General features: G+C 32.6%; 58 protein-coding genes, 1 pseudogene, 1 riboswitch and 2 other annotated features (1 of these 62 running past the window's edge). Of the genes and pseudogenes, 41 read left to right on the forward strand and 18 right to left on the reverse strand.

Going from position 1 to position 57,671, the window contains the following annotated elements:
• A protein-coding gene (locus MHB74_RS11565; RefSeq protein ID WP_061679147.1) for an alanine/glycine:cation symporter family protein crosses the window boundary here: on the reverse strand, positions 1-316 show its start. Its footprint begins 1,052 nt before the window's first position; the window shows 316 of its 1,368 coding nt (coding positions 1-316); its start codon is at positions 314-316; the stop codon falls past the left edge of the window.
• Positions 317-423: 107 nt separating this feature from the next.
• Positions 424-543, reverse strand: a riboswitch (glycine riboswitch).
• A gap of 190 nt (positions 544-733) precedes the next feature.
• Positions 734-1,327: a hypothetical protein gene (locus MHB74_RS11570; RefSeq protein WP_270401582.1), complete on the reverse strand. Its 594-nt coding sequence runs from the start codon at positions 1,325-1,327 to the stop codon at positions 734-736.
• A gap of 174 nt (positions 1,328-1,501) precedes the next feature.
• On the opposite strand from MHB74_RS11570, the gene MHB74_RS11575 reads away from it, so the two are divergent.
• From MHB74_RS11575 to MHB74_RS11630, 12 genes are all read left to right on the forward strand, one after another.
• The gene (locus tag MHB74_RS11575; RefSeq protein WP_098374836.1) at positions 1,502-1,804 is read left to right on the forward strand and encodes a hypothetical protein; all 303 of its coding nucleotides are present in this window, start codon (positions 1,502-1,504) and stop codon (positions 1,802-1,804) included.
• Positions 1,805-1,954: 150 nt separating this feature from the next.
• Positions 1,955-2,341 (forward strand): nuclear transport factor 2 family protein, encoded by a 387-nt coding sequence (locus tag MHB74_RS11580; protein WP_061679091.1) that lies wholly within the window; start codon positions 1,955-1,957, stop codon positions 2,339-2,341.
• A gap of 150 nt (positions 2,342-2,491) precedes the next feature.
• The gene (locus tag MHB74_RS11585) at positions 2,492-3,310 is read left to right on the forward strand and encodes a hypothetical protein (protein WP_061679090.1); all 819 of its coding nucleotides are present in this window, start codon (positions 2,492-2,494) and stop codon (positions 3,308-3,310) included.
• Positions 3,311-3,431: 121 nt separating this feature from the next.
• On the forward strand, positions 3,432-4,052 hold the full coding sequence (locus MHB74_RS11590; RefSeq protein ID WP_061679089.1) for a YdbC family protein: 621 nt from the start codon (positions 3,432-3,434) through the stop codon (positions 4,050-4,052).
• A gap of 186 nt (positions 4,053-4,238) precedes the next feature.
• Entirely contained in the window at positions 4,239-4,946 is a 708-nt protein-coding gene (locus tag MHB74_RS11595) for a pseudouridine synthase (protein ID WP_001222159.1), read from the forward strand.
• Positions 4,947-5,071: 125 nt separating this feature from the next.
• Positions 5,072-5,295, forward strand: a binding site (T-box leader).
• A 37-nt stretch (positions 5,296-5,332) separates the two neighbouring features.
• Positions 5,333-5,555, forward strand: a binding site (T-box leader).
• Between the two features lie 44 nt (positions 5,556-5,599).
• A complete protein-coding gene (gene thrS, locus MHB74_RS11600) occupies positions 5,600-7,519 on the forward strand; it encodes a threonine--tRNA ligase (RefSeq protein ID WP_061679088.1) in 1,920 nt (639 codons plus the stop codon).
• 252 nt (positions 7,520-7,771) lie between these two features.
• Entirely contained in the window at positions 7,772-8,539 is a 768-nt protein-coding gene (locus MHB74_RS11605; protein ID WP_061679087.1) for an ABC transporter ATP-binding protein, read from the forward strand.
• A 12-nt stretch (positions 8,540-8,551) separates the two neighbouring features.
• Positions 8,552-10,435, forward strand: a complete 1,884-nt coding sequence (locus MHB74_RS11610; protein WP_061679086.1) for an FtsX-like permease family protein — start codon at positions 8,552-8,554, stop codon at positions 10,433-10,435.
• 268 nt (positions 10,436-10,703) lie between these two features.
• The gene (locus MHB74_RS11615; RefSeq protein WP_081110332.1) at positions 10,704-11,735 is read left to right on the forward strand and encodes an alpha/beta hydrolase; all 1,032 of its coding nucleotides are present in this window, start codon (positions 10,704-10,706) and stop codon (positions 11,733-11,735) included.
• Positions 11,736-11,972: 237 nt separating this feature from the next.
• Positions 11,973-13,235, forward strand: a complete 1,263-nt coding sequence (locus tag MHB74_RS11620; protein WP_061679084.1) for an MFS transporter — start codon at positions 11,973-11,975, stop codon at positions 13,233-13,235.
• 54 nt (positions 13,236-13,289) lie between these two features.
• Positions 13,290-14,156, forward strand: a complete 867-nt coding sequence (locus tag MHB74_RS11625; RefSeq protein ID WP_061679083.1) for an ABC transporter permease subunit — start codon at positions 13,290-13,292, stop codon at positions 14,154-14,156.
• 1 nt (position 14,157) lies between these two features.
• Complete coding sequence (locus MHB74_RS11630) at positions 14,158-15,159, forward strand: ABC transporter permease subunit (protein WP_061679082.1); 1,002 nt, start codon at positions 14,158-14,160, stop codon at positions 15,157-15,159.
• A 44-nt stretch (positions 15,160-15,203) separates the two neighbouring features.
• On the opposite strand, the gene MHB74_RS11635 is transcribed toward MHB74_RS11630, so the two are convergent.
• Both MHB74_RS11635 and MHB74_RS11640 read right to left on the reverse strand, forming a co-directional pair.
• On the reverse strand, positions 15,204-16,904 hold the full coding sequence (locus tag MHB74_RS11635; RefSeq protein WP_061679081.1) for a pyruvate oxidase: 1,701 nt from the start codon (positions 16,902-16,904) through the stop codon (positions 15,204-15,206).
• Positions 16,905-16,987: 83 nt separating this feature from the next.
• The gene (locus tag MHB74_RS11640; protein ID WP_061679080.1) at positions 16,988-17,725 is read right to left on the reverse strand and encodes a ZIP family metal transporter; all 738 of its coding nucleotides are present in this window, start codon (positions 17,723-17,725) and stop codon (positions 16,988-16,990) included.
• A 135-nt stretch (positions 17,726-17,860) separates the two neighbouring features.
• Between MHB74_RS11640 and MHB74_RS11645 the strand changes: the two genes are divergently transcribed.
• Both MHB74_RS11645 and MHB74_RS11650 read left to right on the forward strand, forming a co-directional pair.
• Entirely contained in the window at positions 17,861-18,649 is a 789-nt protein-coding gene (locus tag MHB74_RS11645) for a class I SAM-dependent methyltransferase (protein ID WP_061679079.1), read from the forward strand.
• Between the two features lie 79 nt (positions 18,650-18,728).
• On the forward strand, positions 18,729-19,595 hold the full coding sequence (locus tag MHB74_RS11650; RefSeq protein WP_061679078.1) for an MBL fold metallo-hydrolase: 867 nt from the start codon (positions 18,729-18,731) through the stop codon (positions 19,593-19,595).
• A 163-nt stretch (positions 19,596-19,758) separates the two neighbouring features.
• On the opposite strand, the gene MHB74_RS11655 is transcribed toward MHB74_RS11650, so the two are convergent.
• Positions 19,759-20,700 carry a nucleoside hydrolase gene (locus MHB74_RS11655; protein ID WP_061679077.1) on the reverse strand — a complete coding sequence of 314 codons (942 nt, stop codon included), beginning with the start codon at positions 20,698-20,700 and terminating at the stop codon, positions 19,759-19,761.
• A gap of 33 nt (positions 20,701-20,733) precedes the next feature.
• Complete coding sequence (locus tag MHB74_RS11660; RefSeq protein ID WP_061679076.1) at positions 20,734-21,336, reverse strand: DUF2441 domain-containing protein; 603 nt, start codon at positions 21,334-21,336, stop codon at positions 20,734-20,736.
• 216 nt (positions 21,337-21,552) lie between these two features.
• On the opposite strand from MHB74_RS11660, the gene MHB74_RS11665 reads away from it, so the two are divergent.
• The 4 genes from MHB74_RS11665 to MHB74_RS11680 all read left to right on the forward strand — a co-directional run bounded on the left by MHB74_RS11665 (position 21,553) and on the right by MHB74_RS11680 (position 23,840).
• The gene (locus tag MHB74_RS11665) at positions 21,553-22,038 is read left to right on the forward strand and encodes a hypothetical protein (RefSeq protein ID WP_061679075.1); all 486 of its coding nucleotides are present in this window, start codon (positions 21,553-21,555) and stop codon (positions 22,036-22,038) included.
• A gap of 174 nt (positions 22,039-22,212) precedes the next feature.
• Positions 22,213-22,638 (forward strand): DMT family transporter, encoded by a 426-nt coding sequence (locus MHB74_RS11670; protein WP_061679074.1) that lies wholly within the window; start codon positions 22,213-22,215, stop codon positions 22,636-22,638.
• A 19-nt stretch (positions 22,639-22,657) separates the two neighbouring features.
• A complete protein-coding gene (locus MHB74_RS11675) occupies positions 22,658-23,353 on the forward strand; it encodes a Crp/Fnr family transcriptional regulator (RefSeq protein WP_061679073.1) in 696 nt (231 codons plus the stop codon).
• A gap of 16 nt (positions 23,354-23,369) precedes the next feature.
• Complete coding sequence (locus MHB74_RS11680; protein ID WP_061679072.1) at positions 23,370-23,840, forward strand: DMT family transporter; 471 nt, start codon at positions 23,370-23,372, stop codon at positions 23,838-23,840.
• A 111-nt stretch (positions 23,841-23,951) separates the two neighbouring features.
• Here MHB74_RS11680 and MHB74_RS11685 read toward each other — a convergent pair whose 3' ends face one another.
• Both MHB74_RS11685 and MHB74_RS11690 read right to left on the reverse strand, forming a co-directional pair.
• Positions 23,952-24,776: a class I SAM-dependent methyltransferase gene (locus MHB74_RS11685; protein WP_061679071.1), complete on the reverse strand. Its 825-nt coding sequence runs from the start codon at positions 24,774-24,776 to the stop codon at positions 23,952-23,954.
• A gap of 37 nt (positions 24,777-24,813) precedes the next feature.
• Entirely contained in the window at positions 24,814-25,254 is a 441-nt protein-coding gene (locus MHB74_RS11690) for a MarR family winged helix-turn-helix transcriptional regulator (RefSeq protein ID WP_061679070.1), read from the reverse strand.
• Positions 25,255-25,766: 512 nt separating this feature from the next.
• Here MHB74_RS11690 and MHB74_RS11695 point away from each other — a divergent pair.
• Entirely contained in the window at positions 25,767-26,174 is a 408-nt protein-coding gene (locus MHB74_RS11695; RefSeq protein ID WP_061679069.1) for a GNAT family N-acetyltransferase, read from the forward strand.
• A 94-nt stretch (positions 26,175-26,268) separates the two neighbouring features.
• Here the strand turns inward: MHB74_RS11695 and MHB74_RS11700 are convergent, their stop codons facing one another.
• A complete protein-coding gene (locus tag MHB74_RS11700) occupies positions 26,269-26,892 on the reverse strand; it encodes a TetR/AcrR family transcriptional regulator (RefSeq protein WP_061679068.1) in 624 nt (207 codons plus the stop codon).
• Positions 26,893-27,014: 122 nt separating this feature from the next.
• Here MHB74_RS11700 and MHB74_RS11705 point away from each other — a divergent pair, with 122 nt between their 5' ends.
• Positions 27,015-29,246 (forward strand): MMPL family transporter, encoded by a 2,232-nt coding sequence (locus MHB74_RS11705; protein ID WP_061679067.1) that lies wholly within the window; start codon positions 27,015-27,017, stop codon positions 29,244-29,246.
• Positions 29,247-29,291: 45 nt separating this feature from the next.
• Here MHB74_RS11705 and MHB74_RS11710 read toward each other — a convergent pair whose 3' ends face one another.
• Positions 29,292-29,474, reverse strand: a complete 183-nt coding sequence (locus MHB74_RS11710) for a DUF4021 family protein (protein WP_061679066.1) — start codon at positions 29,472-29,474, stop codon at positions 29,292-29,294.
• 204 nt (positions 29,475-29,678) lie between these two features.
• Here MHB74_RS11710 and catA point away from each other — a divergent pair, with 204 nt between their 5' ends.
• From catA to MHB74_RS11725, 3 genes are all read left to right on the forward strand, one after another.
• On the forward strand, positions 29,679-30,329 hold the full coding sequence (gene catA, locus MHB74_RS11715) for a type A chloramphenicol O-acetyltransferase (protein ID WP_061679065.1): 651 nt from the start codon (positions 29,679-29,681) through the stop codon (positions 30,327-30,329).
• Between the two features lie 219 nt (positions 30,330-30,548).
• Positions 30,549-31,475, forward strand: coding sequence for a GNAT family N-acetyltransferase (locus MHB74_RS11720; RefSeq protein ID WP_061679064.1), 927 nt, complete (start codon positions 30,549-30,551; stop codon positions 31,473-31,475).
• Between the two features lie 151 nt (positions 31,476-31,626).
• Positions 31,627-32,139 (forward strand): GNAT family N-acetyltransferase, encoded by a 513-nt coding sequence (locus MHB74_RS11725; protein ID WP_061679063.1) that lies wholly within the window; start codon positions 31,627-31,629, stop codon positions 32,137-32,139.
• 22 nt (positions 32,140-32,161) lie between these two features.
• On the opposite strand, the gene MHB74_RS11730 is transcribed toward MHB74_RS11725, so the two are convergent.
• The gene (locus MHB74_RS11730) at positions 32,162-33,049 is read right to left on the reverse strand and encodes a DMT family transporter (protein ID WP_061679062.1); all 888 of its coding nucleotides are present in this window, start codon (positions 33,047-33,049) and stop codon (positions 32,162-32,164) included.
• A gap of 171 nt (positions 33,050-33,220) precedes the next feature.
• Between MHB74_RS11730 and MHB74_RS11735 the strand changes: the two genes are divergently transcribed.
• The 5 genes and pseudogenes from MHB74_RS11735 to MHB74_RS11755 all read left to right on the forward strand — a co-directional run bounded on the left by MHB74_RS11735 (position 33,221) and on the right by MHB74_RS11755 (position 37,386).
• The gene (locus MHB74_RS11735; protein ID WP_061679061.1) at positions 33,221-33,781 is read left to right on the forward strand and encodes a helix-turn-helix domain-containing protein; all 561 of its coding nucleotides are present in this window, start codon (positions 33,221-33,223) and stop codon (positions 33,779-33,781) included.
• 34 nt (positions 33,782-33,815) lie between these two features.
• Positions 33,816-34,764: pseudogene (locus tag MHB74_RS11740) on the forward strand (hypothetical protein).
• Positions 34,765-34,931: 167 nt separating this feature from the next.
• Complete coding sequence (locus MHB74_RS11745; RefSeq protein ID WP_000424361.1) at positions 34,932-35,081, forward strand: aspartyl-phosphate phosphatase Spo0E family protein; 150 nt, start codon at positions 34,932-34,934, stop codon at positions 35,079-35,081.
• Positions 35,082-35,196: 115 nt separating this feature from the next.
• Positions 35,197-35,925 (forward strand): alpha/beta fold hydrolase, encoded by a 729-nt coding sequence (locus MHB74_RS11750; RefSeq protein ID WP_061679060.1) that lies wholly within the window; start codon positions 35,197-35,199, stop codon positions 35,923-35,925.
• 60 nt (positions 35,926-35,985) lie between these two features.
• The gene (locus tag MHB74_RS11755) at positions 35,986-37,386 is read left to right on the forward strand and encodes a protoporphyrinogen oxidase (protein WP_061679059.1); all 1,401 of its coding nucleotides are present in this window, start codon (positions 35,986-35,988) and stop codon (positions 37,384-37,386) included.
• Positions 37,387-37,438: 52 nt separating this feature from the next.
• Here MHB74_RS11755 and MHB74_RS11760 read toward each other — a convergent pair whose 3' ends face one another.
• Positions 37,439-37,987, reverse strand: a complete 549-nt coding sequence (locus MHB74_RS11760) for a hypothetical protein (protein WP_061679058.1) — start codon at positions 37,985-37,987, stop codon at positions 37,439-37,441.
• 369 nt (positions 37,988-38,356) lie between these two features.
• Here MHB74_RS11760 and MHB74_RS11765 point away from each other — a divergent pair, with 369 nt between their 5' ends.
• A complete protein-coding gene (locus tag MHB74_RS11765; RefSeq protein ID WP_061679057.1) occupies positions 38,357-38,908 on the forward strand; it encodes a GNAT family N-acetyltransferase in 552 nt (183 codons plus the stop codon).
• 38 nt (positions 38,909-38,946) lie between these two features.
• Here the strand turns inward: MHB74_RS11765 and MHB74_RS11770 are convergent, their stop codons facing one another.
• A complete protein-coding gene (locus MHB74_RS11770) occupies positions 38,947-39,132 on the reverse strand; it encodes a cold-shock protein (protein ID WP_061679056.1) in 186 nt (61 codons plus the stop codon).
• Between the two features lie 86 nt (positions 39,133-39,218).
• Complete coding sequence (gene cspD / locus MHB74_RS11775) at positions 39,219-39,422, reverse strand: cold-shock protein CspD (protein WP_000176365.1); 204 nt, start codon at positions 39,420-39,422, stop codon at positions 39,219-39,221.
• A gap of 382 nt (positions 39,423-39,804) precedes the next feature.
• Here cspD and MHB74_RS11780 point away from each other — a divergent pair, with 382 nt between their 5' ends.
• Entirely contained in the window at positions 39,805-40,692 is an 888-nt protein-coding gene (locus tag MHB74_RS11780) for a CPBP family intramembrane glutamic endopeptidase (RefSeq protein WP_141658076.1), read from the forward strand.
• Positions 40,693-40,709: 17 nt separating this feature from the next.
• The gene (locus MHB74_RS11785; protein ID WP_061679093.1) at positions 40,710-41,351 is read left to right on the forward strand and encodes an AAA family ATPase; all 642 of its coding nucleotides are present in this window, start codon (positions 40,710-40,712) and stop codon (positions 41,349-41,351) included.
• Between the two features lie 35 nt (positions 41,352-41,386).
• On the opposite strand, the gene MHB74_RS11790 is transcribed toward MHB74_RS11785, so the two are convergent.
• On the reverse strand, positions 41,387-42,148 hold the full coding sequence (locus MHB74_RS11790; RefSeq protein ID WP_061679054.1) for an arginase family protein: 762 nt from the start codon (positions 42,146-42,148) through the stop codon (positions 41,387-41,389).
• A gap of 294 nt (positions 42,149-42,442) precedes the next feature.
• On the opposite strand from MHB74_RS11790, the gene MHB74_RS11795 reads away from it, so the two are divergent.
• From MHB74_RS11795 to MHB74_RS11805, 3 genes are all read left to right on the forward strand, one after another.
• On the forward strand, positions 42,443-43,102 hold the full coding sequence (locus MHB74_RS11795; protein WP_061679053.1) for an IS607 family transposase: 660 nt from the start codon (positions 42,443-42,445) through the stop codon (positions 43,100-43,102).
• A complete protein-coding gene (locus MHB74_RS11800; RefSeq protein ID WP_340844114.1) occupies positions 43,080-44,627 on the forward strand; it encodes an IS200/IS605 family accessory protein TnpB-related protein in 1,548 nt (515 codons plus the stop codon). The genes MHB74_RS11795 and MHB74_RS11800 overlap by 23 nt, the downstream gene beginning before the upstream one ends.
• Positions 44,628-44,878: 251 nt before the next feature.
• Positions 44,879-45,484 (forward strand): PRK06770 family protein, encoded by a 606-nt coding sequence (locus MHB74_RS11805; RefSeq protein WP_061679261.1) that lies wholly within the window; start codon positions 44,879-44,881, stop codon positions 45,482-45,484.
• Between the two features lie 59 nt (positions 45,485-45,543).
• Here the strand turns inward: MHB74_RS11805 and MHB74_RS11810 are convergent, their stop codons facing one another.
• Positions 45,544-46,434: a LysR family transcriptional regulator gene (locus tag MHB74_RS11810; protein WP_073518291.1), complete on the reverse strand. Its 891-nt coding sequence runs from the start codon at positions 46,432-46,434 to the stop codon at positions 45,544-45,546.
• 105 nt (positions 46,435-46,539) lie between these two features.
• Between MHB74_RS11810 and MHB74_RS11815 the strand changes: the two genes are divergently transcribed.
• From MHB74_RS11815 to MHB74_RS11825, 3 genes are all read left to right on the forward strand, one after another.
• Positions 46,540-47,583, forward strand: a complete 1,044-nt coding sequence (locus tag MHB74_RS11815; RefSeq protein ID WP_061679259.1) for an aspartate-semialdehyde dehydrogenase — start codon at positions 46,540-46,542, stop codon at positions 47,581-47,583.
• Positions 47,584-47,750: 167 nt separating this feature from the next.
• Positions 47,751-48,875, forward strand: coding sequence for a C45 family autoproteolytic acyltransferase/hydolase (locus MHB74_RS11820; protein WP_061679258.1), 1,125 nt, complete (start codon positions 47,751-47,753; stop codon positions 48,873-48,875).
• A 48-nt stretch (positions 48,876-48,923) separates the two neighbouring features.
• Positions 48,924-49,187 (forward strand): hypothetical protein, encoded by a 264-nt coding sequence (locus MHB74_RS11825; protein ID WP_061679257.1) that lies wholly within the window; start codon positions 48,924-48,926, stop codon positions 49,185-49,187.
• A 102-nt stretch (positions 49,188-49,289) separates the two neighbouring features.
• Here the strand turns inward: MHB74_RS11825 and MHB74_RS11830 are convergent, their stop codons facing one another.
• Positions 49,290-50,192, reverse strand: coding sequence for a LysR family transcriptional regulator (locus MHB74_RS11830; protein ID WP_061679256.1), 903 nt, complete (start codon positions 50,190-50,192; stop codon positions 49,290-49,292).
• Between the two features lie 157 nt (positions 50,193-50,349).
• On the opposite strand from MHB74_RS11830, the gene MHB74_RS11835 reads away from it, so the two are divergent.
• The 4 genes from MHB74_RS11835 to MHB74_RS11850 all read left to right on the forward strand — a co-directional run bounded on the left by MHB74_RS11835 (position 50,350) and on the right by MHB74_RS11850 (position 56,072).
• Complete coding sequence (locus MHB74_RS11835; protein ID WP_061679255.1) at positions 50,350-51,036, forward strand: MOSC domain-containing protein; 687 nt, start codon at positions 50,350-50,352, stop codon at positions 51,034-51,036.
• A gap of 261 nt (positions 51,037-51,297) precedes the next feature.
• Positions 51,298-52,182, forward strand: a complete 885-nt coding sequence (locus MHB74_RS11840; RefSeq protein ID WP_061679254.1) for a GNAT family N-acetyltransferase — start codon at positions 51,298-51,300, stop codon at positions 52,180-52,182.
• 346 nt (positions 52,183-52,528) lie between these two features.
• Complete coding sequence (locus MHB74_RS11845; protein ID WP_061679253.1) at positions 52,529-54,283, forward strand: ABC transporter ATP-binding protein; 1,755 nt, start codon at positions 52,529-52,531, stop codon at positions 54,281-54,283.
• Positions 54,276-56,072: an ABC transporter ATP-binding protein gene (locus MHB74_RS11850; protein WP_061679252.1), complete on the forward strand. Its 1,797-nt coding sequence runs from the start codon at positions 54,276-54,278 to the stop codon at positions 56,070-56,072. Before MHB74_RS11845 ends, MHB74_RS11850 begins: the two co-directional genes overlap by 8 nt.
• Positions 56,073-56,783: 711 nt before the next feature.
• Here the strand turns inward: MHB74_RS11850 and MHB74_RS11855 are convergent.
• Positions 56,784-57,569, reverse strand: coding sequence for a sulfotransferase family 2 domain-containing protein (locus tag MHB74_RS11855; protein WP_061679251.1), 786 nt, complete (start codon positions 57,567-57,569; stop codon positions 56,784-56,786).
• Between the last annotated feature and the right edge of the window lie 102 nt (positions 57,570-57,671).

A 57,671-nucleotide genomic window follows, 5' to 3' on the forward strand; every position in this document is an offset into this window, starting at 1 on the left:
ACAAGGCAGTAACCCACATCCAAAAGATTGCACCGGGTCCACCGATTGTCACAGCAGTTGCAACACCGGCTATATTTCCCATACCAATCGTTGCCGCCATAGCTGTCATAAGGGCTTGGAAGTGGCTAATATCTCCAGCGGAAGATGCATCTTCTGATTTTTTAAATGCTAGTTTGTGAGCGTATAATAGTTTACTAAACTGTAAACCCTTTAAACGCACTGTGAGAATGATACCAGTACCAACGAGTAACAACAACGTTGGTAATCCCCACACATAGTGATTCATTTGTTCTAAAACTTTACTTACTGTTTCCATCTGTATTCTCCTTTTTTAGAAAAAATAAAAACCACTTCAAGTAAATGAAATGGTCTCTGGAGAAACAAGGGATAGAAAAATAAACCGATACAAATCGGCTTTTTCTTTCGCTTGTCTCTGTCCTTTTACCTGAGAGATTATCCGCTATAGTAGCGGATTTGCTCCTTCGGTGCTCGTTTTCCTCCGCGCTATATAAAGCGAGAGGGAGTCTCTCCAGAGATTCGTCCCCATGCAGTTCTACTTGTAACCAAGACCTGAGAGTTTCAAAGTTGGTTCAGCAACTTTTTGCCCCGTCGGTAGATCAATAGACCTTCTCCTGAATGGTTCATCCGAATTATAAAAATTATAAGAACATTGATTGTAAATCAATAAAAACATTATAGACAGACAAAATGTGAATTGCAATCTTTTTTTATTTTAAAATAGTAAACAGTTTAATTTTTTTGCAAGTCCTAATTTCTCTTCAACTTCAGTTAAAGTAGATAAAGCGCTGACAATATGTTGATCTGCAAGCCCTAAAGCATGTTTAGTATTTTCAATTGTTTCATTGGATGGAGTAGAGTTATTTGCTCCGTCTATGATTAAATCTGCTGCGTTTTTCATAAATTTAGAAGCAGTCTTAAATTCAGTTGTGAAATAAACTAGTTGTTCTTGTATTTGTACTTCCGATATATTTTCATTAATTTTCAAAGTATCTATTTCGTTTATAATTTTTTCGTATTGCTTGGAAATAGCAGTCATTGTGACTAATAGTTTATCTTTGTCTACTGAATCTGCGTTCGTGTTAATCTCTTCCCAGGCAGGCAACCAATCTTTTTCGATGATGTCATTATAATTTGTCGTTAATTCATCAATTTTTGGTTGTAATTTAGTTTTAAAACTTTTTGTATCAATTGTTTCTACGGTAGTTTTTTCGTTAATTTTTTTATCTGTGGTTGTGTAGAAAATCGTACAGGTAATAATAAAAATAGAAATAACTATTGTCCATTTATTAAAAAATAATTTCTTCAATGGGTAATACCTCCAAAAATAAATATCTTTTAATTATAATATATAACAATAATATTGTTGATAATAGAGAAAATAGTCTGGAATTGATTTAAATTATATTTTTTCTATACATAAATAATTAAAATAAGCAAAATGGTGAAAGTAATATAAGAGAAAAGAGGGTTTTTAGTGAAAATGAATAGAAAAAAACTAGTTTCAAATATTTCAATGGCCATGCTATTAGTTAGCTTATTTGCACTCATATATCTGGACAAAGAATCTAAAATTGAAGATTTTCCAGTACCAATGTCAGCAATCTATATTAACGATGATAAAGAAGAGGATTATAAATATATAAGTGTAATGCCTATTACAAAGGCAAGTGGATGGGAGAACTTAGGGGAAAACGGGCATACTGTTAGTTTTAAAAAAGGAGAGAGGAAGGTAACTGTATTACATTATCCAGGAGAAATTACGTATTACCTATTTGAAAAGTAAATGGAATGAGTCATAGACAACGCGATTTTACTAAGTAGTTTATGGCTATTTGTATTTTTAAAAAGAGGTTAAATCTATCAATTACAAGGTGTTTTGTTATAAAGAAGAGAATACAAAAATGGTATAAGAAAATAAAAGGAGATATATTCAATGGAAAACGAAGCCATACGTGCGGTTGAGGAATATCGTAAAGATTTAAATGCTGGTAACATTGAGAAAATAAATAGTTGGGTATCAGATGATTTTATAGGTTACTTTGGGTATTACAGTGATAAAGACTATGAGGTATACCGAGGCGATACATATAAAGAAGATAATATTGAAACTTTAAAAAGTTATGAAGGACAAAAACCCTATTGGAAATATAAAGATTTAGCAAACAGTTTAAGAACGGAGAGCGAACTGATTTTATCTGCAATTGTAGATTTTTATGTGCAGGATAAAAAAGTAGCATCCGTTTTAGCGATGGAAGTTTTTAAGAAAGAAATGGATGGCTGGAAGTTATATAGACAGCATATGGAAAGATATGCGGTATGATTTGAAAAATAAATGATGATAAAAGTGAAAGGATGTAAACGCCCTTATAAGAGTGTTTACGTCCTATTTTTCTATTTTTAATTCTGAATTATTCGAATTATAATATACGTATGGAATAAAATGATTTTTGTATGGAAGTGAGGTGATAATTTGCCAAGTATAAAAAAAATAGGACGTTTTTGTCCTACAGATGATGAAGGATATATTATAAATGATGCACATATTGAAAAAGTGCAACCTATGTTTATGGAGGTAATACAGGAAATAAAAAATACTTGTTGTGAATTGTTACAGGATGATTTACACAGTGTTTATATAAGAGGTTCAATTCCAAGAGGGATTGGAATTGAAGGGGTTGCTGATATAGATGTAATTATATTGGTGCGAAAGGATCCAAAATTAATAGACTTAAGTTGGCGAGAGAAGCTAGAAGTTCAAAGTTTAAAAAAGTTTAATTGTATATCAGGAGTGGAGTTAAGTTTTTACAGTGAAAAAGAAGTGATAAATCCCAATCGTTTTTCTTTTATAAGCTTTATTATACAGACACATGGTGTTTGTATACTGGGGGAGGACGTAAAATTGTCTTTACCTAAATATAAAGTGAATCAAGAGTTAGCCTATGTACACCTTATTCAACTGCGGAAACAAATTGGACAAGCACGCAAAGAGTTAATACATAATAAAGGCGTGAAAGATATAGAAGATTGTTGTCGTTGGATAATGAAGATAATAATCAGGGCAGGTCTTGCACTAACGATTGATAGAGAAGGGCTCTACTCTAGAGACTTATACCCAGCATATATATTATTTAGTAAGTATTTTCCCAAACAAGAAAAAAATATGAGAAAGACATTACAATATGTAATTGAGCCGGTAAATGATATAAATGAAATTTTAATGTTTTTAGATACATTTGGTGAATGGTTGATAGAAAAAGCGGATGATTTTTTGAATACTGTAGATAACTAGAATAATATAATTATATTATGTAAACAAAAAGAAATAGGGAGTAAAATTAATGTTCGTGTAGGTGGAAAAGTAGAAAGTATTGAAAGTGGGAAATGGATCGTATCATAAGGGGGAATTAAAAATGTTACTAAAAACAATCTACTGTAAAGTGGAAGAAGAGAAAAAAGAGTTATTTTCAATCGCACAAGAAAAATGGCGTGATATACAGCATCTAGATGGATTTCAAGGACAATTTGGTGGATGGAATAAAAATGAGGCATGTGTATTTACTTTATGGGAAGATCGAGGTGCATATCAATCATTTATGAATGGTACTCACGATACCATTTATGTAAATAGTAATCAAGAGGATACGTTTCTTTCATGTGAAATTGAATTGTTTCAAACGTTGTATGATATAACTGAAAAGCCTTTGAATGACGTTGTTACAGAAGGAACATTCGTAAGAGTTGCTATATGTGATGTAAAGGTTGGAAAGGAAAAGTATTTTTTACATAAACAAGAAACAATTTGGAATACAGGAATGGAAAAAGCAAAAGGGATGTTAGCTGGATTTGTTGGGAAGTCTTTAAAAACTGAAAATCGTTACATAGTGTTAACTTATTGGAAAGATGAAATGGCACATCGAAATTATGTAGAAGAGATTTTCCCTGAGTTGTATAAACTAGCTAATATTCATGATGACTTAGAAGATATAAGAGGTAAACAAGCTATATGTAAGGAAGAGTGGCTTGTATATTAAGTGTACAAAACGTGCATAAATGAATGTATAATAAAGATATTTTCTTATAAACGAGTAATTAATAGAAGACGTTATATACCCTTTCATGTTAATATATTTAAGTTATAATAGAAGGCTTACCCTTTTGTATTGTACGGTAGAAGCAGTGTGAGCTTGAAATTTTGTTTAGAAAAGGATGTGCCTAATTTGCGTATCAATAAATTTATTAGTGAAGCTGGAAAAGCGTCTCGACGTGGAGCAGATAAATTAATTAATGAGAGAAGAGTAATTATTAACGGTAAGGTTGCAAAAATTGGTGACCAAGTCAATCCAGGTGATGATGTGCGCGTAAATGGAGAGCAACTTCGTATTGCTCGAGATCACGTATATATTGCTTTAAATAAACCAGTAGGTATTACATGTACGAGTGAAAAAGCTGTAAAAGGTAACATTATCGATTTAGTGAACCATCCTTTACGAATTAGTCATATTGGACGTCTTGATAAAGACTCAGACGGTTTAATTTTGTTAACGAATGATGGTGATATCGTTAATGAAATTTTACGTGCTGAAAACAAACATGAGAAAGAATATATCGTTTCAGTAGATAAGCCAATTACACCTGATTTCTTAGAAAAAATGGCAGCTGGTGTGAAAATTTTAGGAACAAAAACGCTTCCTTGTGAGATCACACAGTTATCAAAATATGAGTTCAACATTATTTTAACACAAGGGCTAAATCGCCAAATTCGTCGTATGTGTGAAGCTTTAGGTTATCAAGTATACACGTTAAAACGTACGAGAATTATGAATATCGAATTGAATAATTTACCTGTTGGACAGTGGAGAGATTTATCGAAGAAAGAGAAACGACGTCTATTTTCAGACTTAAATTACGAACCACAAGATTGGTAAAATTGAGAAGAGGAAACCAAGAATCTATTTTTGGTTTCTTTTTTTATTAAATAAAAAAACTTTTTTAAACACTTGCAATAATAAAATGAATAGGATATAGTAAATAACAATTAATGGATGTACTTATAAAAGCAAAGAAAAGGACACGAGTTATTTTGCCCGGTTATACAGAGAGGGAAGGAAAGCTGAGAACTTCCTAACGCAGAAAAATAACTTACCACCTTAGAGCTGCACTAGGGAAATTAAGTATCTAGTGCCGTGTAAGCGACGTTATCGCAAAAGAAGCCATTATGTTTTTTATGATGGGAATCTGGGTGGAACCACGAATATAAGCATATTCGTCCCTAATTTTTAGGGATGAATATGCTTTTTTGCATTCAATTTCATAATAAGCGAAGAAAAGGACACGAGTTATTTTACCCGGTTATACAGAGAAGGAAGGAAAGCTGAGAACTTCCTAACGCAGAAAAATAACTTACCACCTTAGAGCTGCACTGGGGAAATTAAGTATCTAGTGCCGTGTAAACGACGTTACCGTAAAAGAAGCCATTGTATGTTTACGATGGGAATCTGGGTGGAACCACGGGTATAAGCACACTCGTCCCTATTTTAGGGATGAGTGTGCTTTTTATTATGAAATGGAGAGATGAAAAATGAAAGAACAAATGATTGAAATTAAATTTCCAGATGGTAGTGTTAAAGAATTTGCAAAAGGAATTACTTTAGAAGAAATTGCTGGATCCATTAGTGGTAGTTTAAAAAAGAAAGCAGTAGCGGGGAAAGTAAATAATCAGTTATATGATTTACGCCGAAATATTGAAGAAAATGCGGAAGTAGAAATCGTTACTATAGATTCAAATGAAGGGGTAGAAATTGCAAGACATTCTGCGGCACATATTTTAGCGCAAGCTGTAAAGAGAATGTATGGCAATGTAAACCTTGGGGTAGGGCCTGTTATTGAAAATGGATTTTATTATGATATGGACCTTCCTAGTAGTGTGAACGTAGAAGATTTACCGAAAATCGAAAAAGAAATGAAAAAGATTATAAATGAAAATGTAAAAATAGAGCGAGTTGAAGTCTCAAGAGAAGAGGCGAAAAAACTGTTTCATGAAATGAATGATCACCTGAAATTAGAATTGTTAGAAGCAATTCCTAGTGGGGAAAGTGTAACACTATATAAACAAGGTGAATTTGTAGATTTATGTAGAGGACCACACTTACCGTCAACAGGCTATTTGAAAGCATTCCAATTAACTCACGTTTCCGGTGCATATTGGCGAGGTGATAGTAACAATCAAGTGCTTCAGCGTATATATGGCGTTGCGTTCTCTTCTCAAAAAGAATTAGAAGAGTATTTACATTTCGTTGAAGAAGCCGCAAAGAGAAATCATCGTAAGTTAGGTAGTGAGCTAGAGTTATTTATGTTTTCAGAAGAGGCTCCGGGAATGCCATTTTATTTACCGAAAGGCCAGATTATCCGAAATGAATTAGAAGCATTTTTAAGAGAAATTCAAAAAGAGTATAAGTATCAAGAAGTACGTACTCCGTTTATGATGAACCAAGAATTATGGGAGAAATCAGGACACTGGGGACATTACAAGGATAACATGTATTTCTCAGAGGTAGACAATAAAAGCTTTGCATTAAAACCGATGAACTGCCCAGGACATATGCTAATGTTCAAAAATAAATTACATTCTTATCGTGAATTACCAATTCGTATGTGTGAGTTTGGTCAAGTACACCGACACGAATTTAGCGGGGCATTAAACGGATTATTAAGAGTACGTACTTTCTGCCAAGATGATGCTCATTTATTTGTAACTCCAGAACAAATTGAAGATGAAATTAAATCCGTAATGGCGCAAATTGATTACGTTTATAAAACTTTCGGATTCGAATATGAAGTAGAGCTTTCTACTCGTCCAGAAGATTCAATGGGGGATGATAAGTTATGGGAGCAAGCAGAAGCGGCGTTAGAAAATGTATTACATTCATTAAATTGTAAATATAGACTAAATGAAGGTGACGGTGCATTCTACGGACCGAAAATTGACTTCCACATTAAAGATGCTTTAAATAGAAGTCATCAGTGCGGAACAATTCAGCTAGATTTTCAAATGCCAGAAAAGTTTGATTTAAATTATATAGATGAGAAAAATGAAAAGAAAAGACCAGTTGTTATTCACCGAGCAGTTTTAGGATCTTTAGACCGCTTCTTAGCTATATTAATTGAGCATTTTGGAGGTGCATTCCCGGCATGGGTAGCACCAGTTCAAGTAAAAGTCATTCCTGTTTCAAATGCAGTTCATGTACAATATGCAGATGAAGTTGCAGATAAATTAGCACAAGCTGGTGTTCGTGTAGAACGAGATGTACGGGATGAAAAGTTAGGATATAAAATAAGAGAAGCACAAATGCAAAAAGTTCCTTATGTTCTTGTTATTGGGGATAAGGAAATGGAGAACGGAGCTGTAAATGTACGTAAATATGGGGAAGAAAAATCAGAAGTTATTGAATTAGGTGTATTTGTGGAAAGTATGAAAGAGGAAATAAATAATCGGAAATAGAGTTTGAAAAGAAAACACACCACTTCAAAATGGTGTGTTTTCTTTTTTACCTTACAAAAATGTAAGGTAAATGTAAGCGAAATCGAAGGAACGAGTGTTAGAAAAGTGAGAATATGAAATAGGAAAAAGGATTGCGTAACTCGTACAATCCTTTCTGATTGAAAAATTAAAAAATTATTAAGGATTTACATGAGAAAAAGATAAGAAATATGTGAGAAATTAAATTTATACAAAAGGGATGGAGTGAAAGAGATGTCAACTAATGTAGTTACTGTAGAAAGTGTAGAAAAAACGTATGGGAAAAGAAATGAGAATCAGTCAAAAGCGTTAAGGGGCGTATCATTAAATATTAAAGAAGGGGAATTCGTCGGGATTATGGGTCCTTCTGGCTCTGGAAAAACGACACTACTTAATGTGATTAGTACACTGGATCAAGCGACAGGTGGCAGTGTGACAATAGCTGGCACAAATATTACCTCAATGAAGGGGAATGCTTTATCAGATTTTCGATCTCAAAAATTAGGGTTCATTTTTCAAGATTTTAACTTACTAGAAAACTTATCAATTTATGAAAATATTGCTTTACCACTTTCTTTGCAAGGAGTACCTTCAAGTGAGATTACTGGAAAGGTGAATGAGGTTGCGAAGAAATTAGGGATTACTGAAATTTTAACGAAATATCCAACTGCTGTTTCTGGTGGACAAAAGCAAAGAACAGCGGCAGCTCGAGCTTTAGTACATAATCCAGCAATCGTATTAGCAGATGAACCGACAGGAGCGCTTGATAGTAAAAATGCAAAAAGCTTATTAGAAGCGATGCAAGATTTACATGAAAATCACAATGTAAGTATTTTAATGGTAACACACGATGCATTTAGTGCGAGTTATTGTGAACGTATTTTATTTATTCAAGACGGCCTTCTATACAAAGAGTTAAAGCGTCAAGGAACACGAGAAAATTTCTATCAAGACATTTTAGGTGTGCTCGCTCATATGGGCTCAGCTGCTGAGTCTAAATAGGGGGGCGAGACTATGTTATTTAAATTATCACGTCATAGTATGAAAAAAATGTTAAAAGATTATATGGTTTTACTTATTGGTCTCGTTATTAGTATTAGTATTTTCTACATGTTCCAAACGATGGCGATGAATAGTGAATTCACGAAGGATAATAGTCTTATTAGTAGTATTAGACTCGTATTTTGGGTAGGGGCAATACTATTATCTTTCATTACTGTATTTTATATTATATATGCTAATTCTTTCTTGCTCACATTAAGAAGAAAAGAACTCGGTATGTATATGATGCTCGGTGCGAAAAAGAAAAAAGTAGCGCAATTATTATTTATTGAAACATTCGGTATGGGTATTGTCAGTATTATTATCGGGATTTTAGTAGGGATGTTACTTGCAAGTGTAGCAGGAAACTTTTTAATGAATGGTATGGAAATTTCAGCGAAAGGTAGTTACTCATCTGTATATACACCAGCAATCTTAGTTACAGCTATTTTCTTCTTAATACTATTTTTTATTACTGGTTTAATGAATAGCATCCGGTTATTACGCAAAACAGAACTAGAGTTAATTCGTGAAGATGAAACACTAGATGAAGTGAAGAAAAGTAAAACTCGTATTATTATAATGACAGTACTCGGTATATTGCTAGTAAGTACAGGATACTACTTTATGGTAAATATAAAAACATATGCCGAACTTGGTTTTATAATAGCGACAATCGTTACAACACTTGGAACATATTTTATCTTTAGTTCATTGCTCCCGTTTTTTGTGATGAAAATTAAAGGGAATAAAAAACGAAATGAAACGGGCTTAAATAGTTTTACATATGCCCAGCTACGTTTTCGCGTAAATAGTTTATCGAGAGTATTAGGTACGGTAGCGATGTTAATTGCATTAGGTGCAGGAGCAATGACGGCAGGTATGGCGTTTCAAAAAAACGTGGGTATTATGACAGACTTTTCTCGTGTATATGATGTTGTAATTCATGATCCAAATGATCAAGATACAGCGGCCTTGAAAGAAATGGAAATTGTGGAAGAAAGCAAATATAAGTATAAAGTAGATGGAGAAGCGGTTTATTATTTACGTAACGACTTAACTGCGAAACCACCACTTGTTTCCGATCACTTTGATACAAAAACTTTAAAAGAGCCTGCTCGTAAACGTGTGGCTGAATCTTTAACTGAACCTGTATATTCTGCTTTGGAAGCTCCCGAAGCAGCGAATAAGCTGCCTCGTATGCCAAAAGATTGGGAAGATGCAGTTGTAAGAGAAATACAAATTACACATAATCAATTTAACGGAAAACCTGTAAGAATTGCTGATGAAGAACACTACAAAGCAGTTCAAGGAACGGAACATAGTGTAACATTAGCAATAGTAGATGATATGAAAAAATATAAACCATTGTTGCTCGATATAGATAAGAGGCAAAAAGAATTAATTGAAACAACAACAGGTACAAAAGTAGAACTATATACAAAAATGACAATTTATCAGTTTATGAACAGTTTCATGAGTGGAACAATGTTTATGGGATTTTTCCTTGGAATTGCCTTTTTAGCAATGATGGCAAGTTCGCTAATGTTCAAAATATTAACAGGTGCTTCTCGTGATGTACGCCGTTATGAAATGTTACGAAAAATCGGTGTGAGACGTAGTATGTTAACAAAAAGTATATATAAAGAAATTTCATATTTATTTATCTTCCCAGCAATCATTGGAATTTCACACGTGTTAGTAGGGCTTAACTTATTCAGCTTTATACTAGTTGACCCGTTTGTAAAGGTGTGGGTGCCAATCGGGATTTTCTTAGTCATTTATTTCATTTATTACTGGATTACCGTCCAACTTTATAAAGGTATGGTAATGCCGAAAGAAGAAGTAACGAAATAGTTTAAGAAAAGAGTCCTTGTTTAGAAAACAAGGGCTCTTTTCTATATTTGTAATACATTGTGATCGAGTCTTTCTACGAATTGTGTATTGAAAATTAAGAAAATATTAAGGGTTTATATAGCGGAAAGTTAAGAAGTGTATGGGATATTAAGTATGTGCAAAAGAGCAAGATGAAATTGTCATATATTCATATTATTTTGAGGGAGTTTTACAGAATTAAATTGATGTTTATATAAGTTTAAAAGAAAGGAGACTACTTATGAAGAAGATAAAAAAATTAATAAAACTAATAAAACTTATTGGGGTCATCACTACACTATTATTAATCGTAGCACTAATATTTCCTACATGGACTTCGCAAATAAAGGGAAGGAACAGTATAAGTACATTAGAGCAAGTAGAGATAAATGGAAGTGGTCATGAAATTATGATACGCGGCAAAGATAGGAACAATCCGGTTATTATTTTTGTACATGGTGGACCAGGTACTTCAGAAATACCATATGCTCAAAAATACCAAAACTTATTGGAAGAGAAATTCACAGTTGTTAATTACGATCAAAGAGCGAGCGGGAAGTCGTATCATTTCTTTGAAGACTATTCGAATATTACATCAGATCTTCTTGTAGAAGATGTATTAGCTATGACAGATTATGTTTCAAAACGTCTTGGTAAAGAAAAAGTAATATTGGTTGGTCATTCTTACGGTACATATATTGGAATGCAAGCTGCCAATAAAGCTCCTGAAAAATATGAAGCATATGTTGGCATAGGGCAGATGAGTGATACAGTAGAAAGTGAAATGGATAGTCTAAACTATGTGATTGAACAGGCACAAAATGCTGGGAATACAGATGAGGTTTCCTATTTAAATGGGTTGACCGAAAAAATTAAAAATGGTGATACATACACTCCGAGAAATTATGTTGCGAAATATGGTGGAACATCAAGACTTATTGAAAATCCAGATGGTGATAACATCGGAATGTTACTCAGTAATGAATATAACTTGTTAGACGTAATTCGTTATAATGTTGGATTATCACATTCTCAAACTGTCTTATTAGAAAAGGATTTAAAGAGTCCATTGCCTACTAAGGTGACTAAAATGAAATTACCGCTTTATTTCCTTATGGGGACATATGACTATAACACTTCATTTCAGGCAGCAAAAACATATTTTGATACGATTGAAGCAGAACAAAAAGAATTTATTACTTTTGAGAAATCAGCTCATTATCCACAATTTGAAGAGAAAGAAAAATTTTACAAGTGGATGTGCGATACATTTGTAAAATAAATAAAGTGTATCTGAACTTTAGAGAATTAATATAGTTAGCGAGACGTATCAAGATTTTTGATGCATGGTATTAACTGAAGCGAAGTTATATAAAAAGACTCTTGTATAAATGACAAGAGTCTTTTTATAATGTTCTCGATACAGAAGGAAAAGATTGGATAATAGTCGAAAAATATAATATAACTTCCAAGAAATGACTAGATTAATAAAATTTTGTCGAGAGAAAGGATACGAAGTATGAAAGAAATGCTACAGTTATTTCGCAACAAAGTGTATGCACGTTTTTTTCTAGCAAATATTTTAGAGCGACTCGGTTCTATGATTGCTGGAGTTTCTTTAATGTTTTATTTGCTAGATCAATACGGAAAACAACCAGTTTACGCAACGATGACACAAATTATGATGGCATTACCTGCATTAATCTTTTTTCTATTAGTAGGGACAGTAGTAGATCGTTTTGATAGACAGCGTATATGCACGGTAAGTAACATATGTTGTTCGCTCTGTAATATTGGAATTCTAATTTCGCTTTATTACGGGATGATTATACTCGTCTTTATATTTTTATTTTTGGAAAATGCATGTATACAATTTTTCTCTCCATCAGAACAGTCGATGATACAGGGAGTAGTTGAATCCGATCAATACGGTGCAGCAGCAGGTGTGAATCAAATGGTGAATAGTTTGTATGCTTTGTTTGGTGTAGGAATTGCAACGATGGTGTACTGGACTTTTGGAATATACGGGAGTATTTTAGTAAATACGCTCACTTTTATTATGAGTGGTATTTTGATTCAAACGATCTCCATTCCAGAAAAAGTGCGTTTGCCAAACGGTAGAACAAAATGGAAAGAAGTTAATTTGAAAATGTTAATAACAGAGTTTCAAGAAGGGATCAAGTATATATATCAAAATGACACTTTAAAAAAATTACTTTTAGGATTTATCGTATTTGGACTATTAAATGGTATTTTAAGCGTATCCACTACTTACATATTAAAATATAAATTAGCACCAACAACGTATGAAAGTTTAGCGATGGTGGGTGGTGTAGTTGGAGGGATTTCATTACTAATTGGAAGTATAGTAGCAACAAGTGTAGGGAAGAAATATGCACCCAAGCCTATTATTGTCTTTGGTATGGCAGGCTCAGGGGTCTTTTTCGGTATGTGTTACTTTGTAAACCACGTATGGTCTTTTTATGTGTGTATCGCTTTTGCGACTTTCTTTTTACCGTTTATTAATGTTGCAATTATGGGCTGGATGTATGAAATTGTAGAAGAATCATTCATGGGACGTGTTCAAAGTTTACTTAGTCCATTAACTACAGGATTCCAGCTGTTATCTCTCGGTGCGATAGCGATGTTGTTCCCGAAATGGATTCGTGCAGATACGTTGTTTATTATTTTATTTAGTTTATTATTTTTTGTTACGTGTTTATATCAAGCCATTTTACCTAGTGGGAAGAAACGGGTGCAAAGTATAGCTGAAGAGATGTAATATATGTGGTTTTTGGTTTCTGAATATTCTATCTAACGGTAGGGGGAAATCGTTATGTTGATGCGAATTGCAAAATGGTGTGGGGTTACTTGTTTACAACTAGTAGCTGCCATTTTATGTATAATCTGTCTAGGCGCGCTACCGCGTTTATTTAAGGGATTGCAAATTGATTTAATCGGTTTTTGGAACACGATTGTCTTTCTTGGAGGGAAGATACTTCAACCGGGTGAAATTACATATGGATTTCGAGACTCAAGAAAATTATTTCCGCAAATATGGATTCATTATTTTGAAACGATGATTGTATTTCTAACAGCGTTTTTACTATCTTTGCTTATAGCGTATATACTTGTCGTTTGGGTATTGCAGCGTTCTCATATGAAACAAAAAATGTGGAACGGGGTTTTTCTTACGCTTGAGAGTATACCGGATATTTTACTTATTTTATTATCGCAACTTCTTGTCGTAATTATGTTTCAAAAAACAGGATTTATGCCGGTCAAACTGGCTGGATTAGGGGAAGAAAGGATACGTTTGTTACCAATTATATGTCTTACAATGCCAACAACATTATTGTTTATTAAACTGTTGTTATTACGGTTTAAAGAAGAATTAGAGAAAGATTATAGTTTGTTTGCCAAGAGTAAAGGGCTAAGCTTACGGCATATTTTGACACAGCATATTTCAAGAAATGTTTTATTAACGACAATTTATTACGCGAAAACAAATATTTTATTTATGCTTTCTAATTTATATATTATTGAATGGATATTTAATACATATGGTATGTTTGTTTTTGTAAAAGAAAATTCTAAATTAGAAATATTTACAGTGAGTCTAGTAATATTATACGTACCGCTTTTTATACTATTTCGTATATTGCATACGCTTTTACAAAATGTTATAAAGGAGCGTGTGTAACATGTGGCAAGTTGTAAAAAGAGATGTGAGATTTTGGATAGGTGTTACTTTTTTGAGTGTACTAATGATTATTAGTATTGGATATACGGTGCTTTTTGATGGGAATATTCGTGAACTTACGATGATGTATAACGAAAAAGGGGAACTAGAGGCAGCCCCATTTTCGCCATCAAGTAAATTTTGGTTTGGAAGTGATGTGAAAGGCCGTGACCTTGTTCAATTAATCATAGAAGGCGCGAAGTGGACAGTTGGAGCGAGTATAATTATAGCGATTTTACGAGTTATAGTTGGCGGGGGAATTGGTTTACTTCTTGGTATGTATGGTAAACGTTCTTTTCCGGTTATTTCATCCTTTTTTGATCCTTTTAGTATTGTACCGATGGTTATGATTTCTTATTTTATGTTAAATGAAGTTTTAACGTTTGATAGTGGAGCGGAAGTTGTGCCGTTATATTTTCGTGTGGCATTTCAAATTATAGTACTTGTATGCCTTGCTGTACCGACGGTTATGTTGTATGTAGCGCAAGAAGTAAAGCGTATTAAGAAAGAAGAATTTATGTTGGCAGCTACTGTGCTCGGCGGAAGTAAGTGGCATAGGTTGAAGCGTCATATATGGCCGCATATGTTACCATCATTTCTTTTATTAGTAGCCCAACAATTTGTGAGTGTACTATTGCTTCTTTTGCATCTTGGATTACTTAAGTTATTTTTTGGAGGAACGATATTATTTGGATTAGATGCAGATAGTGTAACAAAAGAATGGACTGGCCTGATTGGTCAAAACTTCCGCCATTTAACCACACATACATGGATTGTACTTATACCAATTGCTTTCTATAGTATGACGATCTTGTCAGGCAATCTAATTAGTAATAGTATGCAAGATGCGATTAAATTAGGAAATGTAAAAATACCTAAGAGCAAGGATAAAGAAGTAAAGGAAGAAAAACGAGTACAAACTAATGTGAATGATTTTTCTTTTTATAGAGAGATACAAAAATAAAAAAGATAGCTGAAGACATATCGTTTTCAGCTATCTTTTTTTGTTTATAGTGGTGGTAAATCAATCTTACCTTCTTCAAATAATTCTTTTATCATATGCTTCGTATAACCAGCGGCCTGACCAAAGGTGATTTTTGCTGGCATTGGTGCTTCATTTGCATCTACAACTACATCAATAATACACGGTCTATTTTGTTTTACCGCATTTTCGAAAGTAGGAAGTAGTTCATCTACATTCTCAACACGGTATCCAATACCTCCGCATGCCTCTGCGTATTTTGCAAAATCAGGGTTTGTTAAGTCTGTACCAAATTCGATATTCCCCATAACTTCTTGTTCGAATTTAATCATGGCGATTTTATTATTATTTAAAACGACGACAACGATTGGCAGTTTATATTTAACAGCTGTTACGAAATCGTTCATTGTCATTCCGAAACCACCATCACCACAAACAGCAAATACTTGTTTATCTGGGAAAGCAATTTTTCCAGCAAGGGCACCAGGTAAACCGCAGCCAAGTGTTGCGAGCCAGCTAGAAATAATAAATTGCTGATTTGTCATACGGAAGTGCCTTGCTGTCCAAACGGTTACATTTCCGACATCGACTGATAATATTGCATCATCATGAGCTACTTGTTGCAGTGCATGCATAACGCGTTGTGGTTTAATTGGAGTAGAAGTATCGACTTCTTGATCGTGTAATTTTTCTTCCCATTTTTTCATCATTTCTTGATGATGCTCTAAGAAGGAATGGTCCTCGTGTTTTTCTGCATTTTCAATTAACCATATTAATGTTTTATCAGCATCACCAGCTAAGCCGATATCTGTAACGTAACGTTTTCCGATTTGGGCAGGATCAGTATCGATATGGATTGTTTTTGCTTTTTCGGGTAAGAAACCGGTGAACGGATAAGAAGTGCCAACCATAATTAAAGTATCTGCATGTTTCATTGCATCATAAGAAGGTTTCGTTCCAATTAATCCTAATCCACCGATGCAAAGTGGATGTTCATCAGGGATAATCCCTTTAGCTGGTAATGTAAGTACGATTGGAGCACCAATGTGTTCCGCGAATGTAAGTAAAGATTCTCTCGCATGTTTCGCACCTTTTCCAGCTAAAATAACAGGCTTTTTCGCTTCATTTATTGCGAGTTTGGCAGCATGTAAATCTTCTTCTTGCGGAAATAATTCAGGTAATGTAAAAGAAGTATTTGTAACACGAGCACCACTTTTTACTTCGAATTTCGGAACATCATCTGGAATTGTAAGAACGGATACCCCTTTTTTCGTATAAGCCATTCGAATCGCTTGATTCACGACAGCTGGTAGCTGTTCTGCTGACATAATGCGCTGGTTATAAACCGCGACATCATCGAACAATCTTTCTAAGTTTACTTCTTGGAAAAAATCCGTCCCGAGTAAATCGGTTTCTACTTGACCTGAAATTGCTAGAACAGGTGCTTTATCGAGTTTGGCATCATATAAACCATTTAATAAATGAATAGCACCGGGCCCTGCGATTGCCATACAAACGCCAAGTTTTCCTGTTAACTTAGCATAAGAAGCTGCTGCTAGTGCACCAGCTTCTTCATGGCGAACTTGAATGAATTTAATTTTATCTTGTTTTTTTCTTAAAGCTTCAATGATAGAGTTGATAGAATCTCCAGGCATTCCGTATATGTGTTCTACTCCCCAGTCAATTAATAGGTCAACTAGTGCTTCACCGGCTGTTTTCTCAAACATAATTTTTTCCTCCTTATAATAGGTAGTTACTATTATGTTTTGGAGAAAAAGGAAAAATATACAAATGATAAAATATATTAGTTTTAATGGTGACCAGTAAATAGTGTAAATACTGTTATAAGTAAAAATCCACTAGTAGCCCACGTAAGAAATGAAAGGAAAGAGAGCTGTTTCTTTGCCTTCCAAAGCATTTCATGAATTGTAACATAGCCAAGGGAACCGATAGCGCTCCCCATAATGAGTCCTTGCAAATGTAGGGCTTTTCCTTCCATCAAAATGCCAAAAACAGTACCGGTACCGAGGATAAGGGAAAGTAATAAAGTTGTTAATAAAAAGGAAATATATTTATGTTTTGTAAAGAGGAAGGGGATAATTAAAGCTAATCCTTCAGGAATATGGTGAATTACAATCGCAAGTAAGAAAGGAATGGCAGAGTCATTATGATTTATAAATGCTGTACCTAATGCAAAGCCACTCGGCAAATTATGAATAAATATAGCAAAAGAAAGAAAAAGGAAAGTTTGCCATGCTTGTTGATCTTTTTTATGTATTGTTGGATGATGACAATAGTTATCTAATAAGCTCATAACTAAAATACCGATAGCTATACCGAGTATAGGGCCAATTATTTCATAGCTTGCAAATGTTTCAGGAATAATTTCAAGGGATAAAAGACCGAGCAAAATTCCGCCACATAATGCATATAAACGATGCATTTTTTCTTCAATGAGCTGGCGCGTAGCAATGCCGACAGCACCGCCTAATAGTAATCCACCGAATGAAAAAAATGTAACTATCATAGGAATCCATAATCGTTCCATCATATCACACTCCGATTCTTCCACTTATTTTTAGCTTACGAAAAGGAAAGTTAGATTAGTCCAAGTAATTGTGTTTGATTATAGAGAAAAAACTAACAATTTGTTATAATTTATATATTATATTTAAATGAGAAAATGGAATGGGGAATACGTTTGCATACAAAATGGAGTCTATCTGAATATGAAAATCCAAAACGATATGATATAGAAAATAAAAGTTTGTCAGATTTTCCGTTATTACTATCATGGGCACAAAAACTAAATATACAAAATGAATGGATTCTAGATATTGCCTGCGGTACAGGAAGGGTTACAATTCCATTTATAGAAAATGGATATCAAATGATTGGTGTAGATATACATGAAGGTATGCTTGCTGAAGCGAAGAGAAAATCTACGGAGTGTAAAAAAGTAAAATGGCTACAACAAGACTGCTTACAATTAAAGATTGAAGAAACGATTCCGTTCGCATTTATGGTTGGCCACGGATTTCAGCATTTTCTTACGAATACTGATCAAAATAATTTATTAACATCTATCCATCATGTGTTAGCTAATAATGGTATATTTATATTCGATACACGTTTTCCTTCAAAAGAAGAATTAATACAACCATCTACAGAAGAATATTGGACAACTATTCGTGATGAAATGGGAAGAAAATGTAATTTATATACTGAAATGACATACGATTCAATTCAGCAAATACAGCACTACATAACAACAAGAAGATTTTATGAGGATGATGGGCAAGTAGAGGAACTGAAAACAACGATTGATCTGCGCTATACATATCCGCAGGAGTTAGAAAGATTATTAGCAGCGAATGGTTTTGAATTATTACATATATTTAATGATTGGGAAGGAAATGAGTTAGGGGAAGACTGCTATTCTATGGTAGTAGTTTGCCGGAAGAAAAAATAGTGTTATTTCATGCTATGTGCTGGATGAAGGTTTTATAGATAATAATTGAAGAGAGTATTAGTAAATGGAGGGATTTGTTATGCAACAAATTAAAAAAATAGGAAACTCATTTTGGTATATGACACCTGTTTCTGAAACAGATAGACCTATATTAGGAATGGTCGTTGGACAAGAAAAAACGGTAATGATTGATGCAGGGAATTCAGAAGAACATACACAATTATTTCTAGAAATGCTACAAGAAAAGAATGTATCAAAACCTAACTTCGTAGCATTAACGCATTGGCACTGGGATCATATTTTTGGATTGCCTGTACTACAAGATGCATTAACTATTGCGCATGCTGAAACGAAAAAAGAAATGCAGTCATTAGTATCTTATGAATGGACAGATGAAGCGTTGGATGCACGCGTAAAAGAGGGTACTGAAATTGCATTTTGTGCGGATTGCATCAAAAAAGAGTTTGAAGAAAAAGCGAGAAATATTAAAATCATTCCTCCAACCTTAACGTTCCAGAATCAAATTGAATTAGACCTTGGTGAAGTGACATGCGTGTTAAAACATGTCGGCGGAGATCATGCGCATGATTCAGTTGTTATTTACGTGAAAGAAGAAAAGATATTATTTTTAGGAGACTGTATATATGCAGATATCTTTTCTTCAAAGTGGAACTATACGACGAAGCGAACGTTTAAATTAATAGAAGAGTTGGAGCTATTTGATGCTGAAACTTATATTCTTTCTCATGGGACAGCTATAAGTCGGGCTGAGTTTTTACAAGAAATGCATTTGTTAAAAACAGTGGGAACTTATACAGAAATTCATAAAGGTCATGAAGAGAGCATAAAGGCAGCGTATAAACGAGACGTAGATAGAGAATTAAATGAAGATGAACTAGAAACAATAACGTTTTTTGTAAATGGTTATGAAATGGATAATCAGTAAGACACTACATGAATCAAATATAATTGTACGGTACAAAAAGAGTATTGAAATTTAATTCAATACTCTTTTCAATGGTTAAATAGCTGGTTTCAACCAATTTCTAAATATGGGGTTCAAAGTATGAAGTGATGTCACTCTATTTATTTTTCGCATAGATAGTGGTTCAAGTAGAAGCTTTCTTCGCTAATTCAGTTATATAGCTGAAAAATGCATTGTGGTGTACATCGAATACTACATTTACAGGTCGTCCATCAACAGTTTCCACTGTACGCCCCTGGCTAGGTCCATATGTATGAACAATACTATAAATTGTTTGTAATTTTGCAAGGTCAGTTTTCCCGATAAGGGCAGCAGTTAATACATCCCACAAATAGTAAGTAGAGTTCGTTGAGAAATGAACGAGAGGAGGGACCATTGCATAGCATTGACCAAGGAAATCAATACCAATATATTTTCTCTCTTTTGCCCAACGTTCACGTATGTCTATAGTTAACGGAACTTGGTTTGTACTTTCTAGTGTCACTAAGTTAATTTTAATTTTTGATCCCCAAACACGAGCTACTGCTTCAGGGTCCCAAAACGAATTCCATTCAGCTGTTCCATCATGTTCTGGTTCATGTACATTGCCGGCAGTACGAAATGTTCCTCCCATCCAAACAAGGCGCTCAATTTTTTCTTCGATTATAGGTGCTTCATATAGTGCACGCGCTAAATCGGTAAGCGGACCTGTAAATAATAAAGTTGTTTTCTCTTCAGTTTGTAGTAGGGTTTCAATTAAGTGGTGATGTGCAGGTTTTGCCGCTATAGGTGTTACAACTTTTCCAGACTCATTTAAAATTGGTAAAGCATCTACATAAAATGCATGCATCCGCCAGTCTTTTGGAAATGGATTTTTCGCACGGGAATTTGATGCAGCTACTTCAATATTTCCTTTGCCGAAGCGATCAATAATTTTGCGACTTGCAGACAATGCTGGTTCTAAATAGCAATCTGCAGGGATAACTGAAACACCTGTAAGTTTGACATTATCCATCTGGAGTAATAAAAATAGTGAAATTAAATCATCTACACCACCATCATGATTGAAGTACACTTTTTTCCCCATTATAATCTCCATCCTATACGATTTAGTTTGGAATTAGATATGAATTGCAGAAAAATCATCAATAATTTCCACCACTTCAATTTTTCCATTGATCAGTAACTCAGGAAGTTCATTACTAACGTTTCCTCTCCAATACTCTCTAGCTTGTTCAATTTTTTGAGAAAAAGGAATACCATCTTCTTTCGGTAAAAGATTTCCGTCACCTTCAAAACAATGTCCAATTACTCGTAGTTTAACAATCTGTAAAACTTCTCGATTGTAAGAATCAAATAATGCTTTCCATTTTAAAGTATCTTCATAGCTCTTTGCAGCATATAAACAAGATAATCGGGAAGGGTATTCAGGGAATTCTTGTAGTCTTACCATTTCTACAATCGTTTCTCTAACCGCTCTAATTGTTTGATCCATATAATTCATAACTACTTTAGCGTTTTCATTCTTTATAAGTAATCCTTCATTTGTATAATGTTCTTTTAAAATTTGCATAGTATCTTGACCGTTAGAATTTAAATGTTCTCTTTCAAAAAAGAAATGAAAGAGGGTATTCGTTTGATTTTTTTCGAAATGAATGATTTGTCCCATCTTCATTTTTTTCCTTGTTACGATGTGATATGCGTAAAACTCTTGTTTATTCATGGTTATCCTCCTAGTAGTAACTATCAGGTATTACAAAGTTAAATTTAATAATTCAACATTGAGATATATAAAACCTTCATAAATAAAAGTAAGAATTTGAGCAGTAAGTAAAGAAAATATGATAACGCTTTAAATTTGTTCACAAAATGTTCACTTACGAAGAGGTTTCCACAATCGATATAATGACAAAGACTTAAACAGAAAGGATGATAGAAATTGCCAACAACAAGAAAGGAAAACCTCCAGTTTGGTATGATGATGTGCCTTGGGATGGTTATTGTAATGACGTTTTATAATTTAATACTGAACGGAATAGGAGGACCAATTCATATTAAGGAGATCGCATTAGAACTACTAATCGGATTCATTATTGCACTATTAATTGAAATATGTATCGTTGGGCCTTGTGCGAAAAAACTTGTATTTGCGTTACCGTTTGATAAATCGAATAAAGTAAATATTATTATTGCGATGGCGACAGCCATGGTAATTGGAATGGTTTTCTTTATGTCTTTTTACGGAATGGCTATGATGTATTTACATGGTGGTCTACAAGGAGACTCGTTTATTTCAATGTATTTTTCAATTTTTATTAAAAATTTCATTATGGCGTATCCATTACAATTAATAATTATGGGGCCGCTTGTGCGTTTCTTATTTGGAAAGTTTGTTATGAAGAATAAACCTGTTAATGTAGCGTAGTTAAAATTATTTAAATTATATATATTAATAAAAAAACACACCTCAAATATTTTGAGGTGTGTTTTTTTATGTTCATCCGCAATTATTTTCATATGGATGTGACATTTGTCCTTTTGCCTGTATAGGATTATAGCGTTTAATTAAGTCAGAAATAGAAGGTTAGGAGATGATTTTTTGAAAGGTATTGTATTTGCTGTTTTAGCTGGCGTATTTATTACACTTCAAGGCACATTTAATGCGAAACTTAGTTCACATATTGGTATATGGTCGACGAGTATTATTACGCATTTTATTGGATTCCTTATTGCAACAACAATATTTTTGTTAAAGAAAGACGAGAAAATAGCGGAATTGAAGGATGTGAAAAAAATATATTTAGTAGCTGGTGCACTTGGCGGGTTAATTATTTGTGCAGAAACAATAGCGATACATTCAATGGGAGTTACATTAACAGCTGGGACACTTATGGTTGCTCAATTGTTAACAGCAACTTTTATTGAGATGAAAGGATTATTTCAAATGAAAAAGATACAGATGGAGAGATATCATATTGTGGGAACAATAGTAATGATTATAGGTATCGTTGTATTTAATATGTAAATGAAAGGAGGAAATGAAAGTGGAGAATAAATCAGATTTAATTACACATTATTTAGAAATTAATAAAATGCTTGAAATTTTTTCAGAAATAGATACAGCTTATTTTCAAGTGAATTATTTTGAAAAAGGCGAGCTTCTTTGCAATATAGATGACGAAATGGATCATTTATTTTTTGTTGTTAAAGGTAAAGTAAAAGTTTATACGATTACACCAGAGGGAAAGAAACTGATCCTTCGTTTTATCAATCCATTGGCGGTTGTTGGTGATATTGAATTCATACAAAATAGCAAAGCGCATAATGCTGTTGAAACTTGTTCAGAGGTTATAGCAATCTCCATTTCTCATACGATTATTAGAAACAAGTTATTACATGATCCTATATTTATGAACTTCTTACTTGCAAACATTGCGAACACATTAAAAATATCGACACGTTTTACAGCTCTTAATTTACTTTATCCGGTAGAAGTACGTGTAGCTAGTTATTTACTTTCTATTTCCACTGATAGTAACGGAAATATGTATAAAGAAGATTTGGATGCGACTTCTGTATCAAGTATTGCGGATTTTATAGGAGTAAGTTATCGGCACGTAATTCGGGTGTTACAAAAATTTTATAAAGAGAAATTAATTGAAAAGAACAATGGAGTTATTGTAATTAAAGATTTTTTGAGAATGAAGGAAATTGCTAAAAATAATATATATGAGCAATGAAAAGGGGAGAGGGAGTATGATTGGATTTAGTTTAGCTATAGTAGCAGGTGTATTCATTAGCTTGCAATCTGTTTTTAATGCAAAGGTAAATGAAAGTGTAGGACAGTGGTTAACAACTTCATGTGTTCTTGGAATAGGTCTCATAAGTTCTATTCTATTTTATATCATTACAGAAAACAGTATTAGCATTAAAGTGTATACTACAAATTATTTGTTTTATGTAAGTGGATTGTTTGGCATTGGGTTAATTATTTGTATAATGGGTGCAATAAAGAGTTTAGGTCCAGCGTATACGGTGCTCATTAGTCTTATTACTCAATTAGTTGTTGCATTATGTATTGATACATTCGGATTATTTGGAATAGAGAGCATTCCATTACAAATTAATAAATTAGTTGGGATAGGTCTATTAATTATGGGGATAGGGATTTTTAAAAATCTATTTTCGAGTAAAAAAGCTATTCTTATAAAGGAGGGTAAGAAGTAGTGAATATATTTTTGTGAAGAGTTTACATCTATACAATACAATTATAAGTCAGTAACTAAAGCGGTTGAAAAATAAGTGAAGAAGACCTTGAAAACTTAAGGTCTCCTTTACTTATTTTCTATTGAACCGCACATGAACAAACTTCAACATCTTTATTAAGTTTACAATTCGCATCATAATGCGCGTACTACCATCCCAATCTTTATTTGTAGGTATATTTTTAAAGAAGGGAGAGCAGCTTAATACTTTTATGTTTGAAGACCATTTTTCTAGTGTCTTTGGATTATTTATATAAAAATACATTAGGGCGCCATTATTACCTGATTTTTTGACTGTAGCATTTGAAAGATTCAGTGCGAATTTTGATTCAGCGTCAAAGTATAATTCGCCTCCAGGGAAACGTTTTGACATAGCGACTATGATTTTCTTCAAATCCTCTTCTTTAAAGTAATAAAACACGCCAGCTGATATAAAAAGAATACCGTCGTTTGGATTATATTTTATATCGTCAAACCAAGAAGTATCAAAAAATGATTTAGCGACGCTCATGTTTCTTGGTGTATCTTCAATTAATGTTTTTCGAAATGAAATAGCATCGGGCAAATCAAGATTATACCAATGTATCGTACCATTATCAATTCTAGAAAAAGTAGTGTCTAGTCCAGAACCGATATTTACAATAGTAGCATTTGGATGTTTTATAATGAATTTTTTTATCGTATCATCAATTTTTCGTGCGCGAGTAATGTATGTGATACATCCGTATTCACCAAATGTATTTGCTATTGTTAAGAAGTCAAAATCACATTCTTTAATAATACGAATAGCCTCTGGATCATCTAAAATATCTTTATTGCTCTCACTGCCATACGCCCGTCCCCAAAGAGGAATAAGCATCGTACCTTGTACTGAATGTATATCTATTTCTTTAACCATGAAACATCCTCCGTGTAATGAAAAATTATTTGTATTTTTAATCGTTATTTAGCATTTTTGAGAGCATTTTATTTGTTTTATACAATCCGTAAGTTAAATCACGTTGATCTTCTTCACTTAGTTTCTCAAGATTATGAGTGAAATTATTATATATTTGTTTCCATCTCTCATAATGTACCTTTTCAGCTTTTTCTGTCAGAGAAATGAGTATAGCTCTTTTGTCTACCGTATCTTGTTTTTTTATAATATATCCGTTTAGTTCTAAATTGCGAACTGTTACGCTTAATTGTTGTTTAGGGATGTTTAAATAACTAGCAATCATTTTTAAATTTACAGGCACCTTTTGTTGTGCGATATATTCCACTACGTGTTGCTCTATATGTGTAAATTCAGATGATTTTTCCGATAATAATTTGAAAGTACCTGACATATTTAATAACAAATTCATGTATTCGTTTAATAATTCGTTTTGGGCCATCATTTTCGCTTCCTTTATGTATTTAGTAACTATTTTATTACTATTTTAATAATAAAACAAATAATTTAATCGATTATAGTAAATTAAAGTTTACTATAATTTTGTTTTTTAACTATACGAATTGAAATAGAAGAGCAGAAGCGATGCTTTTAGGAGAGGAGAGTATGACCGGAAAGGAAATATTACTAAATACAAATAAGTAATGCATGCAATGTCTTTTTCAGTTATTATGTTGTAAATAATTTTATGGTAAAATCTTTAACATATTGAAATAAAGGGGTAAAATTCTATGGGTTATTTCTCAAACAGTTTATTAGTTTTGTTTGTCCTGATCGTTTGTAGCTGTATGATTTTTGGTTGATAAAATAATGATAGATTTATATAAAAGAAGTTAACTTCTTTTTATTTTATGTTGAGAAGGAATTATATTGTTCTTATGGAAGTTTGTTTAAGTTAATTTCATATTAAGGATAATTTTATGCAGTACAAACGAGAAAATAAGGAGTATTCACATGAATAATAGTATAAATTACACAATGGAACAACCGACAGATTTCAATGGATTATTAGCGTTATATGAATCTTTAGGATGGAATTCGCTTCAATTAACGGTTAACGAGTTAGAACAAATGTGTAAACAAAGTTGGTATGCAATGTATGCTTTTGATGATAAGAAATTAGTAGGGATGGGGCGTATTATATCGGATGGTGTAATTACGGGTGTTATTTGTGGTGTTTGTGTATTGCCAGAGTATCAGTCCATAGGTATCGGAAAAGAAATAGTAAAGCGATTAATCCGGCACTGTGAACAAAACAAGGTTATTCCCCAACTTATGTGTGTGGAAAAATTGCAATCTTATTATGAATCTATAGGATTTGAGGCATTTTCTGTTGGAATGACAAAACATATAATAAGATAGTGGGGCTTCTTCTTTTTGGTTTATTTATATATTTTTTAATAAAAGAGCATGTTTGAAAAAATTCAAACATGCTCTTTTATTAAAGTAAATCAGTTTAATATGAATGGCTTAATCCGTTCCAATAAAAAGAAACGATTTCTTGTGCTAATTCATCTATATTAGCAATAATAGGATTGTGATTTTCATCTTTAAAATTCGCAATTGATAATAAAGATACGAAAGCATGAGCAGCAAATGTAGCGTTTCCTTTCGGTATTTCTCCAATCTGCATTGCATTATCGAGTGCTTTTTCCAATACTTCATACATGCTATCTTCAGCGTCTTTTAATTCTTTCAATTGCTCTTCAGATAATGATAGTTTTGCATCTTTCATAAAATTCTTCATATCAATATCCATCGTTGCGTGTAAGTAAACTTTAGCGAAGTCCAATAATCTTTCTTCCAAGTTTTTATTTGTAGAGAGTATTTGGTGCATATTCTCTCGTATACGTATCATCATTTGAAGCATAGTAGCGGTAAATAAATCGGCTTTCGTTGAATAGTAATAGTAGACGGTTGCTTTCGTAACACCACAAACTTTCGCAACTTCATCCATAGAAACAATTTGATAATTTTGAGTAAGAAATAACCGAGTTGCAACTTCTAAAATCATTTCTTTTTTAGATTTTGTATTTTTATTTTGACGAGGCCTTCCAAGAGGACGTTGTTTTTGTTCCAAATCCATTCGCTCCTGACATGTATTATTGAGATAATTATAACATAAATTTTTATTCATTCTTGATTAATTAACCGACCAGTATATATAATTAATATTGAAGGAGAAAAGGAAGGTGGGTTTTTATGAAAAAGCACCCGTTACATATGTTAGGGAGGCTTGTAGCAGGGAAGCATACGCAATGGATAACTTTATCGGTATGGATTCTTATTACATTAGTACTTTCATTTACGTTGCCACAAGTAAACAGTACGAAAGAACCGAATCCAAAAAATTTACCTGAAACAGCTATGTCACAGCAAGCGGAAGCAATTATGAAAAAAGAGTTTCCGAATAATGCAGGGAATCCTTTGTTAGTAGTATGGTATAGAGATGGTGGATTACAGTCACAGGATTATAAACTCATACAAGACGTTTATAAAGAGTTAAAAGCTAGTCCTTTAAAGGAGCAATCAACATTACCACCATTTGACACAATCCCGGAACAAGTATTATCAAAAAGTGCATCAAAAGATGGTACATCATTTGTTACACCAGTATTCTTTAATAAGTCGGCTGGAACAGATATATTAAAAGGAAATCTAGAAGATTTAAGAAACATAGTGAATAGTAAGGTGGATGTAGATCCATTTAGACAAAAAATAAGTGATTCTGGTTTACATGTTCGATTATCTGGACCTGTAGGTATTCAAACGGATGCAGTTAGTTTATTTAGTCAAGCAGATGTGAAATTATTAATTGCAACTGTACTACTCGTATTAGTCCTATTAATTTTACTGTACCGTTCACCAATTTTAGCAATTTTACCTTTACTTGTTGTTGGCTTTGCATACGGTATTATTAGTCCGACTCTTGGTTTTTTAGCTGATCACGGATGGATTAAAGTAGATGCTCAGGCAATATCAATCATGACAGTATTATTGTTTGGTGCTGGAACGGACTATTGCTTATTTTTAATTTCAAGATATCGAGAGTACTTGCTAGAAGAAGAAAGTAAATATAAGGCATTACAACTTGCAATTAAAGCTTCTGGCGGAGCAATTATAATGAGTGCGTTAACTGTTGTACTTGGATTAGGAACATTATTACTTGCTCAGTATGGTGCCTTTCATCGATTTGCAGTGCCATTTAGTGTGGCTGTATTCATAATGGGAATTGCTGCTTTAACGATTTTGCCAGCGTTTTTATTAATTTTTGGTAGAGCTGCATTCTTCCCATTTATACCGAGAACAGCTTCAATGAATGAAGAATTTGCAAGAAAGAAAAAGAAAGTCGTAAAAGTTAAAAAATCAAAAGGTACCTTTAGTAAAAAACTTGGAGATGTTGTAGTACGAAGACCGTGGACAATAATTATGCTTACTGTATTTGTATTAGGTGGATTGGCATCATTTGTACCACGTATTCAATACACATATGACTTATTAGAATCGTTCCCAAAAGATATGCCTTCACGTGAAGGATTTACGTTAATTAGTGATCATTTCTCAGCTGGCGAACTAGCGCCAGTAAAAGTTGTTGTTGATACGAAAGGAAAAGAGCTTCCTATTAAAGAAGAACTAGAGAAGTTTTCTTTCGTAAAAACTGTGAAAGACCCAAAAGAGGGTAAAGAAAATAAGCAAATACAAATGTATGAGGTTTCTTTAGCTGAAAATCCATACTCAATTGAAGCGTTAGATCAAATCCCTAAATTGAAAAACAGTGTAGAAAAAGTATTGAAAAATGCAGAGATTAGTAATGCTGAAGATCAATTGTGGATTGGCGGAGAAACGGCGTCATTATACGATACAAAGCAAATTACAGAACGTGATGAAGCAGTTATCATTCCAGTAATGATTAGTATTATAGCTTTATTGTTACTTGTTTACTTACGATCAATTGTCGCGATGATTTATTTAATTGTAACTGTTGTTTTATCGTTCTTCTCAGCATTAGGCGCAGGATGGATATTACTTCACTTCGGTATGGGAGCGCCGGCCATTCAAGGTGCGATACCGTTGTATGCATTCGTATTTTTAGTTGCTTTAGGTGAAGATTATAATATTTTTATGGTTTCAGAAATATGGAAAAACAGAAAGACACAAAATCACCTGGATGCAGTAAAAAATGGCGTTATACAAACAGGTAGTGTCATTACATCCGCAGGTTTAATTTTAGCAGGAACTTTTGCAGTATTAGGTACACTGCCAATTCAAGTTCTAGTTCAATTTGGTATTGTAACTGCAATTGGAGTATTACTAGATACGTTTATCGTAAGACCGTTACTTGTACCAGCAATTACAGTTGTTCTAGGACGCTTTGCTTTTTGGCCAGGAAAGCTTTCAAGAAAGAGTGAAGAAGTACAAAAGGTGGATGCATAGTTAAGAAAGCCAAGGATATTTTCCTTGGCTTTCTTATGTAGTTTATTAATTTTTTGAATTCAAATCATCAGTTACAGCATGATCAGCATCTTCAATAGCAGTTTCTGGCATTCCATATAAGCCATTCATTGCTTGTTCTTCGATATTAAGATTTGCAGAATTATCATTTTGAATAGGTATAGCGTTTTCGGTGACATTTTCTTTTTTATTTATATTTTTATTATTCATGTATGCATCCTCCGAATTTCATTTGATTTATGTATAGTATGTGGATGTATTTCTAGAAATATGTGAATGGATTTTTGCAGATGTTATATAATTATATAAAAACTTGAGGATAATTTTAAATTGTAAGGAGTGAAAAGTTGTGGTGAGAACAAGAAAGTTAGCCTTCTAAAATAAAATGAAATGAAATTTTAGGAGGCTATTAAAATGAGTTTTTATATAATTGACAGAGATAATTGGAATAGAGAGCAGTATTTTACACATTATTTAAAGTTGAAATGTACGTTTAGTATGACTGTGAATGTTGATATTACGAGGTTATTAAAGGAATTACATCAAAAGAGAATAAAATTTTATCCCGTTTTTATATATTTAATTTCTAGAGTAATAAATAATCATAAAGAATTTCGAACATGTTTTAACGATGAAGGAGTTTTAGGATATTGGGAGCAAATGATACCAAGTTATACAATCTTCCATAAAGATGATAAATCTTTTTCAAGTATATGGACGGATTATTCTAGTGATTTTCACATTTTCTATAAAAACTACGAAGAGGATATGAGGTGCTATGCTAGTGCTCATGGTCTCTTCACGAAAGAAAATATTCCATCAAATGTTTTTCCGATTTCTAGCATACCTTGGGCTAGTTTTACTGGATTTAATCTAAATATTACTAATGATGGTGATTTTCTATTACCGATTATAACTTGTGGGAAATATTTTAATGAAGAGAATAAGGTTATGCTACCAGTTTCATTGCAAGTTCATCATTCGGTTTGTGATGGGTATCATGCGAGTCGATTTATAGAGGATTTACAGAAGTTAAGTAATAGTTGTAACGAGTGGCTTAAGTAATATCTAATCTTTAATTATACACAATTGAAAATGAATAAAAGAGAGAACATGTTTATATAGCATGTTCTCTTTTTTATCCATTAATACTAAGTATTAGTGGATAATATGGGTTGATATGTAGTTTAATAGTAAATAAAGTGATTAATTTTAATTTTCCTTATTTTATAACTATATCACTCGCAAAACTTATTATCCTGTAACAATGAAGGGGAAAATAAAATGACGATAATTTCTATAGAAAAAGCTATAATTTTAGATGCTGTAAAGTTAACAGAAATAATGGCAAGAACATTTGATGAAGAAGCAAAACGATGGCTATGCGGTCAAGGTGATGTAATTGACTATAACATCCAACCACCAGGTTATTCTTCAGTTGAAATGATGAAATATTCGATTGAAGAATTGGATTGTTACAAAGTGATAATGGGTGGACAAATAATCGGGGGAATTATAGTTACGATCTCAGGTAAGTCATATGGTCGAATTGATCGTATTTTTGTAGAGCCTGTTTATCAAAGAAAAGGAATTGGATCAAAAGTTATTAAATTAATAGAAGAGGAATATCCAAGTATAAGGATTTGGGATCTCGAAACATCTAGTAGACAACGTAATAATCATCATTTTTATAAAAAAATGGGCTATGAAATAATTTTTAAATCTGAAGATGAGTATTGTTATGTAAAAAGAATAACTGTAGAGTCGGTTGAAGGGAACCTAATGAAGAATAAAGATATGAAAAATAGCCAATACGAAAACTGTAATCTAGCAAATACAGAGTATTATCAAGTGAATGCAAAAAACAGTTCATTTGTTGGGAGTAATATAATGCATATGAATATGAGTAATTGTAATGTAAGTCAATCTAAGTTTAGAAATATAAATTTTAAAAGCTCTTTATTTGCAGATTTAAATCTTTCTGGTGGTAAATTTAATTTTGTGACTTTAGGTGGAGTTCAATTTAAAGATACAAGTCTTGGAGAAGATAAACATCCTATTTTATTTAAAAGATGTGATTTAGAAGGTAGTACGATTAGTAATAGTAATCTGAAAAATATTGAAATAGAAAATTGTGATATAACTGGTATGAAAATAAATGGTATTCTAATTGAAAATCTACTTGAGTTATATAATAAAATAAAAAGTTAACCTGTAATTCGGTGTAGGTAAGGTGTTCGTAAATCAGACACTATACTGAAATAATTATGTAAAAATAACATAAAGAAATACAGAAGAGAAGGGCTTTCACCCAGGGTTCTAGAATGAATATGTATTGTTATGGATATGGAGGAGAGTAGATATGGGGATCAAAGTAAGAGCGGTAGAAATGCAAGATGCTAGAGCTATTCATCGTATATGTATACAAGATGATGTTTTACCTTATATGGTTTTCTTACCAAGCATGCGTGTAGATGCAATGGAAAATAGAATTCGAAATTTAGCGCCAAATCAATTTGAATTTGTTGCAGAGTATGATGGGGAAGTTGTTGGATTTGTTGGGTTAACCCAAAGCCCGGGACGTAGATCTCATTCGGGTGATTTATTTATAGGGGTAGATAGTGAATATCATAATAAGGGTATTGGAAAAGCACTTCTTACAAAAATGCTTGATTTAGCTGATAATTGGTTAATGTTAGAGCGAGTAGAGCTTGGTGTTTTAGAAACGAATCCTAAAGCGAAGTCACTATATGAAAAATTCGGATTTGTGGAAGAGGGAGTAAAGATAGGGAATTTGAAGGCTCACGGAAAGTTTATAAATGAAATTATGATGAGTCGTTTTAGACCTGATGGTTTAATCGTACATAATGAATAGTGAAAAGCATGACAGTATCATGTCATGCTTTTTTATTAGAGTTTGGTTGTAATAAAAATAATGCTAGACCAATGAAAATAATTGAAATACCTAGTGCTTGTTGTATAGAAATGGTCTCATTTAATATAAAGTACGCTAGTATACAAGTTCCAATCGTTTCTCCTAAAATACTCATAGATATTACAGTAGCACTCATCCATTTTAATAACCAATTAAAAATTGTTTGCCCTAAAATCGTTGCAATGAAAGCTAAGCCAATAAAGCATACCCAAGTTTGCGTAGAGTAATGGAGGAAAGATTTTTGCTGCATGTAAGCAAATATACCGAGAAAACAGGCGCTACTTCCATAACTAATTACTGAATACGGTATAAGTGATAAATCTTTACGAACATGTTGGCTAATGAAAAAATAAGCGGTAATAATTCCGGCCGCAATAAATGCTAAAATATCTCCGTATAATGCTTCTCCGCTAATTTGGAAGTCTTGCCATCCGATGACGACACTTCCTGAAATAGCGATGAGGCAACCAGTAACCGCTCCTTTCGTAAATCTCTCTTTAAATAGAAAGTAACCACCAATCATTGAAAATAAAGGTTGTAACGTTACGATAACTGTAGAACTTGCTACAGAAGTATATTGTAATGATTCAAACCATAGTACATAATGTGCAGCTAAAAATAGCCCGGATATGAATCCGAATCCCCATTGTCTTCTTGTTACTGTTTTTAGCTCGTTTCGATTATTTTTATTAAATAGTAATAACGGTAATAGAATCAGTGCAGCAAAAAATAATCGATAAAAAGCAACGATAGCCGCAGGAGCATCTGCTAATTTTACAAAAATCGCTGAAGTTGATAGGGCGAATACGCCGAAAAATAAGATGCAATATGAAAGAATAGGTGATTTCACAGTTTGTCCCTCCGATAAAATGTTTATTATAATAAACTTAATACGATATAATGTACAAAAGTAAGTATATAAGTCCCTAAGACGATAGGAAAGGATTATTTGCTTTTGTTTACTATGTCAGCACAAAGACAGCGAAAGATGCAATATGATGGACGAAAGGAAGTTTTTACTATGATCCATGATAGACTCGGACAAACTGTATTAAATTATCGTAAGAAAAATAATATGACAATTCGTGAATTTGCTGATTATGCAGGGATTAGCACGTCACTAATTAGTCAAATTGAAAGAGGACATGCGAATCCTTCTTTAAGTGTATTGGAATTAATTGCGAAAGCATTAAATGTACCATTATTTACACTTTTTATTAATGAAATCGATACAGATTCACTTATCTCTAAGAAAAGAGATCGGAAAAAAGTATATCGGGAAAACAATGATCACATTGTATATGATGTATTAACACCGGATTTTATGAAAGCTCGTATTGAAATGTTAATGATGGATTTAAATAAACAAGCAAAAACAACGGAAAGTCATTATTCACATGAAGATAAGGAAGAGATTGCTGTTGTCATGAAAGGAGAAGTGTATGTGGAGTTAGAAGGAAAAGAATATTTTTTAGAAGAAGGCGATGTTGTACGTATTCCGCCAAATGTGAAACATCGTTTTTTGAATAAAAGTGATGAATCCAATCATATTTTATTTGTATTGACACCATCTTTAGGATGAGTATAAAGTGATTTTTATTACGGGGGATAAAAAGATGGAAAATAAAACTGTTTTAAAAGGTGGCCTTTCAATTATTGCTCAATGTAAAAGACAAACAAATGATATTTGGCATGCGCATTTCGGAGCAGCTGCAATTGCTAGTTATTTTTTCATAAAAGATAATAATATGGAAAAAGAAATAACTCGTAATATGTATTCCCAAACAAAGAGGATGCTGAACAAGCATAATATATGTGAAATTATTGATAGTAAAGAAGAAATTGATTTTCAAAGTGCTGAAAGAATGATTATAAAATCATTGGAACAAACAATAGATGAACTTCATTGGGTGGGGCATAATGTCATTTATGCTGCATTAAGTCTATTAGCTATAAAAGAGTTACAAAAATGGGGGCGATAATCAAGAGATTGAAGGGATTACTAACCTTATATTTTCGTTTCGAAAAACAATTCCTGGTAGATCGTGGATTGGATTTACAACAAAGGAAGTAAAACAATTAAGTATAAAAGAAGAGATAGAAAGTGAATTAAGAAATCCAGAACAATTATCTACGTTTATTTTAAAAGAGCTTTCGCAATTTAATATTATTTATAGAGCAGAAGCACACCATGACTTAATTGGTCATTTACTTACTTTTTCTCATGCAATTAATATTATGTACGACTTAGGTCATAGAGATATGTTCCAACGAGGGGTACGTCCGCTGTTAAAACTAGTATATGTATTACGTGCTAGTCAAAACTTAACGTCAAATAGTGAAATAACTTTACACTCACCAATAGATTGTTTACCTTTAGTCGAATCTAAACGTGCTCATATATTACCAACAGAAAATCAATTTTGGCTAAAAGACTATGGTGCATTTGACTGGGATTTTGGGCATATCTTTAAATTCTCATATAGTTATTTTGATCATATTAAGAGAGCTCCAAAATATAAAGATATAACATTAGAGAAATTCCGATTTATTATTAATACATAATGGAATCTAATAATCTGTATAAAGGGCTAAAATTAAAATTTCTTTGTTGAAAATATATTATTTTGGAATTTGTAAGATTTTACATGCGTATTTTACTTTTACTAATTATGTAAATAGGCTATACTAAAATACATACATTTTAGTATTGGAGAGAGAAGTAAAACGACATGGAATTAGTGAAATTGGAAAAAGTCATTGAAATAAAGAAAGAAGAACTTTTATATTTAGTATCGGATTACGGTATTCAACATGAAAAAGTATTGGCATTAAGTCAAGAAATAGACAAATTAATTAATTACTTTATGTTTTTAAAATAAAAAGAACTATGACATGATTTGAAAATGTTTTAGTTCTTTTTTATTTGGAAATTCAGATATAAATTCTATATACTGTTAATTAATAGAATATTCAATTTGAAAGGGGGAGACATGAATGATATTACATACGCACATTTCAGGTGTAGGAGAACCAATTGTGCTTTTACATTCTGGAGGTATGACAGGTTTAGTGGAATTCGAAGAGCAGGTAGCATTTTTTCAAGAAAAAAATTATCAAGTGATTCGTCCTGATTTAAGAGGGCATGGAAAGTCAGGGGGGACATTGGAGAATTATTTCTTACTTTCTGCAAAGGATGTACATGATACGTTATTGCATTTACAAATTGATAGATGTCATATAGCTGGTGTTTCCTTAGGAGGATTAGTCGCTTTATTATTTGCAAAAAACTATCCAGATAGAGTGAGAACATTAAGTTTTTCAGGTATCTTTCCGGTTAAGAGAGAAAATTGGGAGGAGTCTCAGGAGTATGAAGCGAAGTGTCATCAGCAGTTGATGGAAAATGAAGAAGTTGTAACTTATATGAATCAAATTCATGAAAAAAGTGATTGGAAAGCATTGCTGGAGTCGTGGCAAGTTAAAGATTGGTATCCATTTGATGAAACAGGTAATGTAGCTAATCTTCAAGTACCTACACTTTGTATTGCTGGGGGAGATTCAGAAGATGAAGTTACAGCTGCTACAACATTCAAACAATTAAACCACAATATACATATTGCTGTAATTCCGTTTGCTGGTCATTTAGTGCATAATGATCAACCGGAAATCTATTCGAATATATTGTCTAATTTCTTACAGAATGCACAAGCTGCTAGTCGAATATAAGGACTTTTGGGTATAATAATAAAGGAATTATTAATTGTATCGGTTAGGAGCGCAGCACATATGAAAACAGTTGTTGTTATCGGTGGAGGTATAACGGGACTTTCTACTATGTTTTATTTAGAAAAATTTAAAAAGGATTATAATATTGATTTAAATTTAATCCTTGTAGAAAAAGAAAAGTATTTAGGCGGTAAAATCCATAGTGTAGAAGAAAAAGATTTTATTATGGAATCAGGAGCAGATTCTATCGTTGCTCGTAATGAACATGTTATGCCACTTGTAAAAGATTTAAATTTAGAAGAACAAATGGTATATAACGAAACGGGTATTTCTTACATATATTCTGATAATACTTTACATCCAATTCCTTCTGACACTATATTTGGGATACCGATGAGTGTCGAGTCATTGTTCAGCAGTACGCTAGTATCAACGAAAGGAAAAATTGTTGCTTTAAAAGATTTTATAACAAAAAATAAAGAGTTTACAAAAGATACTTCACTTGCTGTATTTTTAGAAAGCTTTTTAGGGAAAGAATTAGTGGAAAGACAAATTGCCCCAGTGCTTTCAGGTGTATATTCCGGTAAATTGAATGAACTTACTATGGCATCGACATTACCGTATTTACTGGATTATAAAAATAAATATGGAAGTATTATTAAAGGTTTTGAAGAGAATAAAAAACAGTTTCAGTCAGCCGGAAACAAAAAGTTCGTATCATTTAAAGGTGGACTATCTACGATTATTAATCGTTTAGAAGAAGTGCTGACTGAGACTGTTGTTAAGAAAGGTGCTGTAACGACAGCTCTAAGGAAACAAGGTGATCGTTATGAAATCGCCTTTGCGAATCATGAATCCATCCAAGCTGATTATGTTGTTGTAGCAGCTCCGCATAATATCGCAGAATCTTTATTACAGTCTAATGAGTTAAACGAGCAATTTCATACATTTAAAAACTCATCTCTTATAAGTATTTACTTAGGATTTGACATACTAGATGAACAATTACCGGCGGACGGCACGGGATTTATCGTAACGGAAAACAGTGATTTACATTGTGATGCTTGTACATGGACAAGCCGGAAGTGGAAACATACATCTGGAAAACAAAAGCTATTAGTAAGAATGTTTTATAAGAGTACCAATCCAGTATATGAAACGATTCAAAATTATAGTGAAGAAGAATTAGTAAGAGTCGCTTTATATGATATTGAAAAGAGTCTCGGAATTAAAGGTGAACCAGAAGTAGTTGAAGTTACAAATTGGAAAGATTTAATGCCGAAATATCATTTAGAACATAATCAAGCGGTTGAAACATTACAAGAAAAAATGACGGATCTTTATCCTAATGTATACTTAGCTGGTGCGTCATATTACGGTGTCGGAATTGGCGCATGTATTGGAAATGGAAAGAACACTGCAAATGAAATAATGGCAACATTGCATGAACCGTCAAATTAATAATACATATATAAATAAAATGTCCCTCCGTTATGTTGGAGGGACATTTTATTTATTTTACTTGAATTGAGACCTTTTTATTTGTTGTATTATTCTCAGTAATTGTTAAGGTTATGTTCCCGGATTCTTTAAATGAATATGATGAGAGTTGATAGAGTTCTTTTATATTATGTTGTTCTTTTAATTTATTGGCCGGAATGAATGTTATGTTCGGTTTCCATGTTTCCTGTTTACCGGAAGGATAATTTACTATTATTTCTGGGTTATTTAATTGCATTGGTTTCCAAGAGGCGAAATATAGTTCAACTTCTGTATCTTTTTTTAGTAATTCTTCTGAGAAATATCCAACCTCTCCAACATTACCGAAAACAGTAAAGTTTTGATTTTGTAGTGTGATATCTAAATGTTTAGGTTGATATGTTGCTGCTTGATAGATTCCATATGAAAGAGAAAGAGTGGCTGCGATTAAAATGCCGATTGAAAAAGTTTTAAAGCTATTGCCTTTAAAACTAGTCATCATAAATGAGTTTGGAGCGAACTTTTTTGCGAATAAAAAAATGAGTAATATGAGTAAGAGGGACAAGCCGATGAATATATACATAGAACATTTACACCTCCACAATATAATATGACGTTAACTATATTTTACCATAAATGTATGGGGAAGGGTGTTGTTTTAGAAGGGAAAAGTGAGTACGGAATCGAAATTATTAGACATATTATTTTGAGTGAAGTGATGGAAATGAAAAAATTCATTTTAAAAATAGAGAATAAAGAGATGATCATAGCGCTTTGATCATCTCTTTATTTTTTCTATTCATGTAAAAGTCAGAAGGGTTACTCTTAGTTCGTATTGAATTAAGAGGATAAGCTTCTCTAGAAATATTTGATTAATGGGACATTAAGGACTTTCCTAATTACAAATACTTTTTCTGCTATAATGAATGTGTAGAAAGAAAGGAGTGATCCTGTGGCATTTCCTATATTAGAAACAGAACGTTTACGTTTAGTTGAAATAGAACAATCTTATTGTCAAAAAATATATGAAATTTTTTCATTGGATGAAGTAACATGTTATTACGGTATGAATTCTTTTACAGAGTTTGGACAAGCTTCACGTATGATTGAATCTTTTTCAAAAAATTACTTCGAGAAAAAGGCGATACGATGGGGGATTGTATTAAAAGAAACAAATACTTTAGTAGGTACAATAGGATTAAATAATTTACAACTATGGAGTAAACGATCTGAAATTGGCTATGACTTACATCCTCGTTATTGGGGGAATGGTTATGCGTCAGAAGCGGCACAAGAAATTATCCATTATGGATTTCAAGATTTAGGTTTATTTAGAATTGGAGCTATTACATATCCTGAAAATGTTACTTCTTGTAAAATGTTATCTAAAATAGGCTTTCATAAGGAAGGGTTATTACGTGGATACATTCATCAAGGAAATAAGCAACATGATGCACTATTGTATTCTATAGTTCGAACGGATGTAGAGAATATAAATTTATAATAAAAAACCCCTCTTATAAAAGAGGGGTTAAGTAAAAATTAACCTAATTTAGGTAATAAACGTTCTCCGCTTTTCATGCTACTTTTACATAAAGGGCATTTAGGCTCTTCTTCAAATGAAAAGTTCTTTCTCATCCATCCTAAACAATCATCTGCTTCACATTCCCAAACAGGCGTTTGTTCTGGTGGTACCTCTGCTACATCGTTCTTTCGATTGCGATACATATAACCACTCCTTTTATGTAAAAAATTTTAGTTATATATTAAAAAGGTTGTTAACCGAGCTGGTAACAACCTTTTTATTGTTTGAATTATAGCTTTACAACGTTTTTAGCTTGAGGTCCACGGTTACCGTCTTCAACTTCGAAGCTAACTTCTTGACCTTCGTCAAGAGATTTGAAGCCGTCGCCAGTGATAGCTGAGAAGTGAACGAATACGTCGTTACCGTCTGCAACTTCGATGAAACCGAAACCTTTTTCGCTGTTAAACCATTTTACTTTACCTGTTAATGTCATGGTAATGCCTCCTAAAATTTAAAAAGATTACAATATGATCGGCCTTATTTGAATGAAAAATAAAAGTTCACATATTATCAAAAACCCATAAGGAGTACAAAATGTTCCAGATTGATACTTGATAATATGCAAAGAAAATATAGTGTTAAATTGACCTTAATTACTATCTTACAACAAATGGTGGGAAATAGCAAGTGCTGGTAATACCAGTGAATAATCTTGGTGATAATAGTAAAACGCACAAAGTCATCTCTTTTATTTATATATTATTCCAAATTTGGGTTTATGCTAAACATTGAATATTTTTATTGGAAATTTGTGTTAGGAAAACGATATAAAGTATAAGAATAGTGTTGATGTATTTGTTAAGGAGGCGAGAATATTGCAATTTAAAATAATTGAAGCAGCCAAAGAAGGAAGAAAAAAAGTTCATCCAATATTCGCTGTAATACTTGCAATTGTATTTTTAACTTTAGGTGAATTGTTCATGTTATTTATGTTGTTCTTACCGAAAGCAGAATCACTTTTAATGAAGGCGATTTATAGCGATATTGAGATGATATTGACGTTTGGCGGTGCTATATTTTTTGTTTTTTTATGGATTAGATTCGTAGAAAAAAGATCAATTTCATCTATTGGTTTTTGGAGAAACGAGTGGATAAGAAAATATTTGAGAGGTGCATTAATAGGGTTTGTTTTCATTTCAATACCAGTCATGCTCCTTTTATTAACTGGAAATGTACAACTACAAATGCAACAAATTACACCAACCGCCATATTTGGAATTGTGGGGTCTTTAGTTGCTTTTTTAATACAAGGTGCCACAGAAGAAATAGTTGTTCGAGGTTGGTTATTTCCAGTCCTTTCTGTTAGAAGCCGTATATGGATCGGAGTTGTTGTAACTTCTTTCTTATTTGGCTTTCTTCATTTACTAAATCCAGGTATTACAATTCTTTCAATTTCGAATATAATATTAGTTGGTGTATTTGCAGCTTTTTATGTTTTGAAGGACAGTAGTCTTTGGGGGATATGCGCGTGGCATTCGTTGTGGAATTGGGCACAGTTTAATATTTATGGCTTTGCAGTAAGTGGAATGACGATGTATTCTACGCCACTCTTTAAACCTGTAACAAACGGATCGGAATTCCTTCATGGAGGCTCGTTTGGAATTGAGGGGAGTATCATAACAACAATCATGCTTTCTATCGCTTCAACTGTATTATGGAGACAGTTATGGGGGAAAAAAGCGAAGCAAAGAGATTTAAGTTAATGAAAGTGGGAGAAACAATGGGGATTATAGCGTTTGAGGGAGCAAGTGCTGTTGGTAAGAGCAGCACTTGTCGTGAGTTAGAAAAAAATTATGGTGCTTATATTATACCTGAAGTGAATTTTTTATTTGAAAGACCAAAAAATGAGCATACAACCTGGTATTTTGAAAAACAAGTAGAGCGCTGGGAAATAGCAGTGCAGAAGTCAGAGCAGTATGAATTAGTAATACTTGATGGTGATATTTATCAGCCACTTAGTTATAATTGGTGTTTCCATTTTGATGTATTTAATCAGCCGTTATCTTTAATAGAAAACTTTTATAAAGAAAAGCTGATACATGGGGAGATTGGTTTTCCTGATCAATATTTTTATTTATATACGAATGATGAAGAACTTAGAAAACGGAAAGAATCTGACGAGACAAAAAGAAGAAGAAACTTTGAAAAACATTTACAAATATCAAAATCGTTTCAACGTTATTATGAAAATTTAAATGCTGTTACAGACGGGTATTGCAAAATGATTGATGCGAAAAGTGTAAAATCGAATGAATTAGCAATTGTGAAAAGTTTAAACAATTTAAATGTGTCTGAAGAGAGCCGTTTTGATATTTCGAGGTTAGATATGATTACGAAGTGGTTAAAAGAACAACGTGCATAAAAACAACGAGTGCCTTATAAGGTGCTCGTTGTTTTTTATGTATTATAAATTGATTTTAAAATTTGTAAGTTTGCTTCTTCATTTTTCTTAATGGCATTTGTATATTTAGTTAGAAAAAGCTGAGAAGGATAAACAGGTAGTTCACCGCAAATATCAATACCATAGACATTTTTATCTCTAATAAGAGCATGAATATATTTTAAAAGTGAAGAGAGTTTCATATGTCCTTGATCCCAATTTGTAATAGTTACTTTTGAATCTAAAACATCTTTATCAATGCTTACATATATAGTGTTTGTATGAATATGTGAAAGTATTGTATGAGTAGATACTTCATTTGACGTATCTATCGGGAACATCTCTACGCATGAATAATCATTAGAATGTATTGTTAAAGAAGAAGGTCCAATAATAATTACTTTCTTTAATTTCGGGTTATTTTGAAGAGCGAATGATACCCATGACCCGCAAGAAATAGGAGTATGTTCATGTTCTTCTTTTAAGTTCATGTCAGTGTGATGATCAAATAAAATAAGGGTAAATGGCTCATCTATTTCTTTTAGTAGTAAATAAGATACATAATGATAATTTCCAGAACCGATAAAAGTGATTCCTTTTTGCTTTCTACAATATAATTCTCGTTTTATTCGCATTAAAGAGGGAGTCTCGCAATACACATTTGAGTGCTCTAAATGACTAAAATCAATATCTTCATGTGAATAAGAATGAAGTTTATTTTGTAATGAATATGTATCATCAAAGTTCAAAAAAGTTAAACCGCTATACAATAAACTCATATTTATTCATCTCCTTTATATGTAGGCTAGCATATATTTTTATAAATGAAAAATGAAATGCTTAGAGTTGGAATTGAATTACACAGGCTGTTTTGACAGAATAATCTTTCAATTAACAAAGAAAAGAAATATAATATAAGGAAATATGTATGTGGCTCTGGAAATAGAAAATATGAAATGGGATACGTGGGAGGAAATAACAGTAAATAAAAATCTATAAAAAACTATAAAAATTTACAATTACAGGTTTTATATTTTACAAAATTCAACATATCATATTTTCAGGTGATGAAAATGAAAAATTATATTTCAATTGGGAAAGCTGCAAACATATTAGGAAAAACGCAACAAACTTTACGAAATTGGTATAAAGAAGGTGTTTTTATTGCGGATAGAACACTAAAAGGTCATCGAATATATGATCTTGAAAAAATTGTGGCATTTCAAAAGAAAAGTGAAACACATTCAAAAACAGAAACAAATGATGTATTTATATATGGAAGAGTATCTACAAAAAAACAACTTGAAAGCGGTAATTTAGATAGACAATTACAACGATTAACTACATTCGCAGTTGAAAAAGGATACAAAATCACAGGTATTTATAGAGATATCGCAAGTGGATTAAACGAAAACAGAAAAGGATTTCAAACAATGTTGAGAGATTGTAAAGAAAAGTCACCTTCTGTTATTTTGATTGGATACAAAAATAGATTAGCTAGGTTCGGTTTTTCTTATATTGAATCTTATTTAAAAGATTTAGGGGTAAACATATTATATTGCATAGAACACATTGAAAAAAACGAAGAAGCCGAATTAGTGGAAGATCTTATAGCGATTACAACCTGTTTTTCTGCAAAAATTCACGGAAAAAGAGGAGGTAGAAAATTAGAAAATACAATAAAATCCGTATTAGAAAAGGGTGAAAAGGATGAAAACAACACGTACTTGTAAAATCAATTCTATTACAAAAGAACAAACGGAAGCTTTAATTACTTTGATTCGTACGTTCGAAAGTGCAAAACGATATAGTTTTAATTGTTTGATTGAGGGCGAAAACGAGAAAGAATTGATAAAAAAACTACAACCTAAATATTTGTTAAATAAACGTTTTTGTGAAGATGCGATTTTACAAGCGCAAACAATCCTTTTCTCTCAAAAAGAACTTCTTCCTGTTTACCTAGAAAACAATCAAAAAAAGTTAGAAAAGACGTTACAAAAAATAGATGATTATGAACGCGGCAAAAAAAGAATTAAACAAGTTTCATTAGAAACTTGTTTAATTGGTTTAAGAAAACGAAAACAAAAATTAGAACAAAGAATTGAAACGTATGCAAAACATATTAAAAATAAAACAGTACCTCCTATTATTTTTGGTGGGCGGAAAAATTTCTACGAAAGAATGAAAAACAAGATATCCAATCAAGAATGGAAAGATTTGCGGACACGACAATTATATTCTCGTGGAGATAAAAGCAAAAAAGGGAATTTGAACATGCGCATTACAGTTGATGACTATGGACAAGGATGGTTAGAAATTGCAAATCCATTAGGACGAACAAATGGAAAAACAAAAAGCCCACGAATCAAAGTTCCGATTATCATTCCATATCATTTTTATCATCAAATCACAAATGTCGTTATGGGAAAGCAAATCGGTGTAAATCCAAAAGGAAAACCGATTATAGAGCATCAAAAATATAGTGTAGAAATCATTCGTAAACAAAATGAATTTTATGTAAATATTACGTTTGATGAAACAGAAATAGGTCGTGTACTAGATTTCAAGGAAACACCACAATTAGATGTAATTGCAGGAATTGATGTAAATCCGGACCGCATTGCAGTTAGTTTATGTACAAAACAAGGTAATTTTAAAGGTTCAAAAATTTTTTATCTACACAATCTGAATGTGTTTTCAACAAACAAACGCACAACGATAATTGGACAAATTGTACAACAAATTAAAACATGGTTATTGGAAAACAATGTAGGTGGAATTGTTTTAGAAGATTTAAAGTTTCAACAATCTCATGATACTGATAAATACAGTAATCGTAATTTCCATCAATTTACGTATAAAAAGATGTTGAACAGTTTAATTCGTATGGCTCTTCGTAACGGATTTTCTGTTAAAACAGTAAACCCCGCTTATACAAGTCTGATCGGAAAATTAAAATACAGTAAAAATTTCGGTATTAGCGTTCATGAAGCAGCCGCCTTCACGATCGCAAGACGTGGATTAGAATTGCAAGAACAATTACCAAAAGAGATTATATTATTATTAAAAAACCAAATTACAACAAAACTGCGTATTCTTGTTGCTTCCATGGAAGAAAGTAAAAAGAATACGCAAAAAGTATATAAAAAATGGTTACAAACAATTCAAACGTGGAAAGAATATCACAATTGGAAATTGTGGAGCATTCTTTACAAAACTGTTTATATGAGCAATCAACAATTCGTATGTAAAATTTAAATAAGAAAGGGGGTACTGGTTTATTTCTTATAACCTCTTGCATACTTACTGACTTGGATGAATGGTAGTATGCAAGAAAAGATCGTTCCTAACAGGAACCTGCCGTCATTCTTTCACAATAGGTGGATGAAAAGGTCACAACCCTTACGGACAGGAAAAAGGTGAGATTCCTTTTCGGTAGTTGGCATTTGACTTGGTTCGCCAACAATTTATAGATTTTTATAAGAATTTTAAACCAGGAAACAAGCAAGATGAAAACATTATTTAAAATAATAGGTATAATAGCTGGTATGGCGGTAATCGGAGTAGGTGTAACATATGGTATGCTGTATTATCTGAATAATAGTAAACCAGCTGCTAAAAAGGCATCACCAGCTGCTCCAGCGGCAGAGGTACTAGCTGATAGTAATGTAAAAGCTGAAGATGCAAAGCTTTTAGAAAATGGCAATCATTCATTACCAAATAGCGGCTTTAATAAAAATTTCAAGTGGACAGATGAGAACATACAGACAGCTTTACATGAAATGGCACATCAAAAAACGAAAGCTGATCAAAAGTGGGGTTATATTTTTATCACACAAGAACGTATTGAAAGTTTACTTGATATTGTAAAGAGTAATGATCGAGTACAAGGAAATACATATGCAGACATTTTAGAGAGATGGAAACAAGGGAAATATGAAAAGATGGACGCGGATCACAATAAGATTTGGAAATTACAAAGCGGGAATTTAGGCGAAGGGAAAGGAGTACTGTCAGAAGCGGAACAAAAAGAATTAATCAATCAATTGTTTATGCAAAAAGGTACGTATTCAGGCAGTAAATTAATTGCAGGCGGGGGACAGAATAATAAATAAGATAACATTGGAAGAGAGTAAGTGCTTATTAGGCAGTTACTCTTTTTTGTGTGCACTTTTTAGTTTTTCTCTAGTAAGGAAAGAAACGATTGTAAAACGGGTGAAATCCATCTGGATTTATGATAGATTACATGGCTTTGAATAACTGCTGGCGTTTCGATAGGCTGAAAACAGAGTTGCTCTTTTTGACAACTTTCTTGTACAACGATGTAAGGAAGAATTGAAATTCCTAACTCACACATGACAGATTGTTTAATGACTTCAACGTTGGAAGTTTCAAATGTTTTAGCTGGAATATTCCCGCTTTGACGTAAAAAACGATCTACCATTGGTCTATAGCCACAGCTTTGCTCTGTAAAGATAAACTGGGTATCCTTTAATAAACAAAATGGATTAGAGTGCGTAGAGTAGTGGGGAGGTAAAATCCATCCAAATGATTCATTACAAAAAGTACGCGTAATAAAATCATTATGCTCCATACTTTCTCCAATTATGAAAATAACATCTGTTTCTCCTTCACGTAGCTTATTCATTGCATGTTCGTTTGTAGTTGTTTCCAGTACGATATTTACTTTCGGATTTTCCTGTTTGTAAGCACGTAATAATTGTGGTAATCGGTACACTGCTAATGATTCGTTAGATGTAATACTAAGTGTTCCCTTTAAATGATCACTATTTTGAGGGATTTCTTGTGCTTTTTCATAAATAGCTAGTAATTCTAGGGCATAAGGGTGAAATTGATGACCTGCTTTTGTAAGAAGAACTTTTTTCCCTAATCGATCAAAAAGAGGGAGATGTAAATCGTTCTCTAATGCTTTCATATGCGCTGTTATAGTGGATTGCGCATACCCTAATGCTTGAGCAGCTTTAGAAAAACTGCCATACTTAACAATCGCACAAAATGTTTTAACATGTCTCATTTCCATAAACAATCCCTCTTTTATTATCATGATTTGTGAATGATTATATCACGTATTTCAATTTTCCAAATGGTTAAATACTTTATAAAATAAAATTGTAGAAATATTCATTCAAGTGGTATTGGAGGAGAAAAGATGATTGAAAAGGGCTATCATGTAGCTGTTGTGGGTGCTACAGGTGCAGTTGGGCAGAAAATTATTGAACTGTTAGAGAAAGAAACTAAATTTAATATAGTTGAAGTTACATTGCTTTCGTCAAAACGATCCGCTGGTAAGGTAGTGCAGTTTCAAGGACGAGAGATAATGATACAAGAGGCAAAAACAACTAGTTTTGAAGGGGTAGATATTGCCTTTTTTAGCGCTGGAGGAGAAGTCTCTAAACGATTTGTTAATCATGCAGTGTCTAGTGGTGCAATCGTAATTGACAACACGAGTGAATACCGAATGGCTCACGATGTACCGCTCGTTGTTCCAGAAGTAAATGCGCACACTTTAAAGGAACATAACGGTATCATTGCAGTTCCGAATTGTTCAGCATTACAGATGGTGACGGCACTTCAGCCAATTCGAGAAGCATTCGGATTGGAACGAATTATCGTTTCAACATATCAAGCTGTATCAGGATCAGGAATTCATGCGATTCATGAATTGAAAGAACAGGCTAAGTCAATGCTTGCAGGTGAAGAAGTGGAAAGTGCTATACTGCCCGTGAAAAAAGATAAAATACATTATCCAATTGCGTTTAATGTACTGCCACAAGTAGATATATTCACAGATAATGATTTCACATTTGAAGAAGTAAAAATGGTTCAAGAGACGAAGAAAATTTTAGAAGATCCCAATTTAAAAATGGCAGCTACTTGTGTGCGTGTTCCAGTTGTTTCAGGGCATTCAGAATCGGTTTATATTGAACTTGAAAAAGAAGCAACTGTCGCAGAAATAAGAGCAGTGTTGCGGGGTGCATCAGGTGTTATATTACAAGATAATCCTAGTGAACAGTTGTATCCAATGCCATTATATGCAGAAGGGAAAATAGATACATTTGTTGGGAGAATTAGAAAAGATCCAGATACACCAAAAGGTTTCCATCTTTGGATCGTTGCCGATAATTTATTAAAAGGTGCCGCTTGGAATTCAGTTCAAATTGCAGAAACGTTGGTGGAAGAGGGGATAATATAGTATAGGTAAATTAGGAAACTGTTAATGATTACAGTTTCCTAATTTTTATTTTATAATTGTTTTCTTTATTCCAGCCAAATTTGATTTGAAAGACAGTAAAAAACATCAAGAATGATTAAAATCCATTTGGTATGATATGGATATAATCAATGAGAGGGGGAAATATGATGTATGAAGTAAAGGGGTACTTTTCATCATTAAAAGGAAGTCATTATGATATTGGAAGGAAACAAGGAGAGTTTGTGAAAAGTCATCCGTATCTCATTCCACAATTTATACAACAAGAACATTTAGTATCAGAAAACTATTGGACGGAATCTAGAAATATATTAAATCAATATTGTCCTGGAATTAATGAAGAAATTGAAGGTTTTTGTGAAGTATTGAAAATTCCTTCTAAACATATGATGTATTATTATCAAACATTATTAAAAGCAGGATGTAGTCATTGTGTCGTATTACCTAAAAAGACAGATTCAAAGCACACATATGTATTAAGAAACTATGATTTGTCGCCAAAAATAGATGATATGCGTTTTTGCTCAACACATGTTGAAGGCGCATATGCTCATAGTGGATTTTCTACTTTTTATTTTGGTCGAACAGAAGGTGTTAATGAACATGGGTTAGCTGTTACATTTTCAGCATGTGGTCAACCAGTAGGGAATATTGAAGGCTTACGAAAGCCGGTGTTAAATGGTTTACAATGTTTTGCGGTAATTCGAGTATTATTGGAGAAATGTAAAAGTGTGCAGGAGGCGAAATTACTAATAGATGAAATGCCAATTGCAAGTAATGTCAATCTAATTGTAGCGGATCCTCTAGACGCAGCGCGTATTGAAATATTTGACGGATATAAATCAATAACCACAATTGAGGAGGAAAGTCATGATTTTATCGTATCAACAAACCATGCGATTAGTGTGCCTATTCAAAAATTGAATAATAGAAGATTAGAACAATCTACAAACAGATATCACACATTGTATGATCATTTAAACCGAAATGAACAAGTGAGTATGGAATCTTTAAAAGGTTTAGTAGAAAAAGAGTATCCTACTGGGCTGACAGTACATAATTATGAAGAATGGTTTGGAACTTTGCATTCTGTCTTATTTGATTTACATAATCGTACAATGAATATTTGCTTCGGATCTCCAATTTTAAACGACTGGTACTCATTGAAAGTTGGAGATAGTCTACCTTTTTCTAAGGTGAATGTGAAATTTGAAAATAAAACATATGCTGATTTTTGGAGAGAAGAGCATAATAAATTGATTCCAAAAGAATAAATGAGATAAAATGGTAATAGCAAGATGTATATACGGGAGGGATTGCCATTGCTAAAAGTTATGTTACCGATTGTTCTTATCTTATTTATTGCCGTTTCAATGTATATTACTTATGAAAAAAGAAAAAAAGCAGGGGTAAAAGGATTGAAGAGTGCGTTAACTTTAATTTGTTTCTTTACACTAGCAATCTTAAATTTGCTTGCATATTGGTTTAACTTTGGCGGTATTTTTATTTGGTTAATTTCAATTGTTTTATTACTAGTGGGGGCATATTTTACGAAATATATTCCAATATCTAAAAAGGTACATTGAAATTTATTTGAGTTTAAAAGTTATATTGTATTTTGTTTTGAAAAGAGATTATTCTACTAGAGCGTTGTGAAACGGTTTTATAGGATAATCTCTTTTGTTCGTTTAGCTTTGTAAAGAACGTACTGTACTTTTTAGTTGCTCAATAAATTCTCGAGTTGCAGCACACATATATTTATCTTTTCTATAAATAAGCCCTATTTCTATAGTTGGAGTAGGATTTTCTATTTTAATAGCTTGAATGTTTTTATTTTGTAAAAAGTCTATATACGGTTTTGGTAATACGGTAATTCCCATTCCTTTTGAAACCATTTGGATTAAAGATTCCATCGTACTAATTTCTAAAATTGGTTTTGGTTTAAAGTTAAATTTTTGACAATGAGATGTAATTAGTTCGGTTAAAAAGAAATTTTTAGGTAAAAGAATTAAAGGATAGCTCTGTAATTCGGCAATAGATACATGATTACATGCAGCTAATTTATGACCGGTTGGTACGACTAATGTAAGTTCGCTTTTGTATAGCGGGATAGAAATAATTTCTTTATCTTGCACCGGGAGAAATGTAATGCCAATATCTAGTTCGTTTTGTAATAATTTTTCGCGAATATCTCCTGTACGAAGCCCTAATACAGAAAGCTCTATATTTGGATATAAATGATTAAAATTAAAAATAGCTGGTGGTAGTAAGTAATTTACGACGGTTAACAAAGATCCTATTGTTAAGGAACCTTGCTGTAATCCGTTTAAGTCTTGAATGGCGGAACGAGCTTGTTCAACTTCATGAAAAATGGTTTTACTATGTAATAATAAAATCCTTCCTGCGTCAGTTAAAGATATCTTTTTACCAATGCGATCGAAAAGCGGCATTCCTATTTCATGTTCTAATGCACGTATTTGCTGACTTAGAGAAGGCTGTGAAATATTTAATTTCTCAGCTGCTTTTGTGAAATGTAATTCTTTTGAAACAGCTAAAAAGTATTCAAGTTGTCGTAATTCGATTGGGATCACCTCAAGTTTAATGATAGGTTATACCTATCATTATTATATAAATAATAGGATTGAACAATAATTTTTCGGGTTTTATAATCATCTTTATATAACAGAGATAGTGCGAATATAAATTGAGTGAGAAAATTCATGTAACACCTTTAAAGGAGGAAATAGAATGGCTAATGAATATCAATTATTATCTTTAAATATAGGGTTACCAAAAGAAGTTACATACGGAGGAAAGGTAATTCATACAGGTATAAATAAGAAACAAGTAAAGGAAGCGGTGTTTTTATCTTTTGTAAAATTTAATGGGGATGGACAGGCGGATTTAGTTCATCATGGCGGAGTAGATAAAGCGGTGTGCGTATATTCCGGAGAACATTATGGATATTGGGAAAAAGAGTTGAATCAAGACCTTGTGTATGGAGCATTCGGAGAAAATATAACAATTAGTGATATGCGTGAAGAGGATGTTTGTATTGGTGATACATTTCAAATTGGAGAAGCAATTGTACAAGTAACACAGCCAAGGCAACCTTGTTTTAAATTAGCTAAGAAATACAATATTCCAAAGTTGCCACTGTATTTTCAAGAAACAGGATATACAGGATTTTATTTTCGCGTATTAAAAGAAGGATGGGTATCACCTGTTGATACGTTAAAGTTACTGAAGTCTGATCCGAAAGGTGTAACAGTGGCATTTGCTAATCGTATCATGCATAAGGAAAAACAAAATATAGAAGGATTAAAAAGGATTTTAGATGTTCATGCACTTTCTACAAGTTGGAGACGAACATTTGAAAAGCGAATGAAGGGAGAAGAAATTAACACGCAGGAGAGACTAGAAGGAAAAAAATAATAAAAAAATATTTTTTATAAATGGTGCATTTCTATTAGTAAAAACGACTTAGAAAGCACTATTTTTATATAATAAACTTATTAATATTCAAAAATCCTAATATTGTTTTATTCGACTTATTTTCGAATAGTCAAAACATAAAATTAATTAGACTTTTTTTTTATATTTTATGATAGTATATTGATTGGTAAGACCTATTACTTTAAGAGCAGGTTCTACAACTATATCTAATTTGATGGAATTAACGTATGGAGGGACAACATGGGGAATGTTGAAAAATTTGAAAAACTTCTTTTAGAAGAACCGAAAAGAGAGCAGTTATTTCCTTTATTTGAAGAAGTGTTTGGGATTACAATTCAAACATTGAATGATTTTTCGGAGAGAGGTTATTGGGATGATACATACAAAGCTTTATCATTTTTACATGACGATAAAGCGATTGCGAATGTTGCTTCATTTTCGTTACCATTGCTAGTAAATGGTGAAAGAATAAATGCAGCGGGAATTCAATCGGTAATGACACATCCTAATTTTCGTAGAGAAGGACTCATGACACTATTAATGAGTAAAATGATAGAAGAAATCGATAAGAAATGTGAATGTACTTTATTGTTTACGGAAAAACCTGAACTATATGCATCATTTGGGTTTAAAGTTGTGCAGGAGTATTTGATGACTATTACATATGATAAAAAGAAGAATAATGATTCCTTACTTAGAAAGTTAGATTATTATATGGAAGAGGATAGAAAGTTAATACATGAAACTATTGATAGTAGTCAAAGACTTTCAAATAATTTTTCAACATTAAACTTCCATCCTTCGTTTTATTTGAATATGTATGACTCAGAATGGAATGAGAAATTGTATTATTCAGAGAAACTAGATGCTCTAATTGTGTATGAAGTAGATAATGAAAAGTTGAAATTATATGGAGTGTTTGCACCAGTAATTCCAGTTTTAGATGAAATTTGCGAGGGAATTTCTGAAAGATTTACAGAAATCGAATTTTATTTCTCTCCAGATCAATTAGGGATTGAGGATGTACAGTTTACAGAATTACAGTCTAGTAAGTATTTAATGGTGCGAAGTAATAAAGAGTTAGATTTTAAAGGTTATAAATTCCCAGTATTAACAGAGTTCTAATTGTTTATATAAATATTTTTGATGGGGAGTATATAAGTATAAATACTATTTAAATAGGTTTATATATGTGAAGTCCACCTGAAAAAATGAATTTGAGAATGAATTTTGCAGTGTAACTCATATAGATAAAAACCGTATTCTTTCAATTTAAGAATACGGTTTTTCTAATTGCGTAATATAAAGCACATTTATTGACCGAAAAGTCATTAATGCGTATCATTTAATAATGTTAAATATTAATTTACATAATATAATAGGAATAAGAAAGAAATTACAAACTACATCGCTTAAATAAGGAGGGATATGAATTATTCAGTGGTAATTTCATGGGAAAAGGAGATTATGTATGAAATCATTTCGTAAGTTATTACAGTATTTAAAACCATACATGTTCTTCGCTATAATTGGACCGCTATTTATGGTACTTGAGGTTGCGATGGACTTAATTCAACCGACTATTATGCAACATATTATTGATGTTGGGATAGCAAATCGGGATTTGAATTATGTAATAAAAATGGGGCTTCTAATGATAGGAGCAGCAGCACTCGGTTTAGTTGGAGGACTTGGGTGTATGATGTATTCTACAAAAGCAGCTGTTAATTTCGCTACTGACATACGAAAAGATGTGTTTGCGAAAATAGAAACATTTTCTAGCGAAAATCGTGATTCGTTCGGAACTGGAAAGTTATTAACGATTGTGACAAATGATATTACTTCTATTCAAACAGCGATGACGATGACATTACGTGTTCTTGTTCGTGGTCCTTTGTTATTTATCGGAAGTATAATAATTGTTTTTGTAACAGCACGCGAGTTATTTCCTATATTACTTGTAGTTGTTCCAATTTTATTACTTGCGATTATATTCATTGCAAGTAAAGCGAGTGGGACGTTCAAAAAAGTGCAAGAAGCATTAGATAAAGTGAATACAAAGTTACAAGAAAATTTATCTGGAGTACGTGTTATTAAAGCGTATGTAAGACAAAAATATGAAATCACTCAGTTTGGCAAAGTGAATACAGATTTAACGAAGATAAATATTCGAGCGGTGCAGCTTATTTCTATAATGATGCCAATCATTATGTTAGTGGTAAGCGGCGGGATTGTCGCAACATTATGGATTGGTGGAGAAAAAGTATTTGATGGAACGCTTCAAGTAGGAGCTATTTTAGCGTTTATAAACTATTTGAATATTATTTTAATGTCACTTATGTCTATAAGTATGGTATTTATGCAAATCGCGCGAGCATTTCCATCTGCGGATCGTGTACAGCAAGTTTTAAATACTGAGGTTGATATTACGACCGAAACAAATGCAGTTGCACCTAAGCAAGTCGAGGGACAAATTGACTTTAAAAATGTTAGTTATAGTTACACGAAAAATAATGAATATGTTTTAAAAGATATTTCATTTAACATATGTAAAGGTGAAAAAGTAGGAATTATCGGTTCTACAGGAAGTGGTAAAACTACTTTAGCAAAACTATTACCGCGTTTATACGATGTTGATCAAGGTGAAATATGCATTGATGGAATCAATGTTAGATCATACGATTTACAAAAACTTCGTGCTTCAATCGGGTTTGTACCTCAAAAGGCATTGTTGTTTTCAGGTAGCATAGAAGAGAACTTACGTTATGGTAAAGAAGATGCAACGAATGACGAACTGGAAGTAGCAGCTGCATCAGCTTGTGCGACTGAGTTTATTAACAAGCTGGAAGATTCATATCAACATCATTTAACACAAGGTGCGACGAATTTATCAGGTGGACAAAAACAACGTGTATCCATTGCAAGGGCACTTGTGAGAAAGCCATCCATTCTTATATTAGATGATTCTACATCAGCAGTTGATGCGAAATCAGAATCTAACATTCAATCGGCGTTAAGAACAGAATATAAAGGAACAACAACATTATTAATCGCATCTAAAATCTCATCTATAATAGATGCTGATAAAATTCTCGTTTTAGATAACGGTGAATTAGTTGGCGATGGTACACATGAAGAACTGTTAGAACAATGTGATGTATATCAAGAAATTTATCTTTCCCAAGGTGGTAATTTACATAAAAAAGGTGGGGAAGAACATGCGTAATTTTCAAGGGCAATTTGCTAATAAAGGTGGGCGTAACGCGCCTAAGATGGGTAAAGCTAAAAATACGAAAGGAACTGTAATGAGAGTATGGAACTATATGGGGTACCAAAAGGCTGCTCTTACGTTCGTTATATTTTTAGTATTTGTTACGACTTTACTTGGATTATTAGGTCCGTATTTAATGGGAGTAATTATAGATCAATATATTGTACCGAAAGATTTAAGCGGTACGGCGAGAATGTGTTTGTTACTTATTGCAATTTACGGTGTAACAGTATTGTTAACATGGTTACAAACATTTGTCATGGTTAACGTTGCATTAAAAACGATACAAAAAATACGACAAGATATTTTCGTGAAAATCCAAACACTTTCTTTACGGTTTTTTGATGTACGTTCGCAAGGGGATTTAATGAGTCGTGTGACAAATGATATAGATAATTTGAATCAAGCGTTGACACAAAGTGTGGTGCAAATTATTTCATCGGCATTAACATTTATAGGTGTGACGATTGCGATGTTCGCATTAGATTGGATATTAGCGATTGTTACTTTAATTACAGTTCCTATTATGTTTTTCGTTACAAAAAAACTGGTTGCTTATAGTGGTAAAAACTTTGCAAAGCGTCAAAAAGATTTAGGAGAATTAAATGGTTTTATCGAGGAAGCTATAACAGGAGCGGATGTTACAACGTTATACGGGAAAGAAAAAGAAACTGTACAAAATTTCAATAAAATTAATGAACAACTAAGAATCTCAGCTACGAAGGCAGATACATTTTCAGCTTTTATTTTTCCAAGTATGAACTTTATTAATAACTTAGGTATGGGACTTGTAATTGGAACTGGATCAATTATGGTTTTAAATGGAATGACAACAGTAGGTGTCATTGCGGCTTTTATTAATTATTCCCGTCAATTCTCAAGACCACTCAGTCAATTCGCAACTTTAATGAACACGATTCAAGCAGCAGTTGCTGGTGGAGAACGTGTCTTTGAAATTATGGATGAAGTACCGGAAATTCAAAATAAAAAAGATGCGTTCGTTGTACAAAATTTACAAGGGCATGTTGCACTTGAGAATGTTTCATTTGGGTATGAGGAAAATAAAACGATTTTAAAAGAAGTAAGTCTAAAGGCGCGGCCAGGGGAGACAATTGCTTTGGTTGGTCCCACTGGATCGGGTAAAACAACAATTATTAATTTGTTAACACGCTTTTATGATATACAGCAAGGGAAAATTCATATCGATGGAAAAAGTATAAAAGATTATGATATGAATTCGTTGCGAAGTAAAATAGGGGTAGTTTTACAAGACACGTATTTATTTGCTGGGACGATTATGGATAATATCCGTTATGGTCGACTAGATGCAAGTGACGAAGAGGTAATCAATGCAGCTAAGGCAGCATCTGCACATTCTTTTATAAAGCATTTACCGAATCAATATGAAACAAAAATCGCTTCAGAAGGATCGAATTTAAGTCAAGGTCAAAAACAACTTCTTGCGATTGCGAGAGCAATTTTAGCGGATGCAGATATATTAATTCTCGATGAAGCAACTTCAAATATTGATACGAGAACAGAATTACAAATTCAAGAAGGACTAAATAATTTAATGAAAGGTCGAACTAGTTTTGTAATCGCTCATCGACTGAAAACGATTGAAAAAGCAGATCAAATCCTTGTTATAAAAGATGGAAGTATTTTTGAAAGAGGGAATCACGAATCTCTTATGGAAGATAGAGGGTTTTACTTTGATCTGTATACGAGTCAGTTTAAAATCTAATAAAAACGTTAATATGGTGCGGTTTCTCCAGGAAGGAGAGACCGCATTTTAATATTTGTAAACATTATTATCCAAATAGTTGTTCACTAAATATTTTAACTGCGTATTTTTTGCATCCAAGGTAAAACATGCGTAAGGTTATAAAAACATTTTTTTGACCCAAATGTCAACTTGTAATTTTTGGATATACAAATTGTTCCCAAAAGTGTTGCATGAGTATGACATAAACTATGAAATTGAATTTTAAAAATTCGGAGTTAATTAAATAAGCCTTAAAAATATCATGAAGTCCATTAAGACAACCCCATGTAGCTTTTTTGATGCTAACAACTAAATCACAGTCAGTAATACGCTTGACCTACTATTGCTTTATCAGTGTGTCTTATAATTTTTATATTATTATAATGCTTCAATTGTTTTTTCATCAATTGAGGCTAATCGTTTGGAAATTGAAGTTTTTGTATTTAATAGTGAAATAATTGAACTTTGATTATACAACGGCAGTGGAACAAATAGAACGCATGGAGACAACCTTAATGAGTGTTTTATGTTATATTTATACGTTTTAATGATTTAATAAATAATACAATTTGAATTTCATTAAAAAAAGACACTGTTTCCAGTGCCACAACTTACTACGAGAGTTTTATGAGGAGACTTAAATAGATGAATTTAAGTTTCTCTATAATATATGAAACTACAATTAGAAAATCACTTATTTTTTAAAGGAGTTAATGGGTAATTGTACGTGCTAAAATCTTTATTAAAAATATCCTGTACTAATTGGATAGTTTCATGATCATAAAAACTATCGTATGTTGGGAGGCGTGGGAATAAAGGGTCGGTAATATCAGCATCTGCAAAATCACCCCTAAAAATCGCCCTGTCCTTCTGATGATGCCATGATTTAGTTAGTATGTGTAAAGGAGAAGTTTTTAATTGATATGTTTGTTCTAAGCGCACAATTTCAGTAGAGAAATTTTCAAGGTAGATATATTTTGTGACAAACTCCTCTTCAGCTGGTTCATATTGCTGCATTAAATGTGGATCTACTTGTTCTAAATCTATCATTTGCGCTTTTAAATAGTAGAGAAAGATTTTAAATGAAATAGGCTTATTACAAAATTCATTACCATAATAAAAATGCCGAATAGGATTCCATGCTGGGTTTTCTATGTGAGGGGGGGCAATTAGTGAAAAGAATGAACTTACAGCTCTTGTATAAGGGTTTCTCACTAATTTATAGGAATCTTTTTCATTTGTATATAAAGCCGCAGCTAGTTCAATAAAGTAGTCGGAGGAGTCTTTGTATATTTCATTTTCATAATTATGGATGAAGGAATCGTATTTTATGGCTTGTTTAAATAAATTTATTTGATAAAAAAACCAATGTGCAAGTGAAGTACAGCCACTTTTCTGACTCCAAAATAAAATCAAAGGGAAGTTAGAGTTAAAGTGCGGAACACGTCCGTATTTAATAATATTTGCAAAAGACATAGTTAGCCTCCATTCAGTTATGTCAATTATTTTTAATTTATGAATAAACAACTCGGTATATGAATAAAAGAAGGGAAGTAGAATAGATAATTTAAAACAATA

This window comes from Bacillus sp. FSL K6-0069 (genome assembly GCF_038007785.1).
GTDB lineage: Bacteria > Bacillota > Bacilli > Bacillales > Bacillaceae_G > Bacillus_A > Bacillus_A mobilis.

Coding starts and splice junctions, on each gene's coding strand:
- MHB74_RS11575 (WP_098374836.1), top strand. CDS start 1,502: ATGAATAGAAAAAAACTAGTTTCAAATATTTCAATGGCCATGCTATTA.
- MHB74_RS11580 (WP_061679091.1), top strand. CDS start 1,955: ATGGAAAACGAAGCCATACGTGCGGTTGAGGAATATCGTAAAGATTTA.
- MHB74_RS11590 (WP_061679089.1), top strand. CDS start 3,432: ATGTTACTAAAAACAATCTACTGTAAAGTGGAAGAAGAGAAAAAAGAG.
- thrS (WP_061679088.1), top strand. CDS start 5,600: ATGAAAGAACAAATGATTGAAATTAAATTTCCAGATGGTAGTGTTAAA.
- MHB74_RS11605 (WP_061679087.1), top strand. CDS start 7,772: ATGTCAACTAATGTAGTTACTGTAGAAAGTGTAGAAAAAACGTATGGG.
- MHB74_RS11610 (WP_061679086.1), top strand. CDS start 8,552: ATGTTATTTAAATTATCACGTCATAGTATGAAAAAAATGTTAAAAGAT.
- MHB74_RS11620 (WP_061679084.1), top strand. CDS start 11,973: ATGAAAGAAATGCTACAGTTATTTCGCAACAAAGTGTATGCACGTTTT.
- MHB74_RS11625 (WP_061679083.1), top strand. CDS start 13,290: ATGTTGATGCGAATTGCAAAATGGTGTGGGGTTACTTGTTTACAACTA.
- MHB74_RS11630 (WP_061679082.1), top strand. CDS start 14,158: ATGTGGCAAGTTGTAAAAAGAGATGTGAGATTTTGGATAGGTGTTACT.
- MHB74_RS11635 (WP_061679081.1), bottom strand. CDS start 16,904: ATGTTTGAGAAAACAGCCGGTGAAGCACTAGTTGACCTATTAATTGAC.
- MHB74_RS11640 (WP_061679080.1), bottom strand. CDS start 17,725: ATGGAACGATTATGGATTCCTATGATAGTTACATTTTTTTCATTCGGT.
- MHB74_RS11645 (WP_061679079.1), top strand. CDS start 17,861: ATGGAATGGGGAATACGTTTGCATACAAAATGGAGTCTATCTGAATAT.
- MHB74_RS11650 (WP_061679078.1), top strand. CDS start 18,729: ATGCAACAAATTAAAAAAATAGGAAACTCATTTTGGTATATGACACCT.
- MHB74_RS11655 (WP_061679077.1), bottom strand. CDS start 20,700: ATGGGGAAAAAAGTGTACTTCAATCATGATGGTGGTGTAGATGATTTA.
- MHB74_RS11660 (WP_061679076.1), bottom strand. CDS start 21,336: ATGAATAAACAAGAGTTTTACGCATATCACATCGTAACAAGGAAAAAA.
- MHB74_RS11680 (WP_061679072.1), top strand. CDS start 23,370: ATGATTGGATTTAGTTTAGCTATAGTAGCAGGTGTATTCATTAGCTTG.
- MHB74_RS11685 (WP_061679071.1), bottom strand. CDS start 24,776: ATGGTTAAAGAAATAGATATACATTCAGTACAAGGTACGATGCTTATT.
- MHB74_RS11690 (WP_061679070.1), bottom strand. CDS start 25,254: ATGGCCCAAAACGAATTATTAAACGAATACATGAATTTGTTATTAAAT.
- MHB74_RS11695 (WP_061679069.1), top strand. CDS start 25,767: ATGAATAATAGTATAAATTACACAATGGAACAACCGACAGATTTCAAT.
- MHB74_RS11705 (WP_061679067.1), top strand. CDS start 27,015: ATGAAAAAGCACCCGTTACATATGTTAGGGAGGCTTGTAGCAGGGAAG.
- MHB74_RS11710 (WP_061679066.1), bottom strand. CDS start 29,474: ATGAATAATAAAAATATAAATAAAAAAGAAAATGTCACCGAAAACGCT.
- catA (WP_061679065.1), top strand. CDS start 29,679: ATGAGTTTTTATATAATTGACAGAGATAATTGGAATAGAGAGCAGTAT.
- MHB74_RS11720 (WP_061679064.1), top strand. CDS start 30,549: ATGACGATAATTTCTATAGAAAAAGCTATAATTTTAGATGCTGTAAAG.
- MHB74_RS11725 (WP_061679063.1), top strand. CDS start 31,627: ATGGGGATCAAAGTAAGAGCGGTAGAAATGCAAGATGCTAGAGCTATT.
- MHB74_RS11735 (WP_061679061.1), top strand. CDS start 33,221: ATGATCCATGATAGACTCGGACAAACTGTATTAAATTATCGTAAGAAA.
- MHB74_RS11745 (WP_000424361.1), top strand. CDS start 34,932: ATGGAATTAGTGAAATTGGAAAAAGTCATTGAAATAAAGAAAGAAGAA.
- MHB74_RS11750 (WP_061679060.1), top strand. CDS start 35,197: ATGATATTACATACGCACATTTCAGGTGTAGGAGAACCAATTGTGCTT.
- MHB74_RS11755 (WP_061679059.1), top strand. CDS start 35,986: ATGAAAACAGTTGTTGTTATCGGTGGAGGTATAACGGGACTTTCTACT.
- MHB74_RS11760 (WP_061679058.1), bottom strand. CDS start 37,987: ATGTATATATTCATCGGCTTGTCCCTCTTACTCATATTACTCATTTTT.
- MHB74_RS11770 (WP_061679056.1), bottom strand. CDS start 39,132: ATGTATCGCAATCGAAAGAACGATGTAGCAGAGGTACCACCAGAACAA.
- cspD (WP_000176365.1), bottom strand. CDS start 39,422: ATGACATTAACAGGTAAAGTAAAATGGTTTAACAGCGAAAAAGGTTTC.
- MHB74_RS11785 (WP_061679093.1), top strand. CDS start 40,710: ATGGGGATTATAGCGTTTGAGGGAGCAAGTGCTGTTGGTAAGAGCAGC.
- MHB74_RS11790 (WP_061679054.1), bottom strand. CDS start 42,148: ATGAGTTTATTGTATAGCGGTTTAACTTTTTTGAACTTTGATGATACA.
- MHB74_RS11795 (WP_061679053.1), top strand. CDS start 42,443: ATGAAAAATTATATTTCAATTGGGAAAGCTGCAAACATATTAGGAAAA.
- MHB74_RS11800 (WP_340844114.1), top strand. CDS start 43,080: ATGAAAACAACACGTACTTGTAAAATCAATTCTATTACAAAAGAACAA.
- MHB74_RS11805 (WP_061679261.1), top strand. CDS start 44,879: ATGAAAACATTATTTAAAATAATAGGTATAATAGCTGGTATGGCGGTA.
- MHB74_RS11810 (WP_073518291.1), bottom strand. CDS start 46,434: ATGATAATAAAAGAGGGATTGTTTATGGAAATGAGACATGTTAAAACA.
- MHB74_RS11815 (WP_061679259.1), top strand. CDS start 46,540: ATGATTGAAAAGGGCTATCATGTAGCTGTTGTGGGTGCTACAGGTGCA.
- MHB74_RS11820 (WP_061679258.1), top strand. CDS start 47,751: ATGTATGAAGTAAAGGGGTACTTTTCATCATTAAAAGGAAGTCATTAT.
- MHB74_RS11835 (WP_061679255.1), top strand. CDS start 50,350: ATGGCTAATGAATATCAATTATTATCTTTAAATATAGGGTTACCAAAA.
- MHB74_RS11840 (WP_061679254.1), top strand. CDS start 51,298: ATGGGGAATGTTGAAAAATTTGAAAAACTTCTTTTAGAAGAACCGAAA.
- MHB74_RS11845 (WP_061679253.1), top strand. CDS start 52,529: ATGAAATCATTTCGTAAGTTATTACAGTATTTAAAACCATACATGTTC.
- MHB74_RS11850 (WP_061679252.1), top strand. CDS start 54,276: ATGCGTAATTTTCAAGGGCAATTTGCTAATAAAGGTGGGCGTAACGCG.
- MHB74_RS11855 (WP_061679251.1), bottom strand. CDS start 57,569: ATGTCTTTTGCAAATATTATTAAATACGGACGTGTTCCGCACTTTAAC.